Below are 57,671 nucleotides of genomic sequence, written 5' to 3'. Positions count from 1 at the left end.
CTATCCTTCTAACTAAACTAATATAGTGATTTAGATTATTCAGCTAAACTTGCAGGTGGCCAATTTTCTAGGCGCATACCTAGAGAAAGACCACGTGAAGCTAGCACGTCTTTAATTTCAGTTAGAGACTTCTTACCTAAATTAGGCGTTTTAAGAAGCTCAACTTCAGTGCGCTGAACTAAATCACCGATATATTGAATTTGCTCGGCTTTCAAACAATTTGCTGAGCGTACTGTTAGTTCAAGATCATCGACTGGACGAAGCAGAATAGGATCGAATTCTGGTTTCTCTTCTTTCTCTTCTGGCTCAGTTACATCACGTAAATCTACGAATGCATCTAATTGCTCAGCTAAGATAGTAGACGCACGGCGGATCGCTTCTTCAGGATCTAATGTACCGTTTGTTTCCATATCAATGATTAATTTGTCTAAATCTGTACGTTGCTCAACTCGAGCTGATTCAACCGAGTACGCAATACGTTCAACTGGGCTGAATGATGCATCAAGCAACAATCTACCAATTGGACGCTCATCGTCATCAGAGGATAAACGACTAGATGCCGGCACATAACCACGACCGCGCTCAACACGAATACGCATGCTGATCTCGCTGTTACCTGTAGTTAAATTACAGATAACGTGATCTGGATTAGCAATTGTTACATCGCCATCGTGCTGAATATCAGCCGCAGTAACAGGGCCTACACCAGATTTAGTCAGGGTCAGAAAAACTTCATCTTTGCCTTCTAACGTTACTGCTAAACCTTTAAGGTTTAATAGTATTTCAATGATGTCTTCTTGAACGCCTTCTTTCGCGCTGTACTCATGTAATACACCGTCGATTTCTACTTCAGTTACTGCACATCCAGGCATAGATGAAAGTAATATACGGCGTAAAGCATTACCCAGAGTGTGACCAAAGCCACGCTCTAATGGTTCTAAAACTATTTTAGAACGCGTTGGGTTTATAGCGTCGATGTCGACTAACCTTGGTTTTAGAAATTCTGTAACAGAACCCTGCATTTTATCCTCTCTTAACTCTTAACTTTACTTAGAGTAAAGTTCGACGATTAGTTGTTCATTAATGTCCGCAGACAGGTCTGAACGCTCAGGTAGACGCTTAAAGCTGCCTTCCAATTTCTTACCGTCAACTTCAACCCAAGTCGGCTTTTCACGTTGCTCAGCCAACTCTAGAGCAGCGATGATACGTGCTTGTGTCTTAGACTTCTCACGGATTACTACAGTATCTTCTGGAGTAATTACGTATGAAGGAATGTTCACAACACGACCATTAACTAGAATCGCTTTGTGGCTTACTAACTGACGTGCTTCAGCGCGTGTGCTAGCAAAACCCATGCGATATACAACATTGTCTAAACGTTGCTCTAAAAGCTGTAACAAGTTTTCACCTGTATTACCTTTAAGGCGAGCAGCTTCTTTATAGTAGTTACGGAACTGCTTTTCTAGTACACCGTAGATACGACGAACTTTTTGCTTTTCACGTAATTGTAAACCGTAATCAGATAGACGACCTTTACGAGCGCCGTGCTGACCAGGTGCAGTCTCAAGTTTACACTTAGAGTCGATAGCTCTTACGCCGCTCTTAAGGAACAGGTCAGTACCTTCACGACGACTCAGCTTGAGCTTAGGGCCCAAATATCTTGCCATGTTATTTCTCCTAACCTATTGTTAAACGCGACGTTTCTTCGGTGGACGACAACCATTATGTGGTATTGGCGTCACGTCAGTAATGTTGGTAATACGGTAACCAGCAGCATTCAAAGCACGTACAGCAGATTCACGACCTGGACCTGGACCTTTGATGAAAACTTCTAGATTTTTTAAACCGTATTCTTGAGCAGCAGTACCTGCACGCTCTGCAGCAACCTGAGCAGCAAATGGTGTAGATTTACGTGAACCACGGAAACCTGAACCACCGGCAGTAGCCCATGATAGTGCATTACCTTGACGGTCGGTAATCGTTACAATAGTGTTGTTGAAAGAAGCATGAACATGAGCCATACCATCAGCAACTTGTTTTTTAACCTTTTTACGACGAATTGGTGTCTTAGCCATAATACTATCCCCTTATCGCTTAATAGGCTTACGAGGACCCTTACGGGTACGCGCGTTAGTCTTAGTTCTTTGACCACGAAGTGGTAAAGAGCGACGGTGACGTAGGCCACGGTAACAACCAAGGTCCATAAGGCGCTTGATATTTAATGTAACTTCACGACGAAGGTCACCTTCAACAGTGTACTTGCCAACTGCATCACGCAGTACGTCAAGTGTTTCGTCAGAAAGTTCACCGATTTTTGTGGTTTCGGCGATACCAGTCGCTGCTAAGATAGCCTTAGAGCGAGTCTTACCTATGCCATAAATAGCTGTTAAACCAATAACTGCATGTTTATGATCAGGGACGTTAATGCCAGCAATACGGGCCACTAACACATCTCCTATATTCGAATTTGGTAATCAAAAGTTTGAAAAGCCCGTAAGGATACTCAAACGAAGACCAAATCACTACTAAAAACACAGGCCGAGAAATCTCAGCCTGCACGACTGTTTACTTAGCCTTGCCTTTGCTTATGCTTAGGCTCACTGCAAATTACGCGTACTACACCAGCACGTTTAATAACTTTACAGTTACGGCATATTTTCTTAACGGAAGCACGTACTTTCATTGCTCAACTCCGTAAACTGACCTTATCGACCGTAGCCTTTAAGGTTCGCTTTTTTCAGCACAGAATCATACTGATGAGACATCAGGTGAGTCTGTACTTGTGCCATAAAGTCCATGATTACAACAACGATAATCAAAATTGATGTACCGCCGAAATAGAATGGCGTTTGCCATGCCATAGTCATGAATTCGGGCACCAGACAGATAAAGGTTATATACAAAGCACCTGCCAATGTCAGGCGTGTCATCACTTTATCAATGTATTTAGATGTCTGCTCACCTGGACGAATACCTGGGATAAATGCGCCAGATTTCTTAAGGTTATCTGCAGTTTCACGCGGATTAAATACCAACGCTGTATAGAAAAAGCAGAAGAAGATAATAGCCGCAGCTAAAACAAGTGAGTACAAAGGTTGACCTGGAGTCAACGTTGTAGCTACAGCTTGTAATGCATCAGCGACAGGACCTTCACCTTGGCCGAACCAGCTAGCAATTGTACCAGGGAACAGAATTATACTACTAGCAAAGATTGGTGGAATAACACCCGCCATGTTTACTTTTAGTGGTAAATGCGTGCTTTGAGCAGCAAATACTTGACGACCTTGTTGGCGTTTAGCGTAGTTAACAACAATACGTCGTTGTCCACGTTCGAAAAACACTACAAGATAAGTAACAGCGAATACTATAACCGCAACCATAAGTAGTACAAAAACATTCAAATCACCTTGGCGCGCCATTTCGACTGTCGAACCAATAGCAGACGGCAAGTTAGCTACAATACCAACAAATATTAGAACTGAAATACCGTTACCGATACCACGTTCTGTTATTTGTTCACCCAACCACATAAGGAACATAGTACCTGTTACTAAACTCACCACAGCGGTGAAATAGAAACCCATACCCGGGTTAACAACTAACCCGTTCATCATGCCCGGTAAGCTAGTAGCAATACCGATAGATTGAATAGTAGCTAGCACAAGCGTGCCGTAGCGTGTGTACTGGCTAATTTTTTTACGCCCTTGCTCACCTTCTTTCTTAAGCTCTATAAACGGAGGATACATATGCGTTAATAGTTGCGTAATAATCGAAGCCGAGATATACGGCATAATACCCAGTGCTAACACTGAAGCTCGCTCAAGTGCACCACCACTGAACATGTTGAACATTTCAACAATGGTGCCCTTTTGTTGCTCGAAGAAATCGGCAAGTACAGCGGCGTCAATCCCAGGGATCGGCACAAATGAACCTAGACGGTAAATTATGATAGCGCCCAATACGAAGAGTAATCGACGCTTCAATTCCGAAAGCCCACTTTGTGCACTTTGTGTATCTTGACCTGGTTTAGCCATTTGTACTTCCTTAGTCTTCTACCTTGCCTCCGGCAGCTTCAATAGCTTCGCGTGCACCCTTAGAGGCTTTAAGGCCTTTAAGTGTAACAGCGCGTGAAACTTCACCAGATTTAACAACTTTAACGAAAAGAACGTTCTTTTTAACTAGACCAGCTGCTTGTAACGCGCTTAGGTCTACCACATCGCCTTCAACTTTAGCGATTTCAAAAAGGTTAACTTCTGCAGATACTAAAGATTTGCGTGAAGTAAAACCAAATTTAGGTAGACGACGTTGCATAGGCATTTGACCGCCTTCAAAACCAACGCGTACTTTACCGCCAGAACGTGACTTTTGACCTTTGTGACCACGGCCACCAGTCTTACCAAGACCAGAACCGATACCACGACCAACACGTTTAGGGGCAGTTTTTGAACCTGCAGCAGGTGAAAGTGTATTCAAATGCATGAAATTAACCCTCTACCTTAACCATGTAAGAAACCTTGTTTATCATACCACGTACACATGCTGTGTCTTCTAACTCAACAGTGTGATTGATACGACGTAAACCAAGACCGCGTAATGTAGCTTTATGCTTCGGTAAACGACCGATAGAGCTTTTTACTTGTGTTACTTTTACAGTTTGATTAGCCATGGTTACCCCAGTATTTCTTCTACGCGAAGGCCACGTTTTGCAGCGATAGACTGTGGAGAATTCATATTCTCAAGAGCCGAAATCGTTGCACGTACTACGTTGATTGGGTTAGTAGAACCGTAACATTTAGATAGTACGTTCTGAACACCAGTCACTTCTAGTACTGCACGCATAGCGCCACCTGCGATGATACCAGTACCTTCAGAGGCTGGTTTCATGAACACTAGTGAGCCAGCATGACGTCCCTTAACAGGATGCTGTAATGTATTGCCATTTAGGTCTACATTGATCATGTTGCGACGTGCTTTTTCCATTGCTTTTTGAATAGCAGCTGGAACTTCACGTGCTTTACCATAACCAAAACCTACTTTACCTGCGCCGTCACCAACTACAGTTAGTGCAGTAAAGCTAAAGATACGACCACCTTTAACTACTTTAGACACACGGTTTACCGCGATTAGCTTTTCAGCTAGATCAGGCTGTTGTTGCTTTGCTTCTACGTTAGCCATTGTCTACTCCTAGAATTGCAAACCGGCTTCACGCGCAGCATCAGCTAGCGCCTTCACACGGCCGTGATATTTAAAGCCACTGCGATCAAAAGCAATCTTTTCGATGCCTTTGTCAGCCGCACGTTCAGCAACCGCTTTGCCAACTGCTTGCGCAGCTTCAACGTTACCGGTGCCTTTAACTGTTTCGCTAATAGCCTTCTCAACAGTAGAAGCAGCAGCCAGTACATTACCCTCAGCATTAATTACTTGAGCGTAAATGTGACGTGGCGTGCGGTGGATAACAAGACGCGTTGTGCCTTGTTCAATATAATTTCTACGAGTGCGTTTAGCACGACGTAGACGAGCTGTTTTTTTATCCATCGTCTTACCTTACTTCTTCTTAGCCTCTTTACGGCGTACATTCTCATCTGAATAGCGAACACCTTTACCTTTATAAGGCTCAGGTTTACGGTATGCACGAATGTTAGCAGCTGTTTGACCAACTAACTGCTTATCTACGCCCTTAACTAGAACTTCTGTTTGGCTTGGAGTTTCAATCGTAATCCCTTCAGGAACTGCGAAATTAACTGGGTGTGAGAAACCAAGTGTTAAGTCTAAAACTTTACCCTTAGCTGCAGCACGGTAACCAACGCCTACTAACTGAAGTTTCTTCTCGTAACCTTCATGCGTACCAACAACCATGTTGTTGATTAGAGCGCGAGCAGTACCTGCTTGTGCCCATGCATTTGCTACGCCTTCACGAGGTAAAGTTGTAATAACGTTGTCGTTAACTTGTACTTCAACTGCGTCGTTGATAGTACGAGTAAGTTCACCGTTTTTGCCTTTAACTGTGATTTCCTGGCCTTTCAATGTAACTTCTACACCGGCAGGAACATTAATTGGTGCCTTTGCTATGCGAGACATAGTTCCCCTCCGATTAAGCTACAAAGCCAATGATTTCACCACCAACACCAGCACTACGTGCTGCGCGGTCTGTCATTAGGCCTTTAGAAGTTGATACGATAGCGATACCAAGACCACCCATTACCTTAGGTAATTCGTCACGTTTCTTATAGATACGTAAACCAGGGCGACTTACACGCTGGATATTTTCAATTACAGCTTTGCCTTCGAAGTACTTCAACTCGATAGAAAGCTCAGGTTTAACTTCACCGTTAACTGCGTAGTCTACGATGTAACCTTCGTCTTTTAGTACTTTAGCTAATGCTACTTTCAGCTTTGAAGTTGGCATCGTTACAGATACTTTCTTCGCTGATTGACCGTTACGGATACGTGTGAACAAATCCGCGATAGGATCTTGCAAGCTCATAGTCTTACTCCCATGATTCTATTACCAGCTAGCCTTTTTAAGGCCAGGAATTTCACCGCGCATAGCTGCTTCGCGAACTTTAATACGGCTCATGCCGAATTTGCGAAGGAAACCATGTGGGCGGCCCGTAATGTTACAACGATTACGTTGACGTGCAGGGCTAGAATCACGTGGTAAAGCTTGTAGCTTAAGTACCGCGTCCCAACGATCATCTTCAGATGTATTAACATCACTGATGATAGCTTTTAGTGCAGCACGCTTTTCAGCATACTGAGCAACTAGTTTTGTGCGCTTTGCTTCGCGCGCTTTCATAGAATTCTTTGCCATAACCCTACCCTTATTTCTTAAATGGGAAGTTAAACGCTTCTAACAACGCACGGCCTTCCTCATCAGATTTCGCAGAAGTAGTGATAGTGATATCCATACCGCGTACACGGTCTACTTTATCGTAATCGATTTCTGGGAAGATGATTTGTTCACGTACGCCCATGCTGTAGTTACCACGTCCATCAAAAGACTTAGCACTTACGCCACGGAAGTCACGAATACGTGGGATAGCGATTGATACCAAACGCTCAAAAAAGTCCCACATACGCTCGCCGCGTAGGGTTACTTTACAACCAATTGGGTAGCCTTCACGCACTTTAAAGCCAGCAACAGATTTGCGTGCTTTAGTGATTAAAGGTTTCTGACCAGAGATTGCAGTTAAATCAGCTACAGCGTGATCTAAAATTTTCTTGTCAGCTAGGGCTTCGCCCACGCCCATATTTAATGTGATCTTTTCGATCTGAGGGACTTGCATGACAGAGCTGAAACCAAACTTCTCTTGAAGTTCAGCTACTACTTTGTCTTTATATACTTCATGCAGTTTCGCCATCATTCTACTCCAACTATTAGATAGTTTTACCAGTAGATTTAAAGATACGTAATTTCTTACCATCTTCAATCTTGAAACCTACACGATCTGCTTTACTCGTTTCCGAGTTGAAGATCGCAACGTTTGATGCGTCCATAGACGCTTCTTTCTCAACAATGCCGCCAGCTTGGTTCAATTGTGGAACCGGCTTTTGGTGTTTCTTGATCAAGTTTATGCCTTCGACAAAGATTCGACCAGATTCAGTAACAACTGAAAGCACTTTACCGCGCTTACCTTTGTCTTTACCTGCTAGTACGATTACTTCGTCACCACGACGGATTTTTGCTGCCATGATTGGCTCCTTACAGTACTTCTGGGGCTAGTGAAACGATTTTCATGAACTTGTCATTACGAAGTTCGCGAGTCACAGGGCCGAAAATACGTGTACCAATTGGCTGCAAGTTATCATTTAAGATAACAGCCGCGTTGCTGTCGAAACGGATCAGAGAACCATCTGGACGGCGAACACCTTTTCTGGTACGCACAACTACCGCGTTTTTAACATCACCTTTCTTCACTTTACCGCGAGGAATAGCTTCTTTTACAGAAACTTTAATGATGTCGCCAATCGCTGCGTAGCGACGGTGTGAACCACCAAGGACTTTTATACACTGCACTTTGCGAGCGCCGCTGTTATCAGCAACTTCCAGCTGAGTTTGCATTTGGATCATGTTAATGACCTCCGGTGTAGTAATTACAACGTGTCTTAAAATTGTTTAAAATCAAGACATTTCGATTAAATCCCACTCAAAAACAAACGAGTTGTCTCTTAAGGGCGGGCAATTGTACCAGCATTGAGCATGCAGCGATAGGTTATTTTTTAATTAATTTAAGGACTGAAGAAATTTTATTAACCTTGGTAAAGCTATGTGACTATTTTTTAAATGGTTATAAAATAAACAAGGCACTTAAAAAGTGCCTTGTTTATTTTACTAGTGGTTATTTAGCCAAATAGCCCTTTTAATTTGTCTTTTACTTTATCTTTGGCCTTCTCTTTCGCTTTTTCTTTTGCGTCATCGAGTTTCTTTTTAGCTTCATCTTTCAGGGCATTACTTACATCTAAATTTATACCCACATCGTGAAATGGTCCTTTTATACGCAATGGTATTTTAAAGCCTGTACTGTCATCGGTTGTGCCTTGACCTTCAATTGAATCCACAATGCCCGTTACCAAGCGGTAATCTACTTTAGTGAGGGGTAAATCCACATCCCCTTCACCGGAAATACGAATTAAAGGACTTATTAGCGACAGGTCTTTATTCTTACCCACGCCGTTTATAAAATTAAAGCTACCAGTAAGCGCAGAAAAGTCTGTTTGTTCAGCCTCTTCAAAACCAGTATCTAATCCCTCTGAAGCTGCGCCAAAGTTCCCTGATATAATTTCTTTACCTTTACGAACCATTTCAGCGACATTTGCTCCTTTTACCGCACCATCTGCAAATTTAAATCCTAATTGGCCATTAAGTGCACTTATAAACGATTTTTGACTTTGCCCAACTGTAGATAAATTCCAATTTAAAGAGCCTTTACCGAGTAACTTGTCAAAACCAGTTGCATCAGTTAATAACGGCTGTGCATCAATATCTGTTAAATTAAAGTTTGTAGCTATCTTATAAGGTACAATTTGAGCATCAATAGTAATTACACCTTTACCAGCGCCTTCATACGCTGAAAAGCTATCAAGGCTTAATTTAGCCACGCTATTTTTGAGAGCCACTGTAAATTGGTTTGCACCAAGCTCAATATCGTTAACTTTTAACCCGCTTGAACGAATAACTACATTAGCATCAAGTGCATTTAATGCGCTTAAATCAATTTGAGTGTCATCCCAAACAATTGGCTCTGCCGGTTTGCTATCGTCTTCAGTCGGCTGTTCTTTTTTAGCAACGGCATCTGGCAAATAGGGATTAAGATCGAGCATCCCCAAATCTACATTTGCATTAATGGCTAAACGGTTACCTAAACTAATTTCGCTTTTACCTTTAATTTGAAGTTCATCAAGCGTTGCAGTTAACTCTTCAAGATTGAATTTTTCACCCAGTAAATGCATTTTACCATTTACACTAAATGCATTAAACGCATTATCTTTCGCATTTAGGTCAACCCCCTGCCATTTAGCAATATTTTTTACCGACTCGCCATTGAGTGCTAATTGACCTTTTATGTCTTGCCCTTGTTTTGCGATTGAGCCATTAAATGTCAATTCAACCAAGCGCGAATCTAAATTTTGCGATACATTAAAAGCCTGACCTTCAATCGCTTTGGCAGGAGTATCGAGTTTTAAATCTAGTTCAAATCGCTCCTGCATATAGGTAATCCCCCCTTTAACTTCAAGGGTTTTACGTAATGAAGGAAGTAAAATAGCCAGCTCTAAATCGCTAATTTGCTGCTTGGCGCCCGTTTGACCATCTAGATATGTAAATGTACCGCCATAAATAGCGACCTCACCCAGCTCAATATCAAAGCTAGCAGGTAGCTTAATTGCCTCACCAGGCTCAGTTTGCTCTGTTGGTTGCTCTGCTACAGCATCAAACAACTGCCAGTTAGCTTTACCATTTTTATCTGTCTCTAATAAAATATCGGGTTCGTTAATAACAAACTTATCAAGCTTAAACTCACCGCCAAATAACGAGAACCAAGGTATATGTATCGCTAACTGCTGCATACTTGCCATATCATTTCGCGAACCTGTTTGCATATTAGCAAAGTGGACATCATTCAACTCTAACTTTAGTGCAGGAAATACACTAAGCGTTTTGTCACCCTTAATTGTTAGCGTTCTTCCCGTCGTTTTTTGAACTTCCTCTGATACTTTATTAAAAATGGTATCGGTAGGAATTAAAAAAGGCGCTGCCACAATTAAAGCAATACAGAGTAAGAGTATTACACCAAAAATTTTGAGTAAGGTTTTCATGTTCGTCCTTTAAGCGGTCAAATTATGTTTTTATCATAGCGAGTGTTAAGCCTAAAAGCATTGCTATAGATACAAAAAAGCTCATAAAAGCAGTTTACTTATTTCATATGAATCGTTCCTGAAACATTTTGATACCTTTAGGTTACAAAAAATAATTGACTCATTGATACCTCAAGGTTACATTGACACCCAGAGGTTACATCATGTTAAATTTTAAAAGGAAATGATATATGTCAAATCATGATATTAAAAATGAAGAAAAGTTTATGGGCCAAAATGCTTGGTTCTCATTATTCATGGGAGTCACTTTATTAATCATCAGTGTTTACCCACTGCTTACTCAAACATCAGCCCCACTGTTGTTTTTTGGCACTGCTGCTTTTTTAGGTTCATTCTGTATGTTTGTGATCAGAGGCGGGTTTACATGGAAAATGAAATACCACCTTACCTACAAAGATGAGTACTTAAACACCATCGACACCATTGCCTATAAACATGTAGTCCTTGGCTTACTTTTTAGCATGGGTGGCGTTTACTTATTCTCAGATGATTTGGCTTTAGAAGTGTCTCACACCATGATGGCCTCGTTTTATCTTGCTGTAATGTGTTTAATATATGGCGTATCAATTCTTTGGCAAAGCAAAGATTAGGAACAAAAGTGCAAAATAACATAGCAAAATTTCGTAAAGAGGCAGGGCTTTCGCAGCAAGAACTTGCCGATGCTATAAGCGTATCGCGTAAAACAATAAGCACTGTAGAAACAAATCGATTTACGCCGTCGGTGATTATAGCGCTTAAAATTGCAGCTAACTTTAACGTGCCCGTTGAGAGCCTCTTTATATTAGATGAGGCTGATTAATAACCGAGCAGATTAGATTAACCCCAATTTTAAACACCATAATATTGCAGCGCGCAGGACAGCGCTGTTGTTATTAGCGTATTTGAGCTAAAATAAACAATGCTAATACATATATATAAATCCGGAGTATCTACAAGGCATGAAAAAACTGCTAATTTCACCGTCAAAAATGACACTAGGCGAGCAAGAAAATCAAATCTATCAGAACATTCTGAAACAATCTTCAGAATTAAGCCTTAACCTTATGGCCGTGAAAGTAGAAAACCATCCTGATGATTTTTTACCTTGGTGTTACGAGCTATTAAACGCAAGCAGAGATCGTATTAACTACGATCTACTTGAGCCGCAACAGCTACCTGTTCTTAAAAAATTGCATGATCAGCTTATTTCGGCTATCAGCTTTTTACAAGTTAAAACGCTTCGTGTAGCCCCTTGGCCTGTGGTAAGTGTATTTATAGAGCAACATAAAGACGTTATTGCACTTGATGAGCAACTTCGTTTAGCAAGTTACGTAAAAAGTATTCGTGAGCAATCATTAAAAGACATGATCCCTGAAGACCTTCTTGCTTTTACTGGCAAGCATATGGCTTCACTTGATCCAAGCACATACGACTTTGATGTTGAGTGGTTTGCATCGACTAAAAGCGCTAAAGCTTTTCATCAACTCATTGGTGATTTACCGGGTGCGTTTGATGAAGCACTGGCTAATATTCCTCTTGAAGGTGACATTACCCATTACGAGTACCAACAATTCGTAGCCGCTTACACCAAAGTATTTACTGATAGCAGTGAAAAACCAACACTTGCTCCGGCAACACGACTACTTGCAATGCGTCGTCCTGATATTTTTACGCCAATTACAAATAGCCGTTTAGACGCATTATGCTCAGCGCTTGCGGTTACTAAACTCAAAAATAGTGATTTTGAGCGTTACTGGCAAGATATTGTAAAAGGCATTCAAGCTATGTCATGGTACAAAATGGCAAATGCTTCAAATGAACTAGAAGAGCAACTAGTGTCAATTAAAGCGCTTATTCCGTGCTTTTTTTACTACGCGGATAACAAAACACCAGATAGCTCTAACTATATTAAATTACTTAATAAACCAAAGCGTAGCACCACTAAAACGGGTAAAACACAACGCAGAGGTAAAGAGTCGGCTGAAATTTTAGTTGACCGCGCTTTAGCTGCTGATGATATTCCTGAGCACATTCGTAGCAAACGTGATTCAATAATCAGCGAAGTTCAAAAAGGTCGCAGTGTAAACGAAACAATTAGTCTAATGCGCACCATATTTGGCTAAATAATTCTAAACAAGCTGTACTTTCATGGTGCAGCTTGATTATTTTATGCACCAGCGATGTGCGAAGAAACATTCCCTCCTTGTAATTAAAAATACACAACTCAAACACAACCTACTGTTAATAAACAATAAAATTTAAATTTCAAACAAAATAAATCAAGCTGGCATACACAGTGCAATTCTATTCTCAGTTAAACAATAAAAACGCATAAATCAAAAGGCTACGGTACTTCATAATAAAAAGCCTTCCTATGCAAAAAATCATATAACGGGAAATGGAACATGTTAAAACTAAAAAAAACAATCGCTTTTAGCGCCGTAGCATTAATGGCTGCCACATCACTAACATCAACAGCAGTAAATGCTGAAGTGTCTGCTAATGTAGCCGCTACCTCAAACTACTTATGGCGTGGACAAGAACAATCTGGTGGCGACGCAGCTATTTCTGGTGGTATTGATTACGCTGACGAATCTGGGTTTTATGCTGGTACATGGGTATCTAATGCATCTTGGGCTGACGAAATGACCTACGAGCTAGATTTTTACGCAGGCTTTGGTGGCGATATTAGCGAAGGTGTTAGCTACGATGTAGGTTACATTTATTATGCTTACCCAGACGCGGCATCAAGTGCAGATGCTGATTTTTCAGAAATTTACGGTAGCATCAGTGTTGAAGGGTTTACCTTTGGTGCATCAGTGCTTGCTACGTCAGCGGCAAGTGGTGACGGTACAGACTTTGGTGACTCACTTTATTTAACAGCTGATTACGGCTTTGCTGTTGGCAGTAATGGTACAGAAATGGCTTTACATATAGGCCATTACTCGGGTGATTTCATTGGTGACGAAGACATCATTGATTACGGTATCTCTGTATCAAAAGATGGGTTTACGTTTGGCGTATCAGACACTGATATGGACGAGTCAGATGTGAAAGTCTACGTTGCTTACGCTGTAGACTTCAGCCTATAAACAAACATGTGTTACTTGCTGCAACTGAAGGGCCTTTTGGCCCTTTTTTTATACTAAGGCAAATTTGTTTAAGTATTCATGATTGTATAACTAGAAGGTAGGTTCTTACTATGTTAAGTGAATTGGACTTTTCAAAGCTTAGGCTTTTGATTACTAAGGACAGTAAAAATGAAACATAAAGTGTTAATTACTATTTCTGTTATTGCAGTTAGTTTTGCGATTATCCTCACATTACATTACTCACCAGAGCCTAATCTATCGGTTCAACAATCAGCTATCGAATCCAACAAAAACATCCCAGTAATTGATATGAAGCCCATACAAACTTTATCGACAGGTAAAAACGTGTTGCCCATCACCGATAAAAGCAATTCAATAACACAAGAACAGTTAGATAAACCAGAGCAACAAGTCTTAACTGCTGAAGTATTTTCTGATGAGTTTGTCTCTACCGAAAATGGCAAAGAGTTTGTGTCAAAAAAAGCATTAGATGACGTATTTAAAAATGACACCTCACTATTGCTGCAACGCATGTCTGATATTGAATACTCTGAAGTTGCCCAGATACGTAAAGATAAGTTAAACGAATTTATTATAAATGAATTAAAAGACGTTACCATTTTACAACAAGACCTAGAGTGTGCAGGAAAGGTTTGCGCGATAGAACTTACTTATACGCAAAGTAGTAACCAAGCATCTATTGACACCCTTTCAAGCTTTTCTAAAAACTATTCTTTTCAGCAATTTACTGAAACCGAAAGTGGTGATAAAAAACTAAAAGCATTGTATATCGCAACAGATAACCCTAGCGGTTTAAGCTTATCTGATAGCTAATTAAATGAATGGCTGTATTTGCATTAGATACAGCCATAATAACGTGATTATTAAGCTCTACTCCTGATTAGGTCAATCATATTAAAACCACATAGCAACAATAGGACTTAGTAATACGGCTATTACTTTTACAATGCCCACCTTTGTTAACAATCGGTTACAATTGAATAAAATTAGTACATACTTTTTCCTATATTATTAATCTATCCATTGGTATCACGTGTTTACCAAATCACATATAGGTTATTAAGGAATAATAATGAAATCACCTAACGCATTTAGCGCCCTACTCGATATTTACATTAGCCCAAGTAAAGCTTTCAATGGTGTTGAACACGCCAAAGGTTGGTCATGGCTTGCTTTTATAGCAATCTCTTTAGTTTCAATGGCGAGTATTTATATTTTTTATTCTACCGTTGATATGCAGTTTTTGATTAACGAGCAAGTTGCAGCTGCAAGTGTTGATGCAACAATTGGCGAGCAAAAAATGATTCGCCAAAGCATTGAACAAAACGCCGAAATACAAGTATGGATTAGCATGATATCAATCGTATTAGGTACTGCAATCATAGCCGCGATAATGGCTGTGTATTATATGCTCATTGCTAAATTAGACCCAGAATCAGAGCACAGCTATGGTGCTTGGTATGGTTTTACTATTTGGACAATAATGCCAAATATTGTTTTAAGTCTAGGTACGCTAGCGCTTGTACTTAGTGCAAGTACCGATCAAATATCTCAAACAGCAGTATTTAACTTTGATTCAATTAATCAGCTTGTTGTTGGGTTAGAACCCGGCAGCCCATTTTATACATTACTAGAATCATTAAAGCTAAGTAGTCTTTGGGGGATTGGACTAGGAATGGTTGGCTTAAAATGTTGGACAAACTTTTCAACAAATAAAGCGTTACTTTTCTCGGCGCTTCCAACATTGGTTATTTTTGGTGTTTGGGCAATTATTGCTGCAATGTAATTAATAAGCAGAGGTATTTTACCTCTGCGCTACTTATTCACGGACAGATGTATATATGAAAAAAGCAATAATAATAACGATAGCTGTAGTCGCGTTTATAGGCCTAATAGTTTCTAAGCAAGTAACAGATGATAAAAAGCAAGCACTAGTAAATATTGCACAGGTTGAGCAAGGAAGTATTGCTGATTCAATCATGGCGTCGGGCAATCTAGTTTTTAATACCCAAGTGCAATTGCGCTCTGAGGTAACTGGTCGTGTCGATAAGGTTTTTGTAGAAGAAGGGCAAAGCGTTAAGCAAGGGGATATTTTAATGCGCCTTGATACAACGGCCTTCGAATCAGAAGTAAACCGAAACCAAGCTGTTCTTCGTGCAACCGAAATTGAAATAAAACATAGCCAAACTCGTCTTGCTAATTTAGAGCGTCAATTAAAAAGGCAAAAAGAGCTATACGATGTTGGATTAGGAAATCAAGAAAGCTTTGAAAATATAAAAAGCGCTCGCGATCTAGCAAAAATAGATATCGAATCACGCAAAGAGTCATATAACCAAGCACAAGCGTCGCTTCAAATAGCACAAGATCGCCTAAGTAAAAGTGTATTTAGAGCGCCAATGAGTGGCTTACTAGCCTCGGTTAATATTAAAGAAGGCGAAACGGTTATTGCAGGCACAACTAATATTATTGGTTCAGACCTTATGCTTGTTGCCGACCCTAGCGCTATTTTAGCAGAGCTTCGAGTTGATGAAACAGATATAGCCAGCATAAAACTAAATCAACAAGCTGATATTTATGCCGCAGCTTACCCTAACAAACCTTTTAGCGGCAAAGTCATTAATATTGGTACATCAGCTAAAAACCAACCAGGGTCGCAAGGGCTTTCTTTTAGAGTTAAAGTACTATTAGACCCAACAGATCGCCAGCTTTATGCAGGTATGAGTTGCCGAGCAGAAATTGCTACAAGCATTGCCGAAAACGGTTTAAAGCTCCCTATTGAAGCAATACAAAAAGAAGAGGGTAAAACCTTTGTATGGCGCTTAAATAGCGATAATACCGTGAGTAAAGTAATAGTAAGTGTTGGTATTTCGTCTGACATTGAGCAAGCCATAACAGAAGGGCTAAGCAAAGGCGATAATGTGGTTATTGGCCCTGCTCGACCAATTAGTAAGCTGCGAGAAGGCGATGTTGTTTCACTTAAAAATGATGCAGACGAGGAAGCAATATAATGTCTGCGGTAATTAAGTTAGAACACATCAACAAACAATATGTAATGGGCGAGCAGGTATTTAAAGCGTTAGATGATGTAAATATCGTCATGAATGAAAATGAATATGTAGCCATTATTGGCCCTTCAGGCTCAGGTAAATCAACTTTAATGAACTTACTTGGCTGCTTAGATACCCCCACTAGTGGCGATTACTTTTTAAAAGATAAACTTGTAAAAAGTATGACCGAAACCGAACTTGCGCATCAACGTAATGAAAGCGTCGGATTTATTTTTCAAAGCTTTAACTTATTGCCTAGGGCAACTGCACTTGAAAATGTAATGCAACCTTTGGTTTATCGTTTTATACCCGCAAAACAACGCAAACAAAAAGCACTTGAAGCATTGCAACGGGTTGGTCTTGGCGACAAGGTTGATCACCTATCCAGTCAGCTTTCAGGTGGGCAACGTCAACGTGTAGCTATTGCTCGCGCATTAGTAACTAAACCACATATTTTACTAGGAGATGAACCCACGGGGAATCTTGATAGTAAGACCACAGCAGAAATAATGACCTTGTTTGATGAACTACATAATGAGGGGCACACTATTATTTTAGTGACCCACGAGCAAGAAATTGCAGACCATTGCCAACGGGTTATCCGCTTGGTAGATGGTAAGGTAGTGAGTGATGTAAAAAAAGGCGAAGGAGAAAAACAACATGTTTAAATCTGCCATTGCCATTATGGAAGGAACAAAAGCAGCATTAATGGCTATTAAGGCCAACGCAATGCGCAGCGCATTAACCTGTTTAGGTATTATTATTGGTGTTGCAGCCGTTATAACTGTGGTTGCAGTTATGCAGGGCTTTACTAAACAAATTAACGATCAACTTGCTGACATGGCACCCGATGTAACCTCAATCAAACCATTCACAAGCATTGAGCAAGAAATGGTTGGTAAAAACGCAAAGCTGACTTACTCCGACTTTTTAACACTAAAAGCACGCATAAAAGAAGCCGAAACACTAACCGCGCTTATGTTTACATGGCGTTTTTCTGGTGGCGCTGAATACGGAAATAAAAGTCATTCATCACGGGTAATGGGAACCGAACAAGATTATCAAAAAGCATACCGTACGTTTCCAGAATTAGGCCGCTTTATTCGCGCGGAAGATGACGAAAAACGCCGTCGGGTTGCGTTTATTGGTCCTTCTATTATTGAAAAGTTAAATTTACCCGACAACCCCGTAGGAGAATATATCAAACTTGGTGGCGAATGGTTTAGGATCATTGGAGTAGCCGAAAAACAAGGTAGCTTATTTGGCTTTGATCAAGATGATTATATAAATATTCCAATCAGTACTATGAGCGCGCTAGAGGGCGCTAGCAGCACGAGTAACGTACAAATAATGTTTAGACTTAAAGAAGGGGTCGATGAAGAGCTTACTTTAGCCAAAATAACACGTATTTTACGCCAATTACATAAATTAAAAGACGGTGAAGAAAACGACTTTGAATTTGAAACCGCAGAAAAAGCCCGTGCTAATGTTGATAAGTTTACGGGGAGCGCTACGGCGATCACTGCCGGTATTGTTGGTATAAGCCTTGTTGTAGGAGGTATTGGCGTAATGAATATCATGTTGGTATCGGTGACTGAGCGCACCCGAGTAATAGGTACACTTAAAGCATTGGGCGCAACACCCGGCTTTATTATGCTACAGTTTTTGGTGGAAGCAGTGGTACTGTCGTTGTTTGGCGGATTAATTGGCCTAGCTATAGGCTATGGTGCTGCCACATTTATTTCGTTTATTGTTCCCAGTATGCCCGATGCTTACATACCTGGTTGGGCTGTGATGTTATCGTTCGGTTTTACGTCTCTCATTGGTATTGTATTTGGCTTAGCCCCCGCTATTAAAGCAGCAAGGCTAAACCCTATTGAAGCATTACGATACGAATAGTTGGCATCAATCGCTACTCAGCTTTAAAAGGTACCTTAGTGCAGCTTACTTCAACTGTTTTAGGGTACCAAGCTGGGCCTACCTGATTAACTACAATCTCCGCCACTCCATTACTAAATGACTTATAAGTATGCACCGTCTGCCATTGTCCTTGCGGGCAATGCTCACTCAAATCAACCGCATCAGATCCCTCATACAAAGCTAAAGCAAAATTATGATGCCACTGAGAGCTATTATGTGATTGATTGTTAACTTTTTCAGGTACACCATTATCAAAATAAATATTTGTGCAACCAGTTAACATAGCAAATGTAATACTGCCTAAAATTAATTTAAGATTCATAACGCCTCCTGCGTATTTTGCTCTTCACACCATACTTTTACTGTGTGTGGTGAATAAATACCAAGCGTAATTAAACTCAACGCACCATCGCTAAATGTTTGCTGCGACTGCATTTGAGCAGCTTGTGTATCTGTACAAATCTGTTTTACATCCACGCGTTCCTCCCCTACTAACCCCCATAAGTAAAATGGACGGCTATCCTCGTAGGTTGCTTTACTTGTAATTTTTGCGATAGCGTGTGGCTGTATGGTAACGGCAGAACAGGCGCTTAAGCCTAATACTACAAACCCCATTATTAATGATTTCATGTTTGTCCTTGCTTGGTACTCACTTTCAGTAAATAAACTTTACAGTAACCCAGTAACTTAATGCGTAAGAAGCTGTGTGAAAAATGTAGCCAACCTTACAGATTTCAAACAGTTTTTTACACAAAAAAAAGGCCACAAAATTGCGGCCTTTGAGTAAGTTTAGTTTCAGCTATTAAAACTTAGCCAAATTATTTACATTGTCTTTATCAACCAGTTTTACGTACGGATCGACTCCTGCAAATAAAGGTTTTTCTTTTACCTTTAACTCAATGATATTAGTGCCCGTTACTATTTGGTGTTTTTGTGAGTAAATCACAAAATCTTCAGCGAGTAGGTTTTCAGGATCATCGCTAAACAACACAATATCAATTAACTCGTCGAGTGGCTGTTCTGTTTCTTCACCTTGACCATCAGCACGTTGCTTAACAGCTTCAACGTTTAACGTAACGCTATAAAAGCCATCACTGTCGGCTTCGTCTGAAATTGAAACCTCTTTCATTTCTAGCTCATACAAAGTGATATATTTAAACTGATCATCAATAAAGCTTTGCTCAGCTTGCGTTGCATCTTGTTTTAAATAACTGAGTAAATCAAGCGTTGTTGGGTATGGCGTTGACTGGTATCTAAACTCATTTAAAAATGCCTTAAGGGCAGCGTTTAAACGTTTTTCACCTAAGCGATCATAAATCGCCATCATCACCACAGATCCTTTATTGTAATGAAGGTATTGCTGGGCTTGTGTTTTATATAGCGGCATTTCTTCAAACGCTTCTCCAGTGCGGCCCATTAAATACCTATCTAATTCGTATTTTAAAAACTTACGTAGCTTTTCTGGGCCAAAGCGCTTTTCAAGCACCATAAGGGCACTGTATTGTGAAAGCGTCTCCGACATAACGGCGGCGCCTTCTACATTGGCGCCTGATACTTGATGACCCCACCACTGATGCGCCACTTCATGTGCGGTTACATAGTAAGGTAGGTCAATTTTACTTTCATCCCTTGAGTCTGTAACAAAACCAATGCTTTCTGAATAAGGAACAGTATTAGCAAAACTTTGCGCAAATGAGCGATAGCGAGGGAATTCAATAATACGTAATTGCTTATGCTGATAGGGGCCAAATGCTTGTGTAAAATAATCTATCGAGTCTTGAACCGATTCAATCATGCGGTCAACATTCCACGCATGACTTTTATGGAAATAAACCTCAATATTTACACCATTATGCTCAACCTTTTTACTTTCCAGTTCGGCCGACTGCACCGCATAAAAGTTTATAATAGGTGCATCCATTTCATAAACAAAGGTTCGGCGCCCATCTTTTACGCTTTCACTTTGTAAATAACCAGGCGTAATCGCAAATTGCGATTCATCGGTCGTTACCGTTGCTTTAAAGTTAATAAACCCCGTGGCTTGACCAAAATCACTTTGTGTATAGTACTGGCTATCTTCAAGTTTATTTGCTCGTTCTAGCTCAGGTAAATCATGTTTACGGCGCTCAAATTTATCAGCCACCTGTAAACGACGGTTGTAACCAAAATTGGGAAACAGCTCCCAGTTATTAATAAACGTGCCATTAGCCACTAACTGTGTATCAGAGCCACTATCGGTAAAGCCTGTATGATCGCGAGTGACAGACAGCTGCCCTTCTCTTATTTCATTTGGCATAAGGGGCTGATCAAATTCAAACCATGCAGAATAAAGCGCTGGTAATTTTTCAACAATTTTACCGCCAGCCATCGTTACATCCCAGCTTTTGGCGTGTTGCGGTGAACTTATTAGCACTCGCGAAATTGGCTCATTAGATGTATTAGTAAACTTTATTTTTGCAACTGCACTCAAAGCACGCTTTTTAGGATAAATATCAACAGTTAAGTCTACATCTGTCACCATAGGCACGGCTAAATCTTTGTATTGTGCAAACTGTTTTTCATAGCTTACTTGCTTGTCTTGAAACGCATCACTTGTGGTAAATTCGTTTAAAACACGCGTATTGTAATAAATGTTATAACCTGCACCAACAAACACCAGTGCACTAACACAAACAATTACTTGCCCCTTTAACGACATATTATAACGAAGCATAGACAGGCGTGTACGCAGCGTTTGTGAAGGTCCTCTATGCCATAACGCAAATCCTACGATAGCCAAAACAAGACTTAATGCACCCCAATACAATGTGTACCAATGCGCTGCTTGTAAAAAGTGTCCATAGCCGTTTATATCAGAGTACGGTACACTACTGCTTTTCGAAAAATGATACATATTGTGTTCAAATCCATACGAATCCATTACCATTTGCACTATGTAGTACAAAATAAATAACCCCATTCCTACGTATTTATTTGGGCTAATAATTTGTAAAAAGAAGGCAAGCACCGTAAGCATAATTAACGGTAAAAGCGATAAATAAACAATCCTGAATAAATACTGCCCTAACTCTAAATTAAATTGCCCTTTAAATAGCTGCACTGTAATTGTTAGCACCATCCCAACAAGAAACAAGCCTGAAATAGCTGTTATTAACGCCAGTATTTTTGATACCCAAAAAACGCTGTTGTGTACTGGAAAGCTGTCAACAATATCGCCCATACCACTTTGACGTTCTCGCCAAACAAGCTCAGCGCTATAAAAAGCGATAATAACAAACAAAAATAAACCCGAAATACCGCTAATAATATTGACCATATTCGCGGTAATTGGCCAGTTAGTTGTACCGTAAGCGCCAATGGGAGCAAACAGCGGAATCATAAGCGTTACAATACTTACACCCGCTAAAATCATAAATGGCGCGCTAAATATTACTTGTTTAAGTTCAAATATACTGCGCATTATTAACTGCGATTGCGTACTTGCTCCTGCAGACTTGTAATTTTTAGCATTATTAATCAGTGCAGCTTGTTTATTTTGCACAAATGCAGAGACTTTAAATTGCTTTTTCTGTTTTTTAGCTACTATGCGGTTACTTAATCTTCCAAGGCTAAAAAACATAGCTAAGCCCAGTACAACCCACAAAATACGGTTAACTAACAAATCACCGCTGAGGGTAAGCACTTCTGTATTTTTATCACTCACAGTCCAGTAACGCGTCAAATCAATTAAAGACCCCAAGCCAAATGGGTCGGCGTAAACAACTATATTTCTAAATGCTAAATCATCAAAATAAGCACTGGCGATTTGATAAGCGATAAAAATAACAACGGCTGCTACATACACCGACATCATGGTTTTAAAATAGACAGCTACGCTGTTAAAAATAGCCGAAAGCACCAGTAAACTTGGTACTGCAATATAAAAATAAGGTGCGGCGTAATACACAAACTTATTTGGACCTACTAGCTCACTATCGAGCCACCCAACTGATAAGCCAAATTGCGCCCCTAAAAGCACGCCTAACGGCACGGTTAAAAATACAACCAGCACCACTAAGTAAGCACCAAAAAAACGCCCTGTTTGATAAGGAATAGGATTAACAGGCTTACTAAAAACCAGTTCGTCCATTTTACTTTCACTATTTCTAATGGCGGAGCTGGCAACAAAGTTAACTACCAAAAACATCGCAAATACACAAAATGTAATGGTTAACATCATAATTGAGAAAGGCGAATTCATATGTACATTAGCGCCGCCTAGCGGAAATTTGCTAGAAGAGCTGATAAAAAACGCCATAAAAAAGAACATTAATGAAACAATATAAAACGAAGGCTGGCGCACAAAATAGCGCAGCTCAAACGCGAGCATATTAAAAAACATAGCGCCCCCTTATGCTTCTTGGCTATTACGATGATTGAGCAAAGTAGAAAAGTACACGTCTTCTAGGTTTGCATGGCTTGGTTGAAAACCTTCAGGAGCTTGTTCGGCTAATACATGCAATATGGTTTGCCCAGCAAATAAGCGTTTAGAAATAACAGGTAGCTGTGGCTCAAGCTCTTGCGCTTCTTCTTGGCTCATGGCTTTGCGCCAAATTTGGCCTTGCAGTTTATCGGTAAGCGCAATCGGGTTGCCCTCTAATAAAATTTTACCGCCAGCCAGTACGGCCATATTAGGGCATAGCTCTGCCACGTCTTCTACTATATGGGTTGATAATATAACGACTTTTTGCTCGCCTAAGCTTACCAATAAGTTATGAAAACGGTTACGCTCTTCAGGATCTAAACCTGCAGTTGGTTCATCAACGATGAGTAAATCTGGGTCGCCCAGCAATGCTTGTGCTATACCAAAACGCTGGCGCATCCCGCCCGAAAAACCACTAACCGCTTTTGAGCGATGTTGATATAAATTAGTGTGAGCCAGTAGGCCTTCAACCGACTCTTTTCGCTCAGCTTTGTTATGAATGCCCTTTAAAACAGCCATATGATCCAACAAGTCGTAAGCACTAACACGTGGGTAAACACCAAAATCTTGTGGAAGGTAACCTAAGCGTTGGCGCAGTGCTTGTGGGTCTTTAAACACATCAATACCATCAAAGATAATTGAACCCGCGTCGGCAGATTGTAACGTTGCAATGGTGCGCATTAATGATGACTTACCGGCACCATTTGGCCCAAGTAGTCCAAACATACCTTTACCTATCGATAAATCAACGCCTTGCAATGCGTGTACGCCGTTGTCGTAGGTTTTTGATAACCCTGTTATTGATAGCATTTTTTACTTCCTTGAATTGTAAGTATTATTTTTTATACCGTTTTATACCACATTAAAAACGGGAACATAAGTTAGTAACCAGTTAACTTTGTAACAATAAATAAACAACAATTCATTCTAATAACACTTGCTTAGCAGTGAGCCTCTCGGTATAAAAACCACACATTACTGATAAGAAGCGAAAAGCCATGCAAGAACATAAAAACCAGCCATTGACCGATTTCATAGAATATCCACAGGATGAAATGTTGGCCCGTGCAAATGAATTCTTACAAACAAGCCAACGTCGTCATAGTATTCGCAGCTTTAGCAACCGCCCAGTGCCAAAAGAGATTATCGAAACCTGCATAAAAGCAGCAGGTACAGCACCCAGTGGCGCAAACCACCAGCCTTGGCATTTTGTGGCTATTAATAGTGCAGATGTTAAAAAGCAAATACGCGACGCGGCTGAAAAGCTAGAGCGATCTTTTTACGAAGGGCGAGCAGGCGAGGAATGGTTAGATGCATTAAAGCCTTTAGGCACCGATGCTAACAAACCCTACTTAGAGCATGCACCTTGGCTTATTGCTGTATTTAGTCAAAAAAAGGGCGGTGTGAGTACCGATGATAAAAATACAAATTATTATGTGCATGAGTCTGTTGGGCTAGCAACGGGGTTTTTAATACAAGCTCTGCACCGTGCAGGCCTTGCGACACTGACCCACACCCCAAAACCGATGAGCTTTTTAACGGACATTTGTGACCGAGATAAAGACAACGAACGCCCTTACATGCTATTAATTACAGGCTACCCCGATGAACATGCAACAGTACCAATGCATGCCCTAGATAAAAAAACGATTGATGAAATAGCCAGTTTTATTTAATACTTTGCAAGGGGACATAATCTATAGCCAGTACATCCCCTTCTTTCAGGCCAGCAACCACATGCTGCTTATTATTTACTCTGGCGCCTAAACGGACGAAACGTTTAACTAGCGTTTCGTTTTCCAATACATACACCATGCTTAATTGACCAAACTCATGCACCCAGCTTGGCTCAATTAAAATACCTTGAGCGTTTTTTGTGGGCAATTGTAGCTGTGCGTAAAGCCCAGGGATCAAGCCTAATTGTGTATTCGTGTCTAAACGAATAAGTAAGCTGCGCGCGCTATTGTCCGCAACAGGGACTATTTCACTCACTGTAGCCGAAATAGTTAAATTGAGCGATGGCAGTACTACGTTTAAGTTATCCCCTAGTTTTAATTTTACTGCTTGTTGTTCACGTACATTAAATTCAACCTGTAATTGCAATGGGTTATATACAGTAATGAGTGGCTTACCCGGTGTTGCGGTATCGCCAGGCTCTGTTAAGCGCTCAACCACCACACCCGAAATGGGTGCCGTTATTTGAGTATAATTTAATGCCACTTTGGCTTGTGCTTGTTGCTGCTTAGCGGCGGCTAAATTAGCCGTGAGGTTATCAAATTTAGCTTTAGCGTCATCTACTTCGCTAACAGATACTAACCCTTTAGCATTTAAGTTAGTCAGTCTGGCTAATTGCTTTTGAGCTTGCGTCAACGATGCTTGCACGGCGTTAATATTAGCGTCGCTTTGTGCCAACGCCGCTTTAAAATCATCTTGCTTGAGGGTAATAAGTAAATCGCCCTTAGTGACTTTATCGCCCGCTCGTACTTTTAACTGCTCAACCTGCGCCATCACATTTGATGAAATTTGCGTATTTTGTTTTGCTATTACACTACCCGGCACTTGCTCACTACCGGTAATGCTTTGCAGGGCAATGGTGACGCGCTCGCCCTGATAATTACTGTGTTGTGATTCTTTTAAACCAGCAGTTTGTTGATCAGAAAAGCTGCCTGCCATGTAAAGCACAGCCATAATAATTACCAATAAAGCGATTAAAGCGCCGATTAGTTTTGATTTACCCTGCATGCGCTTCACCCTCTGAACTTGCAAACACTAAATAATAAACAAGTGGCACTACAAATAACGAAAATACAGTAGACGCCACAATACCAAAAATTATCGCAATCGCGAGCCCGCTAAATACCGGGTCTAGTGTGATTACTAAGTTACCCAATAAGGTCGTGCCTGCGGTTAATAATACAGGACGCATACGCACTGTTCCTGCAGCAACCAGCGCATCTTTTATAGCCATGCCTTGGCCTCGTGCTTGATTAATAAATTCAACTAAAATAAGCGAATTACGAACCACAATACCAGCAAGGGCAATCATCCCAATCATCGCTGTAGCGGTAAATAGTACCGGCTCAGGAGCGCCGGCTATAACACGCTCTCCAAACTGATTTAAAAACCAAAAGCCTGGCATAATACCTATAACAGTGAGCGGAATAGCCGACATAATAATTAACGACAAGCTCGCAGATTGTGTTTGTACACGTAAAATAATAAATATGGCACTAAGTGCGAAGGCAAATGCAATTCCCATATCTCTAAACACATCTATGGTAATGCGCCACTCCCCCTCGCCACTAAAATTGGCATAAGTGCCTTTAGGTAACTGCCATGGCACAGTACCGCCATTATTAAAAAAGTGGCGGTTTATCCACGGTGTTTTTTCAAAATAGTTAGGCTCGGCGTTAAAGTCAGCATTTACGTCTGCAATAACTTCTGCGGGCGTTCGCCCGTTTAGCTCAGCCATAACATAAATTACATCGCGTTGATCTTTACGAACCCGAATGTCAGCAACCTGATGTTGCGTAAATTTACCTAATTCTGAAAGCGACACTAATGGCCTTGGTGCACTTTGTAAGCCAAATTCATTGCTGGTTTTAGCTAAATCTCTATCCCCCCTGACTTGCAGTGCAAGTAATTGCGAAATTTGATTACGCTCGCTATATGGTAACTGTAATTTAATATCAACAGGCTCTGTTTCGTTACTTACGTAAAGCACACCCACGGTTTCACCTTGTGTGGCAACACTTAACGATTGAGCAATATTTTGAGTGGAAATGGCACTGAGTGCTGCTTTGCTCTTATCGGTTACAAAACGCTGCAAAAGTGAAGGTGCAACCAAAGAGGTATCCACTTCAACTACGTGTGGCTCTTGCTTTAAACGTTCAGCTAATTGTTTAGCTGCTTGGTAATGAGTTTGCTGATCAACAAAATCATCTCGGTAAACCTCAGCAACTAAAGTACTTAATACCGGCGGCCCAGGAGGCACCTCAACAACTTTTATTACTATGCCTTGTTTTGCTAAAGGTGCGAGCTGTTTGCGTAAGCGCATAACCACAGCATGTGATTGATGCTCGCGTTCAGACTTATCAATCAATAACACTCTTAGCTCTGCTAAATGTGCAGCTTCACGCCGATAATAGCCACGTACCATCGCATTAAAATCCATACTTGAAGGCTTACCAACGTACGCCGCTATTTCACTTACTTCGTTTAATTGCCATGTGAGTGTTTGCACCTGTTGAGTAAAGGCAGCCGTTCGTTCTAAATGTGTTCCCTCTGGCATATCTATTAATACTTGTAGCTCGTTTTTATTATCAAATGGTAATAGCTTTAAAGGCACCAAACGCATAACAGGTAGCATGGCGCTAATAATAAATAAAATTAATGTGCCCCATAATACCCATTTTGCGCGCTGCCTTGAGACAAGCAATGGGCTTAATAACGTTTGATAAATACTTATTTTTGGCTCAACTTCTGTGTGGGTATCTGTATTGGGCTTGAGTAACTTCATCGCAAGCCAAGGCGTTACAAAAAACGCCACAATGGTAGACACCATCACGCTGATTGGAACATTAAATGCCATCGGTGCCATGTATGGCCCCATCATGCCGGTAATATATGCCAGCGGAATAAATGCCATCATAATAGTTAAAGTAGACATAAGTAACGCACCGCGAATTTCGCTCATTGCGCCAACTATTTGCTGTTTTTTATTGCCTTTTTTATCTAAAAAACGGCTTATATTATCAATGCCTGTAATTGGGTCATCGACCAATAACCCTAACGATAAAATAAGTGCAAATAACGTTACTCGGTTAATGGTATAACCAAACGCAAAATCCAGTGACAGTGTAATGCCATAGCAAATAGGCACAGCTAACCCAACAACAATGGCGGGTCGCCAACCCAAAAATACCCCAACAAAAATCACTACCGTAAATACAGCAAACACCAAGCTTGATGTTAAATTATTTACTTTTTCATTGGCGGTCTGCCCGTAATCTCTTAATACCGAATAACTCACCTCGGGCGGTAAAAGCGTGCGTGATAACTCAGCCATCATTTGATGAACATCGTTTGCAACCGCCACAGCATTCGTGCCTGTTTGCTTAGCCACACTTAATGTGACCATAGGTGAGTGTTGCTCATTAGAAGATTGTGCAAGCCATTGGTAATGTTCAATCTCGCCAGGGCCGCCAATCACATTTGCAATATCAAGTAAGTAAACACTTTTACCATTTACTACATTAACTACAAGCTGCTCTACTGCAGACTTATTACGTAAAACGTCACCTGCTTGCAGGGCTATTTTTTGCTGGCCATTTATAACACTGCCCACCTGTGTGAGCTGATTAGATATATTTAATGCATAAAGTACATCGTATATAGTCGTTTGGTGAGCAGCCAACGCGCTGGCATTTAAATTGACGGTGAGCGTGCGTTTACGCCCAGCAATCACTTTTACCTCGCTAGTGTTTTCAATACGTTGTAAACCATTAGCAATTTCGTTTGCAAATCGCGTTAATTCGTAATCGCCATACAGCTGCGGATCTTTGCTGTATAGCCCAAGCATAACAATGGGAACATCATCGACTTCAATGGGCCGAATTTGCCAGTGTTCAATAACAGAAGGCATTGTATGCTGGTAACTATTAAGCTTGGCGTAGGTATCTAAAATAGCTTGTTCACGATCATGGCCCACCTCAAACCTAAGTGTCACCACGCTAGCGCCAGTTTGTGTGGTTGAGTAAATATGTTCAACACCGCCAAGCTGGGCAAGTAACTTTTCAAGTGGTTGAGTCACCAACCGTGTCACTTCGGGCGCTTCAACGTTAGGAGCCGATACATATATATCAAGCATAGGCACCACTATTTGCGGTTCTTCCTCGCGAGGTGTTTGTTTTAAAGCAAACAGACCTAACAAAATTGATAACACAAAAATAATAACTGGAATACGACCCGTTAAACTGCTTTTTACTGCATCATCAATCATATTCATGGGCACTACCCCTTACAAAACAAACCATACAATGTGCCTAAAAGATGAATAGCATTTTGATCAATCACACGGTAATAAATAGTTTGTCCTTCACGGCGAGTAGCAACAACATTCGTTTTTCTAAGGGCAGCCAAATGCTGAGAAAGTGCCGACTGTGCTAACGGTACCGCTTCATTAAGCTGCGTTACACTCATTTCGGTATCTTGCAATGAACATAAAATCATTAAACGATTTTTATTAGCTAAAATTTTTAATAGCTGCTCTGCTTGCTCAACGTTCCCCGCCATAGCAGTAAAATCAATATTCATATAAAGCTCTAATAATCTAATGTGATAGCAGTATAAATTGTTACATTAGAAAAGTCTAATATTAGGATTTACTAATATATAAAATACGATTATAGTAATTATGTATTTAACTGGATAAGTGACCGACTATAATGAAACTCAATAATGCGCTTCGTCTGATCGCAGGCATAATGATTGTGATCTCAATTTTATTACAAACCTATCACGATCCTAGGTGGGTATATTTTACTGTGTTTATTGCCCTAAACTTAATGCAATCGGCTTTCACTAGCTGGTGCCCTATGATTACACTACTACGCAAATTTGGCGTTAAGGAATAAATATAATGCTTACTTCTATCCCCGATTTACTAAAAGTTATTACACCTAACCAACGACGTATCGACGCTGAGCAAGCAAAACAAGAGATTAGCGAAAACAAGGGCTTACTTATTGATGTGCGCGAACCCGCAGAACATGCCACCAATCCTGCTGTAGGCGCAATTAATATTCCGCGCGGATTACTAGAAATGAAGTTAATGGAAATAGAAAAAGACGCTTCCCGTCCTATTTACTTACATTGCGCTAGTGGCGCGCGTGCAACATTAAGTGCTGAAGCAATCACACGTATAGGATACGAAAACGTCACCGTTATTACTTGTAACGCAGCACAGGTGTGTGACGCTTTTTAATTATTATACACCCAAATAATTAGAGCCTTAGTTAGTAGACTCGACGATAAAAAATTGTCGAGCTGACTTATTCAGGTTGGACTTAATTTGTTTGAAAATAAAAGTGCGTTTCTGATATTTTTTCAATAATGTCATATTCTAAGCCCATGTGGTTATACTCACCTTGAGTTGGCATTCTTGAACTGTAATTAACAACAACACCCCAATGGTTATCACTCACTCCTCCAAAAATTATGCTCATGCTTTTGTCATCATTTTTAGTGATAGCAGCAACATTATAAGCATTCATTAACTCCCTAACTTGCTTAGTTTCTGCTGATAACGTCATTAACTCTTCATTTTCACCTAACTCAAAAACTTTATAATTAGCTGAGGGAACAAATCCCGCATACTTAGATGGATAATAAGTAACAAGTTGAGCTGGCGTGAAAAATGTATTATTTATTCGATAAACAAACATGTCTGTTTGCTGAATAAGATTTAAATCTTTTGACTGATTGAATTTAAGTAGCTCATTCATCGTTACTTTTAAAAAGTCGTCAATTAAGCCTAACCGTTCTTCTTTGCATGCTTGTTTTTTACATATCGTAACAGCAGGTAATTTGGAGAGTTGTGCCTTATTTATATTTAAAAAATTACGACCCAAAACACCTAAATTAAAGTTTGCAAACGCTTGTTTATCTTTATCACTTTTAAACTTAGTCGGATGAATATCAAGAAAACTAAAAGGATAAAATAACGGCAGATACGCGAGAGGTAAATCACTGTTAGGTAATATATCTCCAGCATGCTTTAGCAATGCTCTATATTCTGCGTCTATATCCTCATTAAAATAAGGTGGCATGCCACTGGCCTTAATCGTAACCGTATTAATCAATAAACATAAAAACAGTCCATATCTCAGCATACTTTTTTAAGTTCCTTAGTAAGTGCTTTTTTGTGTAGCAAAAGCTATTTTTTTTCATCAAGTAGCGTAACAAGCATATTCTCTATGTTTTTTACGCTATAGGTAAGTGCACGTATTAACTCTAGTTGGCTTTGCGGGGTTTCTTCATTTGATGATTTTACTGGTGTGTTTGCAGTTAAGTTATCTTTTTGCTCAAGTATGGCTTCTCTGAATTCACTGGCATTTTCAACACCAAGTAATGACACTAATGCACCGTGGCCAGACTGCCCTGCTGTTTCAAAACTTAACCGATACAGACCAAACATGCGCATTATTGGGCCTTGACTTAGGCCTACATCGGTTATTTTTTCTAGCGGTATTGATTTTTCTTCTTTAAAAAATATCCCGCGTTTTACAACGAGCTTTTGCGTGAGTAATTGTGCCGACATAGCCGCCAATATTCGCCCTCCCACCAGCCACACAATCGCTAAAACAATGGGTAATAACGGAATGGCCACCAGTGCTAACACACTAAAAAAAGTGGCCATTAGCATCCAGTATTGCTGAACTTTGGGGTCGAAAGATGCGCTTTTTAAAACGAGGTTATTCATAAATTTATCCTTAATTTCATGAGAGCGTATACCCTGAACTAGGTCGCTTTACGCCTTTAGATACTTAAGTTACGTGAACAGTAACTTTAATGCAATTTAACTTCTTGCATTGAAATAAATTGTCACACTTCCTTTTATAACCTCCTTTTAAACAAAAAATATCTTCAACCTATGCTCTGAACTGGCTTCACTTTACATAAAGTTTATTTTCACATTGGAACGCGAATACCATGGGTTAACACCCGTTTTTAATATGCATTTAATAAGGCATTAAAAAAGCCGAGCATACAAAGGTATGCTCGGCTTAGGTCTGGGAAAATATAACTGCTACTGTTTATCTATAAGTATGCTCACATTTTCTCTATCTGGACCTATTACCTTAAAGGTGTAATTACCTTGTTCGGTAATATTGAGTGCTATATTAGCGCCTATGGCTTCGAGTGAAGTAAGCTGACCAACAGTGGCTAAAGGTGCTTCACCTGTACCGCCATAATCAACGGTGCTCCAATCTTCAGACGCTACTTTAAACTCATAGTCGCCCGCTTCTAACTCTATGGATGTAGAGTAAACCGCATTACCTTCGTACATCAGTGGGTTGTCTGTACCCCACCCATTTAAACTGCCGCGAATAAACACCGGTGTTTGTGCAAACATTTCAGCGTTAAGTACTTTCAGTGATACGTTATTTAAATCACTGGCGTCAAATATAAACTGGTATTCACCTTCTTCTGCAATATCCATGGTCATATTTGCGCCTGCAACCGATAACTGCTCTGCAGTGCCTATCATTACAATTGCATCACTCTCGCCAGAGCCATAATCAACCGTGCTCCAATCTTCAGACGCTATTTTAAATTCATAGCTTGCAGCACTCAGTGTTTTAGTAAAAGTATAAATACCTTTACCTTGATAGCTCAGCTCATCGGTTATTCCCCACCCATTAAGCGTCCCACGCACATAGATGGCAGTGCCTACAAATGGCTCTTCATTATATAAAGTAAGCGTTGGATTTTCTGGGTTTGAAGCATCAAGCGAAAATACATAAGTTGCATCAATAGCAGCACTAAAGGTCATGTTTGCACCTGAGCGCGTTAATGGCTCGCTTTGATTTTCAACAACGTCTTTATCGGCATCAGAAAGCGCGCCAAAATCAACCGTTGACCAATCTTCAGAGGCAATTTTAAATTCGTAGTCGCCAGCGCTTAGCGCAATTGCTATACGGTATTCACCTTCGCCAATATAGTCGAATGCATCGCGTGTGCCCCAGTCGTTTAACGTACCACGAACAAACACTGCGGTGCTGCCATAAGGTACAACATCAGGTGCACCTACGGTTGCATTTGCACTTAAACCAGTACCTTGGCTCTTACCTTGGTTTTTAGTAAAAACAGCTAACGTGTAAGGCGGTACAGTAAATGTGCCTTCGTTTTCGCCAGCAGCAAAATTAGCACTGATCATGCTTGTATCAACACTGTTTTTTAATACATCGTGTAATTCAAAGCCCGCTGCGGTAGCAATAGTATGGCTAAGAGTTTGCTCGGTTGCGTTAATCACGACAACAAGCGCATCAAGTGCTGGGTCTAAGTCTGTTAGCCCTTCGCCATCATCAATGCTCATTACAATTAAGCCATGTTGCTGGTTTTTACCCACATTATGAAAACCCACTCGCTCAATAACATCTTGCTCCGTGGTTAATCTAAATAGTGGGCTGCTGCTACGTATTTGTAAAAACTCGTTAAATACATCACCTGCATAGGCTATGTCTTGCGGCATTGCCTGTGCATCTGGATTAGCAGAGATAGGCATAATTTCAGACCATTTTTCTTGGTTCTTCTCTGCGTTTGGTAAACCAATGTTCCAGTTATTATTTTCCTTGGTTAAATCAACAGCATTAAACCAATCACCGGCATTATAGCTATCACGATCCATTGACTTAGAACGCAGTAAATCAGCGCCCAATTGCATAAATGGAATGCCTTGGCTAATAAGTGGAATAGACAATGCCATGTTGTGCGCGCGCACACGTTGCTCAATACTCATGCTTGATGCATGTTTGTATTGCAACTGATCCCACAGTGTTTCGTTATCATGCTTAGACACGTAGTTAATGCTATCTGCTGGGTCTAATGCATACGCTGTTGGTTGCGTATTCCAAGTAAAGCTATTTCCTTTAGATGAATTACCTTTAAAGTCTTTAAGAATGTAATTTTGTAAGTTGCCCGTCAGCGATAACCGTAACGTATCTTGTTCGGCTAGGTTGCCATCTGTCGGGTTATTACTAAACATTGCACCACCACGCACAGCTTCACGAATACGGTCGTTAAATGTACCGACTTCTGAGCCTGCCATATCAGCCTGTTTAGCTTGTGTGAATAAACGATTGTTAGCTACTTCACCAAAATCCCAGCCTTCACCGTAAAAATAGTTATCAGGGTCGACTGCTTGCACTGCTTCACGCGCAGCTAATATTGATGATTTAGGCATATGGCCCATTACATCAAAACGAAAGCTGTCATAACCAAAGTCACGAGCAAGAATAACCATTGAATCTGCAACAAACTTATCCATCATCACATGTTCAGTTGCTGTGTTTTCACAACAGGTTGAGCGCTCTATTTCACCGCTTACTTCGTTATAACGGTGGTAATAACCCGGTACCAACTTATCAAACACTGATTTTTCCCAGATACCCGACGACGTTGTATGGTTATAAACCACATCAAGTACAACACGAAGTCCTACTTCTTGCAGTGATTGCACCATAGCGCGAGTCTCAACTACGCGAGCAATGCCATCGCTGCTTGATGCATACGAGCCCTCAGGCGCAATAAAGTGATGAGGGTCATAACCCCAGTTAAAGCCGTCTAAATCACGCATCGCACTGGCTAGTGCTTGTGCATCATCTGAGCCAGGTAGGTAACTTTGCATAATATCGACAATGGTGCTGCTTTTATCTTCGATTTTACACGCATCCGCTTCATCGTTAATACGCTCACATAATTTACCTAAGGTGTCTGTAATTTCCACACGCTGTGAGGCATCTTCTTCAATGGTGCCAATATCAGTTACTGGGAGTAAATGAAAGTGTGTTAAGCCCTTATCTGCTAATTGCTTAAGGTGCTGCATTGGCACGCTTTCAAGCTCAGTGAATGCAAGGTATTTACCGCGGTTTGCTTCGCTTACTGACTGGTCGCGAATACTAAAGTCACGTACATGGCCTTCATAAATAACCGCATCTTCTGGGTTAGTAATAGTAGGCACGATACGCTCATCCCAGCCTTCGGGTTTAGTGTCGTCGTCGCTTAAGTTGATTAGTTGCGAATAAAGCCCATTACTCGATACATTGAGTGAGTATGGGTCGGTACTCCATAAGCTTTCAATTGCTTTAGTGGTTGGGTGATAAACATCAAATGCAAAACGGAAATAATGACGATCGTATTTGCTATCTAAACTGATAGACCAAATACCTGTGTTGCTATCAAAAGTCATCGCACTGCTATCAACTTGCGTTTTATCAGCATCGAAAACCGTGATCATCATATTATTTGCAGTGGGTGCCCAAACCGATACATCGATTGCATTGTTATTATAATGCACACCTAGCATGGCTTCATTCGCGTCGCTTTCACCTTGAGTGTAAAGTGCGTCTAATGCTTTTGCTGATTGTACAAAGGTCGCTTCTAGTAGCTTGCCATCGGCATCGTAGCCTGCAACAACAAGCTGTTGCTTTATAAGCTGCTTTGCAGCATCTGCATCCCAATTTCCCTGATAAGCAGTCCAATCCATTAAATGCGGTACTTTTACAGCTTGCTCATCACTTAACTCGGTTGCAGTCAGCTCAACAGTTTCACCATTTAGTCCAGTGTCTAAATCAACCACCAAGTCAGCGGTTGCTGAAGAATGCAACTTAATAATTTGTGTAAGCTCATTACTTGGCTTATACAATACTGTATTTAAATCAATCCAATGTGCTGATGCACCATCTATCGCTACCGGACGTTCGCCCAAGCTTAGAATAGGGTATTCAAACACCGAAGGCTCACCATGGATGGTAAAGTTCATACGCTGAAACTTTTCATCGTCCTGCATAAGCGGCATGGTTAAATCAACATCACCAAACGCTTTACCCGATCCTTCGGTACCAATGTGCACAATAAAATTAGCACACTCGTTATAACCTTCTTTGAGGTTAATTATCCAGTAGGCACCGTAGTTTGGGTCAATGCCATCATATTCATGGCCGTTAGCCCAATCGCTCGTGTCAAATGGAGGTGCATAAGCATCACACACATCATTATTCCACGAATGTAATCGGTAACCTTCGTAGTTATCGTCAGCTAAACGGTTATAAAATAAAACCGCCTCACCTTCACCTGCAAATACAATAGGATCAGGCAATGTTGGGTCGGCGCCCACAACACAGCTTTCGTTTTTTTCATCTGGTACAGTCGGCGCTGCACACGTTATAGGCTCAGGGTCCACACATTGCGAACCTGCTTCATTTGGTACTTGTGGCACATTGCAGGTTAAAAGCTGCTGTCCTGACTCAACCTCATCTGTCCCACCACATCCTGCTAATATCATTAACCCTAAGGCTATTAGCAAATATTTAGACATTGTTATAATTTTCATTTTTAAACGCTCCGTTTGCTAATTAATGACTGTATGTAAAACCAAGATAAAACTGACGACCAAAGTACTGAGTAGTCCCTGTTCGTTGCTGCGACCCAAAGTAACTTTGGGTTGGTTCATCGGTTAAGTTATTAACTTGCAAAAGCATGGTGAGTGAATCGCTAAAGCGATAAGACGTTTGAAAATCAATGACGGTTTCAGCATCAAAATTAACCACCTGTTCGTTAATGGCAACCTGTTCTGATACAAACTCATCGCGGTAACGCACATTAAGGCGCGTTTCGAAATCGTCTAAGGCATAAAATAACGTGGCATTTAGCACATTATTAGACAACCCAGGTAAAGATTGAACGAGAGTATCGCCCCCTAAACTGGTGATCGATTCAATTTCACTTTCTGTGTATGAGTAGCTTGCGTTAGCGCCCAAACCATTAAATGGTTCAGGTAAAAAGGTAAACACTTGCGTATAAGCAAGCTCTAGCCCTCTAATGTAGCCACCCTCGCCATTATTAACTGCCGTGGTATAAATACCGTTGGTCGTTGCAACTTGCTCGCCACTGACTGGATCTTCTATTGAGTCAGGTACGTTAAAGCCATTTCCTTTAAAATCGAAGTTTTCGATTGATAAGATTTCTACAAACGAGTCTATATTTTTATAAAATAGCGCCGCAGCGATAGTACCGTTACCTTCTTCAAAATAATATTCGTAAGATAAGTCGTACTGGTCAGCATAAAAGGGTTTTAAAAATGGGTTGTTATTACTTGAACCGTTAATAACACCATCGTCACTTACGTTTGCGCTGGCATCGCCCGCTAAGCGGTTTATTGGTGCACGCGACATGACTTTAGCCGCAGCAAAACGAACTAGCGAGTTGTCGTTAAGTTGCAGGTTTAAATTTAGCGAAGGCAGGTAATCGGTGTATTTAGTGCCTAATACATTAGGCGCGTATAAATCATTTACAATGCCATTCTCATCAACAATATTTTGCGCACCTAAGCGCGCATCGCCTGCTACGTTTTCAAGTACGGTTGCCGATTGATCGGTTTCGATACGGCGCACACCCACATTACCCGATAGGTCAAGTCCGGCAATTTGCGTGTTAATGTTTACCATAACGTACGCGGCTAACACATCTTCAAATACCGAGCCGCTTTGCAACACTGACCACGAGTAGTTCGTTGTGTAACCTTGCGCGTCGTCTACGCCATCGGCGTTGCCCCAGGTTTGAACGGGCTGTGGCGTGCCATCTGGAAACCACGCATTAAGCGCTTTATTTAAATCAATGGCTAAATACGATGGAAAATAACTAAAGTCGCCCTGCCAATCAACCACTGATGCCATATCGTCGGTTAAACGCAAAGGGGGCTGCGTTGATGAAAATGCCCCGTCGTTACCGTACTCAAATACCGAACGCTTTCGGCTGTATTCTCTATCTGAATAGCGCGCACCAAACTCAACTGAGCTAAATATGTCGCTTTCTAGCTCGTATTTAAAATCGAGTCTAAATGCCGTTACTTCATCTTCGGTTTGATCAGGGTAAATACCATATTTACTGACCATTACTCGGTCTATATCACTAAAGGCGGCCGCCTGATTAAACCCAACGTCAGGTAAATTTAAGCCATTTAACTGATAGTTAATTGCAACGTTGTTATCAAATACTGGCGTTTCTGCATTGGCATCTTCTGCTACTAAGCTCCACAGTAAGCCATTTCTAAAATTACTTTTTGCGCGAGAAAGCGCTACATCGGCATTAACATTTAGTCTATCGGTTACTTGCCAGTCGGCATTAACGCCAAAGCTGTCTACTTCGTCAAAATCTTGGTTGTCGTCATTCACTATTTCAACACGGGTATAACTTTGCGAAGTACGATTAACCGCTGCACCAATTACAGCATTGCCATCAAGTTGTGCATTTGCGTATGCTGCCGAGGGGCCGCCTAATTTAACCCTAAAACCACGGGCAAATGACTCTTTATCAAAGCGAGATAAAAACGCATCACCTTTTAATTTAAAATTATCTACCGGTGCCCACTCTATGGCAGCTAAATAACCATTTCGGGTTTCTTCACCGCCTAAATGCTGTAACTCAAAGCCTTCGCTAATGTATTCACTTTCTGGGCTATCTATGGGGCCATTTGTGTCGTTTGGTGCGCCATCAACATCTTTTCTATCGTTGTATGCAAGGCCAATAAACTGTGTTGCTACACTTGGTTGAAATAAACGCGCAAACCCCAGTGCCACACCTAATGTATCGTCTAAATATTTACCTTGATACGAAAAGCTAATACGGTCGCCAAATTCAGTGGCATCCGATACCTCAGATGCACGGTCGTTATACATACCGCGCACATTAGCTACAAATTTATGTTTTTGATCATTATTAAGCGGGCTGGCAGTTTCAAGCTCTACCGTACCGGCCACACCACCTTCTATAAGCGATGCCTTTGGCGATTTATATACCGCCGCAGAGCTAATTAATTCTGATGGGTATTGGTCAAACTCAATACTGCGGCTACCACTTGTAGATACCTGCTCACGACCGTTAAGTGTTGAAAATACAAAGCCGCCCGAAAGCCCGCGTATATTAATTTGTGCAGCCTGCCCACCAGTACGCACAGCTGAAATACCCGGTAAACGAGTCAATGCATCGGCCATTGAAATATCAGGCAAGGCGCCTAAGTCATCAGCAGAAATTTGCTCCGAAACGGTATCGCTAAATCGCTTTTGGTTAAGCGATTGAATTAAGCTGCGACTAAAGCCGCGCACTTCAATCACTTCTACATCGGTTTGAACTTGAGCGGGTTTACTCGTGTCTTCAGGTGGCTCTTCAGTAGCTGCAATAGCACTATTGGCGGCAAATAATGCCAGCATGAGCGCATTTAATTTAAACTTTTGCATGTGTGTGCCTTTTGGTTATTGTTTTGTGTGGTGTGTCAGTGCAGTAAAAACACACCCAACAAATTGTAACCAAAAGGTGAATATTTTGTGATGAATACGTATGCAGTATAGCCCACTTAGGCTGTAGCTATTTTGAGCAATTTAGTTAGCAATAGCTTAAATACTCACTACCACCCTAATGGCTAAGGCAACAAATACAAAACCCAGTACTTTGTCTAACCATGGATTGTGTTTAGTAAACCCAAAACGGTTTTTAGAAAGCTCTGTTAGGGCGGCAACAAGTAAGTACCAACCGGTATCAATCACAAATACAGTTAAACACATCACCATTGCAATGCTTAGGGTAAGATTTTCTGGATCAATAAACTGTGAAAACAAGGCTAAAAAGAAAATAGCAAGTTTGGGATTTAAAAAGGCAATGGCAAACCCATCTTGTAATGCTTTAATGCTACTTACTTCGCTATTTTGTATTTTAAGTTCATCATTGTTGGGTTTAGACAATAAAATTTTAATTCCTAGGTAAGCTAAATAGGCAGCGCCTAAATACACTAACACCTGATACACAGTAGGAAACTGCAGCATTAACGCACCCAAACCAAGTAATGAGGCTCCCGCATATAATCCCACTCCAATCCCGTGACTTAGCGCCGCTAGCATGCCGTTTTTCATACTGCCGTTAAGCGAATGCTTTAATACAACCGCAAGGCTTGGACCCGGCGACATTGCGCCCATCATACAAATAGCCACTAGGCCTAACCACATAGAAAGAGTCATTTACAGCTCGTCAATTTCAATAAATAATGTATAACCATGCACTTGCCCATAAAAACCGGTTATTGGCACTGCGCTAATTACCTTCCAGCCATCTTGATTTAATTCCTGTATGCGAACATTCAGCGCCGCTATGTCTACCCCACCCATAAAGCGGGTCTTTCTAAATTCGATTACTTTTTGCATTTAAATCCCTGTGTACCTTATAACGTGTATTGAAAATCGTAGTAGTGAACACCGTTTTCAATGCGTATTTTCATACTACCCGCTAATCCTTCTAGCTCATCAGTGCCTGAGTCGGGAATTACATTTAAAATTAGGCTGTCTTGGCCTTTATCCATAGTGCCAAAATGCTGTAATACAAAGCTGCCTTTTTTGCCTTCAAGCTCGCCTATTACTTGCTCAATTGCTACATAACCGGCACTGCCTTGCACTGGCGTCATCGCGCTTAACATTTCGCCTTGGCTAGTAGCATTAAGTGCACCTTTAAATGTTTTATCAATAGACATACGTCCTAAATTAATGCCGTTTTGACCTTTGGCATAGCCATCTATTGGGGCTAATGCTACCGTAAATTGGCCTGTTATTATGTTGCTTGTCATAACGATTCCTTATTGATGAGTTTTAAAGCTATTGATTTTTAATTCAATGATGCCATATCTATACCTCAACTTATAAAAAGAATCCACTATGCCAAACAGTACCCCCGCAACCGAAAAAGCTGCATTTAGCAGTTTATTGCCTATTTTTGCATTTATTAAACCCTATAAATGGATGGTCGTAGCAGCCCTTGGCGCTTTATTAGTAACGGCTGGTGTTAATTTATCGTTAGGCCAAGGGGTTAAATTTGTCATAGATCATGGCTTTATTGCGGGATCTCAAGCGCAACTTAAACAAGCTGTATTGGTACTTATTGGTTTAATTAGCTTATTGGCTGTAGGCACCTTTAGCCGATTTTATCTAATGTCGTGGATTGGCGAGCGAGTGAGTAACGATATTCGTAAGGCCGTGTTTAACCGTATTGTGACATTGCATCCAAGCTACTTCGAAGAAAACCGCAGTGGCGAGCTTATGTCGCGTTTAACAACCGACACCACTTTACTGCAATCTATTATTGGCTCCTCGTTTTCAATGGCGCTGCGCAGTGCATTAATGCTGGTTGGCGGTTTGGTCATGTTATTAATAACTAACCTAAAACTCACGCTAGTTGTGGTTGCGTGTGTGCCACTAGTATTAGTGCCGATGATGGTATTTGGCAAAAAGGTGCGTAGGCTTGCAAGCTCTAGCCAAGACGCCATTGCCGATATAAGCACCTATGCCGGCGAGATCATTCAAAATATTAAAGTGGTACAAAGTTATAGCCACGAAACGCAAGAGCAACATGCTTTTGCACTTGAAACCGAAAAAGCCTTTAACGTTGCCAAAAGCCGCATTAAACAGCGCTCGTTTTTAATTGCTGCTGTAATATTTTTAACCTTTAGTGCCATCAGCGCAATGCTGTGGGTTGGCGGCAGTGATGTACTGGCAGGCACTATGACCGGGGGTGAACTGGGTGCATTCGTGTTTTACGCTATTATGGTGGCAATGTCGGTGGCTACGGTTGCAGAAGTGTACGGCGAATTGCAAAGAGCGGCAGGTGCAGCCGCCCGCTTACTTGAATTACTTGCGGTTAAAAGTGAAATTGAAAACCCTGAAAACCCGCAAGACGCTCAGCTACAAAATAACGCAAGTTTACCTGCAATCTCGCTTGAAAATATCAGCTTTAATTATCCGTCTCGCCCGGATGTCAGTGCACTTAACAAAATAAGCTTAAGCATTTCGCAAGGTCAAACAGTGGCTATTGTTGGCCCATCTGGCGCAGGTAAAACAACCTTATTTGAGCTACTACAGCGTTTTTACGACCCAGCTAGTGGCGCAATAAAATTTCACGATATTGATATTAAGTCGCTCTCTTTAAACACCCTGCGTGACAAAATGGGCATGGTGGCACAAAACCCTATTTTATTTAGCTCAGATGTAATGCATAACATTCGTTACGGCAACCCAAACGCCACTGATGAACAAGTATACGCTGCTGCAAAACATGCTCATGCCGATGAATTTATTAAACAATTACCACAAGGTTACAACAGCTTTTTAGGCGAGCAAGGCGTTAGGTTATCGGGTGGTCAAAAGCAACGTATTGTACTTGCTAGGGCTATTTTAAAAGACCCTGAAATACTCCTTCTTGATGAAGCAACCAGCGCACTCGATGCGCAAAGTGAGCACCATGTACAAGCCGCGCTTGAGCACTTAATGCAAAATAGAACCACGCTTATTATTGCACATAGGCTAGCAACAGTTATCCACGCAGATATGATTGTAGTGATGGAAAATGGAGAAATTATTGCAACGGGTACTCACCAAGAGTTAGTGGCAAGCAACCCGCTGTATCAAAAGCTGTGTGAATTACAGTTTAATAAGGATTAACCTTCTGTATTTGGCACTATTTGAATTTCTACACGACGGTTTTGAGCTCGCCCGTTTGCAGTGTCGTTAGTGGCAATTGGGCGTGTTTCACCAAAGCCGCTAGTGCTAATGCGCGCTGCCATAATATCTTGGTTGGCTAAGTAAGCTTTTACACTTTGAGCACGTTCGCGCGATAAGTTCATGTTGTAGCTATCTTGCCCTGTGCTATCTGTATGCCCTTCTACGCTTAGGTAGGTTTTCTCATACTTGTTCATAACTTTAGCAATGGCGTTTAGGGTATCGTTAAACCCTGTTGAAATATATGATTGGTCGGTTGCAAACGTAATGTTAGAGGGCATAACCAAACGCAAGTTATCGCCTTCACGTACTACTTCAACGCCCGATCCTGCTAATTCATCACGAAACGCTTCTTCTTGCTTATCCATGTAATCACCCACAGCTGCACCTGCTAATGCGCCAATAGCAGCACCAATAAATATACGCTTGTCTTTGTGGTTACCCGTTGCTTTACCTAACACGCCACCAGCAGCTGCACCAATTGCTGCGCCTTTGCCGGTATTATTCATTTCACAACCTGAAAGTAATACGGCTACCACTGTAACGCTTAAAAGTGATTTTGTTAATGTCATGATGATGTCCTATTCATTTAGAAATTAGCAACAGTATGTAATTACCTGTATGAACAAACTATGAAGTACGTAACAATCACCTTATAATTTTGTTATTAACCCTACAAAATTGAGTTTTAATAAATATGTCATATTCCTTTGTGACAATTTAATGAATTCAAAAAAGGATAAAAGCGCAATGCTGATTGCTATTTTTAGACAATTTTTTTTACTTGGCTGCATGAGCTTTGGTGGCCCAGCGGCACACTTAGGCTATTTTAAGCGCCACTTTGTAGATGCATTAAATTGGATCACCAACACACGCTACGCGCAATTAATTAGTTTAAGCCAAGCGTTGCCGGGGCCTGGTTCGAGCCAAGTAAGCTTTGCTATTGGCGTTGAACGCGCAGGGATATTAGGCGGTATTACCGCGTTTGTTGGTTTTACGCTGCCATCTTTTTTAATTATGGTGATACTGGCCATTAGTGCACACCAATTTGATGCCGTTTATTATGCCATTATTGCGGGTTTGAAACTATTTGCCGTGGTCATCGTAGCTGATGCCACACTGTCTATGGCTAAAAGCTTTTGCACAAGTGCGGTGCTTAAGTTACTTGCACTATTTAGCACCTTAGCGCTTGTACTACTCCCGGTGTTAAGCACGCAAATTGCAGTTTTAGTTATTGCTGCAACTATTGGTGCTATATGGCCTTTATTAAAATTAGGCGAGGCAAATCAAAATACGAATACCGACACAAAAAGTAATATTAACTGGGTTGCTCTGAGCTTATTTGCATTGTTACTGGCTATTAGCTTTGCCCCGCTTGGAAAAGAATTTGCGTTATTTGCTCCTTTTTACCAAGCAGGCGCTATGGTGTTTGGTGGTGGGCACGTTGTATTACCTGTATTGCAAGCTGGTGTACCCGCGCTGAGTGATGACCAATTTTTAAGTGCTTATGCCAGCGCTCAAGCAATCCCTGGCCCTATGTTTACTATTGCTACTTATTTAGGTGCACAACTTAATACTGCGCAGCCTTTATTTGGCGCACTGGTTGCTACGTTATTAATTTTTTCACCCGGCTTTTTATTAATGTTAGCATTTCAAAAAAGCTGGCTTAACTTGGCTAATAAACCGCGTTTTGCTAGTTCAATTGCCGCACTTAATGCTGCCGTTGTGGGCTTTTTGGCCGCAGCTTTATATTCACCTATTTGGACATCGGCAGTGCACAGCTGGTTACATGTTGGGTTAGTTGTTGTGGCTTTTGCATGGCTACGATTTAAAAAGCCACCTATTTGGTGGCTATTAATAGTCTTTATTAGCGTGGGTCTTGCACAGCATTATTGGGCACTTTAATACTGGGCTTTTCAGTTTGCCCCGCATTGGTTGGTGGGCTTAACTGCCCACTCACACTTTGATAAGCACGTAATCCAAAAATAGGCAGCACGGCAAGTAAGTGATCCATTATTTCGGCTTGCAAATGTTCGTAAGAGATCCAGCGCTTATCTTCACTGAAACAGTAAAACTCAATAGGTAAACCGTGGTTTAACGGTTGAAGCTCCCGCACCATTAAAGTAAGCGAAGAGTTTATTTTACTATGCTGCTTTAAATACCCTTCAGCATAACGACGAAACAACCCTAAATTAGACACAGGCTCTGGTAATGCCGACACTCGAATATACTCATGTAGCGGAATAGCCGCATCAATTTGCGCTCTAAACTCGTCGTTTACTAGGCAAATACTGTTCATATCAATATTGAGTGAGCGCTTAATCCGCCTCCCACCCGACTCTTGCATACCTCGCCAGTTTTTAAACGAGCCTGCCACCAGCATGTACGTAGGAATCGTCGTAATGGTGTTATCCCAGTTACGTACTTTTACCGTATTTAAGCCTAAGTCTATTACCTCACCATCGGCGCCGTAATTATCAACTTGGATCCAATCACCATAAGTAACTAATCGGTTAGCCGCAATTTGTATACTGGCAACAAACCCTAAAATCGTATCTTTAAATACTAATAAAGTGACGGCGGCAATAGCACCAAAACCCGAAAGAATATATGTCGGTGATTTTTCAAGCACAATACTAACAATTAAAATGCCACACACAATAAAGGTAATTAGTTTTACAACTTGAACAAGGCCTTGAATGGGAACTTCTCGGGCAAAGTCTAATTGGTTATAAATAGCAGCAGCGATACTAACAATACTGCTGATAATAAAACCAGTGTAAATAATTAATAAGGCTTGGCCTATGGTTTTAAGTATTTCAGCCGCTAACTCACCAACCGGATAAAAACTGTCAAAGGTGGCTAAAAACAATACACAACACAGGAGCCCAGCAATACGCTTATTAAGCTTAGTTAACATTGGGGAAAGCGCGCCAATACGCTCAGGCGATAACTTAGTAACCACCTTTTGAATACCTGGCAGCATAAGCCTGCGAGTAAATAAATACACAACAAGTAACGAGCAAATGCCAATGGCGGTAGCCGTTAGTGCACTAAAAAAAGCAGCGTCGGGGACATTTTCAAACCAAGGAGCAATTAGCTCTTGTATATGGGTGTTGGTCATAGTGTTTTGGCTTCCTTACTAATTTGTGCATCTGGCATTGCCTGCTGGGCATAAATACCTGCCAATTGCTTATCTTTTGCAACCCATAAGTCGTTCACATATTGTTGAAAGTTAGCTTTGAACGCTTCATCTGTTTGATAACTACCTAACATAGTGTCGGTAATAGCCATTACATCAATTGATACGTGAATAGAGTCTAGCTCACCTTTTAATAAGTTGCGGCACACATGATCTGACTTACCGCTATAGACCAAACTGGTATTTAACATAGCATCAAACTGGGTTCCGAGTACTTCCAGTGCAAAGGCAATTCCGCCAGCCTTTGGCTTTAGTAAGTGCTTAAACGGGCTTTGCTGTTGTGCATGTTTAGCGGGGGTATAACGCGTTCCTTCAACAAAGTTGATAATAGTTGTTGGGTGGTTACGAAAGTTACGACAGCTGTTTTTGGTCCGCTCTATGTCTAACCCTTTCAACTTTGGGTTTTTAGCTATTTGCGCTTTGCTTACACGCTTCATAAATGGCATTCCCATCGCCCATGCGCCAGTGCCAATAAATGGCACATACTTTAAATCGTCTTTTAAAAAAAACTTAGGGGCGGGTAACGCATGCATCGAACTAAGTACCGTAATATCTAACCAACTCATATGATTACAAATTAGTAAGTACCAACTTTTTGAGTTTAAATCACCTTTTACATCAATTTTAATATCTGGGCAGCCTAGCCATAAACCCAATCGATTACCGTTACACCACCCCCGATAAGCGCTATGTAATAAACGATTAACAGCATGAATAGGGAGTAATAACTTCACTAATCCTAAAACTAATACCAATACGCCAAAAATTATAAGGTTAGTAAATAATACGCAGCCTACAATTAGGCCATTTAGCCAATTTGGTAACCATTTTTTTAGCATAACTGTAAGCTCACCGTGTTATTTTGTACTTGTTGGGGCGTCAAGTGATTGCAATGTTTGTTCTTTTTCTTCCCATAAACGGTTTAACTCGCCTTGAAAACGAACTCTAAATTCAGAATCGCCCGTGTAATCACCAATTAGCTCGTCACTTACCGGCATAACATTCACGTGTATATTAATATTTTTTACTTTTCCGCCAGCAAAATCCATAAACGTAGGAATACCGTCAGGGTAATGCAATGTAACGTTCACAACTTGAGAAATTTGCTCACCCATTGCTTGCATAACAAAGGCAATACCACCGGCTTTTGGTTTTAATAAATGCGGAAACGGACTTTGCTGTTTTGCATGTTTACTTTGCGTAAAGCGCGTACCTTCAACAAAGTTAACTACCGTTACAGGCATTTCTTTAAATTTTTCGCATGCTTTACGTGTTGTTTCTAAGTCTTTACCACGTAGTTTAGGGTTCTTTTTAAGCTGGCTTTTACTGGTGCGCGTCATAAATGGAAAGTCGAGTGCCCACCAACATAATCCCAACACAGGCACATAAATGAGCTCTTTCTTTAAAAAGAAATTTAAAAACGGAATTTTACGATTAAATACACGCTGTAATACTAAAATGTCTACCCAGCTTTGATGATTGGCAATCACCAAGTACCAATCTTTTAGTTTAAGAGAGTCTAAGCCCGTTACGTTAAGTTTTGTTGGTGTAAGTAACAACTGGTTTAAAGTGTTGAACGACACCCAAATAGTGGCGCACTGTTTAGCAACCCAACTCAATAACTTTTGTAATGGTTTGATAGGAATAAGCTTTAATAAGCCACAAATAAAAATAGGTATAAACCAAAAAAGTGTGTTTAATGCATAAAAAATAAGACTAAAAACACTACGAATAACTGACATTACTTCTATTCCTTTAACGGTGCGCAGCATTAAACACTGCGCTTTTATACTTAAAAATTAATCTTCAAAATAGGTGTAGCCTTCAAGGCCCGCATTGAGCTCGGCTAAATAACCCGCTTTACACTGCTCTGAGGCGTCTAGTTTATTAATTTGATAAGCAAAATTTTCAGCTAAAATAGCACTATCGTAATCAACAAACTTTAATACATCCTTAACGCTATCACCTTTTATGGCATTGGTTAATACATAGCCGTCGTCGTTTAGCTCAACATGCACTGAATCGGTATCACCAAAGAGGTTATGTAGGTCACCTAAAATTTCTTGATACGCGCCAACCATAAACATAGCAAGGTGGTATTGTTCGCCATGCTTATATTCAGGGATTGGTAAGCTGGTTTCAATACCTGCACCTTCAACGTATTCGCGTATTTGCCCATCCGAGTCACAAGTAATATCTTGGATAATGGCGCGCTGAGTAAGCGGTTGCGTTAAGTTTTCGATTGGCATAACCGGAAACAACTGCTGTATGCCCCACACATCAGGTAACGATTGAAACAGTGAAAAATTAACAAACAGTTTATCGGCTAATTTTTCATTTAAATCGTCAAGTACTTCTCGGTGTGCGCGGGCGTTATTACTAAGCGATGCACGCACGCGGTGTAAAATAGTAAAATAAAGCTGCTCTATTTTCGCCCACTCTAACATGCTTACTAAACCATGTACGTACTGATCGTGAGCTTCGCTAAATAAGTGCATCGCATCGTGGTAAATTTCTAGCGCCATGCGCGGATTTAAACGCTGTAAGCATTGCCACATTTCATCAAGCACTAACACGCTGTTTTCAAGCGGTGGTTCTGGATTTAAATGATTGGGTGCTTTTTCAACGTCAATCACATCGGTGATGAGTACCGCATGATGCGCGGTTAAAGCACGGCCTGATTCTGTAATAATAGCCGGATGGGTTAAATCGTGTTGGTCGCACACCTCAGCAAACGCGTTGACTACGTTACGAGCATACTCTTCCACTGTGTAGTTCATTGAGCACGCACTACGAGAGCCCGACCCTTCATAATCTACGCCTAAACCGCCCCCAACATCTACGGTATTGAGCGGCACACCTAACTGTGTTAATTCTGCAAAGTGACGCGCACATTCACGAAGTGCGCGGTGTATATCACGTATATTGGCAATTTGAGAGCCAATATGAAAATGCACCATTTGCATCAAGTGTAATTTATTGTGTTTTTTAAGCACTTCTACCGCACTTAATACTTGCCCTGCAGTTAAACCAAACTTACCTTTTTCGCCACCGGTATTTTGCCACTTACCTTTACCCACCGAATTTAAACGAATTCGAATACCTATTGCAGGTTCAATACCCAAATTATCGATTTCTTCAAGTAAAGTAGTTAGCTCAGATAGCTTTTCTACTACTATTTTTACGCTGTGCCCCATAGCTTGGCCAATGCACGCTAAACGTAAAAACTCACTGTCTTTATAGCCATTACATACAATAGTGATTGGCTCTTTTGCCATACCTAAAATAGCCATTAACTCTGGTTTTGAGCCCGCTTCAAGGCCAACTAACCCGCTTGGATGCGCCAATAATTTACTAACAACAGAGCGCTGCTGATTTACTTTGATAGGATAAACACAGGTGTATTTACCATTGTACTCACGACTGCTGCGCGCTTTAGTAAAGGCATTAGTAAGCGTATCGACACGGTTTTTTAAAATGTCGGTAAAGCGCACTAAAACAGGCAGTGTTAACCCTTGCTGTTTAAACTGCTCAGTTAAATCGGTTAAAGAGATTGCAGCTTTGCTTTGATCGCCGTCGGGGTAGGCAACCAATTCGCCTTGTGCATTAATATCAAAATAGCCATCACTCCAATGAGCAACATTATAAGTGGCACGTGCTGTTTCTAAACCCCAGGTCATGGCAACTCTTCTTTCGTCAATTAGGTATAAAGGCGCATTTTAATACGTCGCTATCTCCTAGGCTAACAAAAATTGAACTTTCACTCACTCCTAACTAACTTTATTCGCTAAATCAGTTAAAATGTCATTGAGCAAACTGCCAAGCACTGGCAGAATTGCCCTTTTTTTACCTCAACCTAAAAAGTGTATCAGCAACTATGGCAAACTTAGATCAAAGTAAGTGGTTTACTGAAATTAGCGATCGTGACGGCAGCGCATTTTCATTACGTATTAACAAAAAGTTAGATGAAAAACAGTCTCCTTTTCAAAAAGTAGAAATGTTCGAAACCACAGACTTTGGTAATTTAATGATCATCGACGGTTGTACCATGGTATCAACCCGCGAAAACTTTTTTTATCATGAAATGATCAGCCATCCTGCACTTTTGGCACACCCAAATCCTAAAAATGTGGTTATTATTGGCGGCGGCGACTGCGGCACGTTACGTGAAGTATTAAAACACCCTGGCTTAGAAAGCGTAACGCAAATTGACATAGACGAAGTAGTCACACAAATGTCGTTAAAATACTTCCCAGAGCTTTGCGAATCTAATAACGATGCACGCGCTACAGTTATGTTTGACGATGGTATTAAGTACATGCGCGAAGCAGCTAGTGAGTCTATCGACGTGGTTATTGTTGACGGCACAGACCCGGTAGGACCTGGCGAAGGTCTATTTAACCATGCATTTTACACAAGCTGCTTAAATGCACTTCGCCCTGGTGGTATTTTAGTACAGCAAAGTGAATCGCCACTTATGCATATGCCACTACTGGTTGAAATGCGTGAAGCGATGCTAAGTGTTGGCTTTAACGATTTACAAACATTACCATTCCCACAACCAATTTACCCAAGCGGTTTATGGTCGGTAACTCTTGCTCGTAAGTCTGAAACCTTTAACGGCTTCAGAGAAGATGGCGCAGCACAAATAGCCGAGCAAAGTGAATACTACAACAGCGGTATTCACCATGGTGCATTAGCAACACCTAACTTTATGAAACGCGCGTTTGATAAAAAATAATAAATGTTAATACGCCAAAAAGGGAGCTCTACAGGCTCCCTTTTTGTTATATTAAACCTTAAACCGGTTAACTAATCGATTAAGCTCATCTGTTAGCTGCTCCATTTTATTTGATACATCTTGCGTTGTGCGCGCCAGCGACCCACCTTCTAAGGTTTGATCGTTAAGTGACGATAAGTTATGGCTTATTTCATCAGAAACCGTTGTTTGCTCTTCCGTAGCTTGCGCAGTTTGCATCGCCATATCGTTTACTTTAGTCGATGAGCTTTGCATAGCATTGAGTATATCGTTAGTTTGTGAAAACGACTCCACAGCATCATCTGCAAATTGCTTACTTTCATCGATGGCTTTAATTGACTGCGATACACTCGATGCAAACAGCTCAATCATTTGTTGAATATCGTTGGTACTATCTTGTGTGCGCGTAGCAAGCGTTCTTACTTCGTCAGCCACAACCGCAAAGCCTCGCCCGTATTCACCAGCGCGTGCCGCCTCTATTGCCGCATTAAGTGCTAATAAGTTTGTTTGCTCTGCTATGGCGCGAATGACCTCTAAAACTTTAGCGATATTGTCAGAGCTTTGCTGTAGCTCTGTAGAGCGAGCCATTGCTTGCTCCATATTGTTAGAAAGGGAAGTTATACGCGAACTAGAGTTAGCCACTGCACTAAGTCCTTGTTGAGCCAGTTTTAACGAGTTATCGGCTTCGCTTGATGACTGCTGCGCAACACCTGCCACCTCCTTGCTGGCAGTGCTCATTTCATGTACTGCGCTTACAATAGACTCTGACGCTTGCCCCAAGGCTTGGTTTACATTGTTATTTTGTGTGGCCACTTTACTTAGCTCAACACCTAAGCCATTTAACTCTTTAGATTGCTCTAATATATCGCGTATCAATTGCTGTAAGTTATCTAAAAAAGTATTAAATTCGGTGGCTAAGTCAGAAAACTCATCTTTAGACGTAACTTGTATGCGCCCAGTTAAGTCGCCATCCCCGGAGGCAATATCACTAATGCGCTTAGTTACATAATTGATTTGGCGAGTGAGTTGTTTAGGCACACTGTAACTAAACCAACTCGCTGCAATTAAAATAATAACAACGATGACTAACATCATAATTTTGGTTGAAATAATATTAGATGAAAGCGTGATGATTTCTTGCTCAGAGGTTTTTTCAGCTAGCTCGCCGGCTTTATCAAGCTTAATCCTTAAAGTGGCAAATGCTTGCTCTGAATTCGCTTGTTTGGCTTGGTTTTTCTTATCGGCTATGTAGCTTTTTGACGCTGCTAGCCACGTATTAAAATCGTTTTCAAAGCCATTTAGCTCTTTAACTATACTGGGGTAATCTTTCATTAAAGATAAATACTGATTAAGTTTATCAGTAACTTGCATTGCATTTTCTTCGTGCTCTGCCTGGTACTTTTCTGTATTTTTTGAATGGGTTACTAAATTTAATTCGGCAACTTTAGCTTGGTATAGGTCGCGGTCTGCGTTTAAAGCAAGAGACAGCGCCTTAATAAACTTTTCAGACTGCACATCAAGTGCATTTTTTTGTAAAGTTATTAAGTAGGTATACCCCACAATTAACGAGAGTATGGCAAGTCCTAATACAACAATAGGAAACGACACTTTAACGCGAATACTATGCAAATTCATTTTATCATCCTACAAGGCACTAAACGCCTATTACAAATTAAACCTAAAATTGCAGTAGGTTGATAAAACCTAAAACTTCCATTGCGTGTTAATCATTACTTGCTGCTGCGAAACTCGCTGCTGTAACCCCATTGCAGCTCTATTGTCTATAAAGCTTTTTAGTGCTGAGCCTTCAATACCTAGTTGACCATGTTTGCTAAACGCGTAACGCCATGAAGCTGTTAACCCTTTGCCATCGCTTGCATTTGGGTCAAATACCGTCGTGTCGTTATCGGTTACCTTAAAGTAGTCGTACCGTACCGATACTCTATGTTTACCTTCTTTATGGCTTAACATTAAATAATGACTATAAAAGGCGTTATCTATTAATTTGTTATGCCCCATTTCGGTTTTACCCGTTAATACCTGCGTTATAAAACGCGTTTTATTATTAAATTTATATAACCAAGCAGCGCTGGTGAAGCGTGTATGCCATGCATATTGCCCAGAACTAATGTTTAGTTTAGTCGGATCACCGTTATTGTCGTAATAATAAATCCTAAATTGTGACTGTTTTAAAAAATCCCAGTGTGCACCTAGGTAATAGCCAAAGCGCCCATCAACTTCTTCAAACGGTAAAACCTGGTTTGCCTGCCAACGCAGTGAAAAGTCATCAAGTGCCGCAACGGGTGCAAACCTAATACCTTCGTTAAATGTAGTTTGCCTATCGTGCATGGCAAAACCGCGCCAAGACAGCAGCGTGCCTGTAGGGTCGTTACCTTTAAATGTTGCCCCCACTAAACTAAAACTATGCGGGCTGTTAAAACGTTTAGCTGGGCGTTTTATTGTTACCTCTGCGCCAACGGTTCTAAGCTCTTCACCAATCCAACTATTAATTGCTGAATTGGTATAGTTGTAAGGAGATGTCCAGCCAATATCTGGGTTCTCTAGCGACATTAGCGGATAAAAACCACCCACTCGCACATGCCACTTATAAGCGCTACTGATTAATGGTTTATATGTAAAATAGGCTTGTGTTAAACCTAATCCTACATCAGGGTCCTGATTAACGTTTAACACACCATGAGCAGACCAACTTGTTGCTAAATCGGCGCGCACATCAATAATACCTTGCGATAACAACACGCTATCGCTTTTAGTATCGTGCCGGTATAAGCCAGTGCCTCCGTCTTGAAAGCTTTTTAGCGTGTCGCCTTGAACTGCACGTACTTGTAGCAGCCCCTTAACCTGTGCACTAATTGATGCACTAAATAAAAACACACCACTTACAACCGCATATTTAAGCATGTGGTTAATAATCATCAAATTCATCCGTAGCAAAATCAAACTGCTCGGTTATGGCTTGTTTCACTTTATAAATAAATGAAGCTTGCCCTATGGTGACTTTTTTAGACTCAACATGGCTTATATCGCCAAACCCTGAATGCCACACATTAAGGGTGTACTCGCCTGGCTCTGCGCTTAAATTTACATGTCCGCTGTTATCGGTAATAGCAAAAATAGGGCTATCAACAACCACAATATAACCAAGCATCCAGTCATGAATGTTACAGCCCAACTCAACAACACCTGTTTGATCAAACACTAATGGCGCCTTGGATTGTTCCTTATATAACTTTAATTCGAACGTTTTTGCCTCAGAAAACGAATACACATGATGCAAAATTGAATCGGCGTTCGGAAATTCCACTTTTGCATTTTGTGGTACAACTAAAATGCGCGGCGTAAACTCCCTATCCTTTTGCACCATAGAATAAAGTGTATCTGCTTGGCTGGGTTGACTAGAAAGCACATCAGAAGTCAGCCACACCACGGCGTTAGCCATAGGCTCATTTTTATTATTGTTAATCGTGATAGAAACTGCTTGTACCTGCCACGTTAACAGCATGGCAGTCATTAACGTTAAATATTTGAACATCATCTTACTATTCTTATTTTTCAAATTATTTACAGTATAGACCTATTAGGTGACTTATTTCTTTCTATTTTATTTGATAATGAATACGTATGTAGACATTCGTATTTGCTAACAACAGCCTTTATTCTGATAAGTCACACTGACACAGTAAGGATCTCTTAAATGAGAACATCAGCACTTCTGCTTTTCGCTTTTTCGGGCAGCTGTTTTGCACAAACAGCCACATTACAATCGCCCAACGGCAATATTAAAATAACTATTTCTGACGAATTAACGACCCCCAGCTATTCAATCGACTTTAAAAACAAACCGGTAATTAATCACTCCGCACTGGGGTTTAAATTTAAACAACAAGCCCCTTTTAGCGAAGGTTTTAAAATAACCCATACACAAAAAAACACACAAAACACCCAGTGGCAACAACCTTGGGGCGAACGACAAATCGTTACCGACAACCATAACGAAGTTGCTGTTACATTTAAAAAACCACAAGGCGGCGTATTTACCGTTAAATTTAGAGCCTTTAACAACGGCGTGGGCTTTAGATACGAAGTACCCAAGCAACCCGGTTTTGAAAATATAGAAATCACAAAAGAACTTACCGAATTTGCCATTACCGACAGCCAAAGTGCAACAGCGTGGTGGATCCCAGCCCGAGGCTGGAACCGTTACGAATATGTTTATAACACCACCCCTGTTAACGACGCGCCCTTAGTACACACCCCTTTTACATTTAAAAACAAAGAGGGCGTACACGTTAGCATTCACGAAGCAGCCCTTGTCGATTATGCAGGTATGACCCTTAACCAGCGTCGACCAGGTGTTTTTCAAGCTGATTTAACACCGTGGTCTGACGGCATTGCAGTAAAAAAGCAAGGCGCATTTAATACACCGTGGCGTACTATTCAAATAGGCAGTAAAGCGGTCGACCTGATTAACTCCGATATTATTTTAAACCTTAATGAGCCAAATAAATTGGGCGATGTATCGTGGGTAAAACCCGGTAAATACGTCGGTATTTGGTGGGGTATGCACATAAATACGCAAACATGGGGCAGTGGTGAAAAACACGGTGCTACAACTCAAACAACCAAATACTACATGGACTTTGCCGCAGAATATGGCTTTGACGGCGTATTAGTAGAAGGGTGGAACATAGGCTGGGATGGCGACTGGTTTTTTAATGGCGATGTGTTTAGTTTTACACAACCCTACGACGACTTTGATATTGAGGAGCTTACCCGCTACGGTAAACAAAAAGGGGTGCAGTTAATTGGCCACCACGAAACCTCGGGCAATGTAACTAACTATCGCAATCAAATGGAAGATGCCTTTGCCCTTTACGAAAAGTCAAACGTAAGCCAAGTTAAAACGGGCTATGTGGCCGATGGCGGTAACATAAAACGCATAGATGAAAACGATATTGCCCGCCATGAGTGGCACGACGGCCAATTTATGGTTTACGAATACCTTTATAACGTAAAGCTCGCTGCTAAACATAAAATTAGTATTAACACTCACGAACCTATAAAAGACACTGGCCTGCGCCGTACCTACCCCAACTGGATTGCGCGCGAAGGCGCACGTGGGCAAGAGTTTAATGCATGGGGCACACCGCCTAACCCGCCAGAGCATATCCCTATGCTTGCGTTTACCCGTATGCTGGCAGGGCCAATGGACTTTACTCCCGGTATATTTGATATGGGCTTTAATGGCTTAGGCGATGATACAAACCGCCCACAAACAACGCTTGCCAAGCAACTTGCACTTTATGTTGTGCTGTATAGCCCGATTCAAATGGCTGCCGACCTACCTAAAAACTACTTAGCTAAACCTGATGCATTTCAATTTATTCAAGATGTACCAACCGATTGGCAGCAGAGTATTGCGCTAGATGGCGAGGTGGGCGACTTTATTGTATTCGCTCGTAAAGAACGAAAACGCGATAAATATTCAGGAAACGATTGGTACTTAGGTGCAGTGACTGACGAAAAAGCCCGCACCATTGAGGTAAAACTCGACTTTTTAGAAAAAGGTAAAAAGTTTGAAGCGCATATATACCAAGACGGTAAAAACGCAGAATGGAAAAACAACCCGTACGATTTAAACATCGAAAACCGCATGGTGACCGCAAACGACAAGCTAACACTAACACTTGCCACCAGCGGCGGCACTGCCATCCGCTTTAAAGCACTTTAGGCTTCACGGTTATATCAGTGTTACAGATATTTAAGTGTTACAAATAGCAAACTCTGCACAGGTTACTGTGCAGAGTTTTGTATTTTTATAGGCAGATAAATTTGTGCACTTAAGCCACTTTCTTCGCTCATTCCCTCGCGACGTAACATGATACAAAGCACCTTCGAACTCTAATATTAACGGCCTAGCCACCTTTTTACCTATCTATGTTAGTAAATTAATAACTAAAGATTAAGCACTAGTCGGCTAAAAAGCAAAAAACAAGACCTGACCCCATAAGTGACCCCATAAGCAATTAGCTGTAAACTATAAATCTAGACCTTTGATGTCTGAAGTCAAGATTTGACCCTAATCACTTTTGACCGTTGCGTTGTGCTGACATGGCGCGTGATAACTTTTTATCGTAATCGTTATCACCTTGCAATGCCAACACATGCCAGCTTTGACCTTCTAACTGAATAAACACTTTTTCAGCCGTTGGTCTCAACATCTGTATTTTCGCTTCTGGGCATTTGACTGCCGCTAGCGCTTGTGTGCTTGATAACAAAACACAGGTGAGGAGTAGTTTTTTAAGCATGGTTATTCCCTTTATGACTTGGTTAATTTTAGAGAAAACTTACTAAGAAAGTTTTCTAATTTCTCAATATAACCTTCAGGAATATTTCCTTCACGGTACTCTTTATTACCAAAAAAACGAATGCCATATTTAAACACTATTCCATCGATATCAGTTTGTTTACCACTCTTAATTTTAAAGGATATAGCTGGTAAATTAGCCTTATAATCATTAATAATTGTTCTTAGAAATTTTTCGCTTTGCTTTGATTCTTTATTTTCCAACTCACTTTCAGCCCACGCTATACGCGAGCTGAATTCATCTACTTGAACCTTATCAACTTCAGGAAATATTTCCCGTAAGTTTAAAAAGACAACTTCTGGTTCAAAGGTAAGTCCTTGTAGTTTATCGAAACCACCTTCTTTAATATTAAGTTGTATTGATTTCATAACTATCCTTTATAAGTCTTCTTTTTTAAACACATCAGGGCCAACTTTATCAAAATCATCCCTCGATATTTTCGACTCATTGGCATTATCATATGTCTCACCAGCTTTTGCATTCGCAGAAGTTTTCATATTTGGTAAGTCACTCTTATTTGCAGAAACAACAGCAGGTTTCAAATCTGTTCTATTTTGATCTGCATTCCTCATAGCTGTTTTTCCTTCGGCCATATCCATAGCTTCTTGTTTATCTGAAGTAACGGAAAAGCCTGATTCATCAGCTAGATGATCTGCATTTTGATTTCTACTTACGCTCAATCCTTCATTTGTAATGCTATTTGCAGAGTCACTATCAGTGCCATGATAAACAGTTTCTGTATTACTATTTGCACCAATCTCAGTCGTTGATTCAGGCTTATTACTACTAGCTGACTGAGAGTTTTCAGCACCGTTACTTTTTCCATTAACTAAGTTATCTACCTTATCAGTTAATGATTTTGGAGCCAATTTAGCTAATTTAGCGCCCGTTGCTGACATTGCTGCATCTACAGCTAAACTTTTACCAGCACTGACTAAAACGTCTGAAGTGGATTGTGTGCCACTAGATATATCATTTATGGCATTACCAATTGTTTGTCCACCTTCCCATGCTCCATATAAAGCGAGAGCACCACCACCTATTTCAACAATCGCTGGAATTAGGAAAAATAGGTAGCCCGTAGGATCTGTCCCAGCTAAGGGGTTATTCATA

58 protein-coding genes are annotated in these 57,671 nt (G+C 40.9%); 16 read left to right on the top strand and 42 right to left on the bottom strand.

Annotated features, from left to right (window positions below; all coding sequences use genetic code 11):
- Positions 1–35: 35 nt before the first annotated feature.
- From CWB62_RS17965 to CWB62_RS17885, 17 genes are all read right to left on the bottom strand, one after another.
- Complete coding sequence (locus CWB62_RS17965) at positions 36–1,022, bottom strand: DNA-directed RNA polymerase subunit alpha (RefSeq protein WP_008127834.1); 987 nt, start codon at positions 1,020–1,022, stop codon at positions 36–38.
- Positions 1,023–1,046: 24 nt separating this feature from the next.
- Entirely contained in the window at positions 1,047–1,667 is a 621-nt protein-coding gene (gene rpsD, locus CWB62_RS17960) for a 30S ribosomal protein S4 (RefSeq protein ID WP_002959461.1), read from the bottom strand.
- 21 nt (positions 1,668–1,688) lie between these two features.
- Positions 1,689–2,075: a 30S ribosomal protein S11 gene (gene rpsK, locus CWB62_RS17955; protein ID WP_002959471.1), complete on the bottom strand. Its 387-nt coding sequence runs from the start codon at positions 2,073–2,075 to the stop codon at positions 1,689–1,691.
- Between the two features lie 12 nt (positions 2,076–2,087).
- Positions 2,088–2,444, bottom strand: coding sequence for a 30S ribosomal protein S13 (gene rpsM, locus CWB62_RS17950; protein WP_006794252.1), 357 nt, complete (start codon positions 2,442–2,444; stop codon positions 2,088–2,090).
- 125 nt (positions 2,445–2,569) lie between these two features.
- Positions 2,570–2,683 carry a 50S ribosomal protein L36 gene (rpmJ, locus tag CWB62_RS17945; protein WP_002959476.1) on the bottom strand — a complete coding sequence of 38 codons (114 nt, stop codon included), beginning with the start codon at positions 2,681–2,683 and terminating at the stop codon, positions 2,570–2,572.
- Positions 2,684–2,705: 22 nt separating this feature from the next.
- A complete protein-coding gene (secY, locus tag CWB62_RS17940) occupies positions 2,706–4,034 on the bottom strand; it encodes a preprotein translocase subunit SecY (RefSeq protein WP_058403567.1) in 1,329 nt (442 codons plus the stop codon).
- A gap of 10 nt (positions 4,035–4,044) precedes the next feature.
- Positions 4,045–4,479, bottom strand: a complete 435-nt coding sequence (gene rplO / locus CWB62_RS17935; protein WP_006794250.1) for a 50S ribosomal protein L15 — start codon at positions 4,477–4,479, stop codon at positions 4,045–4,047.
- Between the two features lie 4 nt (positions 4,480–4,483).
- Positions 4,484–4,666 carry a 50S ribosomal protein L30 gene (gene rpmD, locus CWB62_RS17930; protein ID WP_002959482.1) on the bottom strand — a complete coding sequence of 61 codons (183 nt, stop codon included), beginning with the start codon at positions 4,664–4,666 and terminating at the stop codon, positions 4,484–4,486.
- Between the two features lie 2 nt (positions 4,667–4,668).
- Positions 4,669–5,175, bottom strand: a complete 507-nt coding sequence (rpsE, locus tag CWB62_RS17925) for a 30S ribosomal protein S5 (RefSeq protein WP_006794249.1) — start codon at positions 5,173–5,175, stop codon at positions 4,669–4,671.
- A gap of 9 nt (positions 5,176–5,184) precedes the next feature.
- Positions 5,185–5,535, bottom strand: a complete 351-nt coding sequence (gene rplR / locus CWB62_RS17920) for a 50S ribosomal protein L18 (protein WP_006794248.1) — start codon at positions 5,533–5,535, stop codon at positions 5,185–5,187.
- Positions 5,536–5,544: 9 nt separating this feature from the next.
- Entirely contained in the window at positions 5,545–6,078 is a 534-nt protein-coding gene (gene rplF / locus CWB62_RS17915) for a 50S ribosomal protein L6 (protein ID WP_006794247.1), read from the bottom strand.
- Positions 6,079–6,091: 13 nt separating this feature from the next.
- Complete coding sequence (rpsH, locus tag CWB62_RS17910) at positions 6,092–6,484, bottom strand: 30S ribosomal protein S8 (RefSeq protein WP_006794246.1); 393 nt, start codon at positions 6,482–6,484, stop codon at positions 6,092–6,094.
- 21 nt (positions 6,485–6,505) lie between these two features.
- The gene (gene rpsN / locus CWB62_RS17905; RefSeq protein WP_006794245.1) at positions 6,506–6,811 is read right to left on the bottom strand and encodes a 30S ribosomal protein S14; all 306 of its coding nucleotides are present in this window, start codon (positions 6,809–6,811) and stop codon (positions 6,506–6,508) included.
- Positions 6,812–6,821: 10 nt separating this feature from the next.
- The gene (gene rplE, locus CWB62_RS17900) at positions 6,822–7,361 is read right to left on the bottom strand and encodes a 50S ribosomal protein L5 (RefSeq protein ID WP_006794244.1); all 540 of its coding nucleotides are present in this window, start codon (positions 7,359–7,361) and stop codon (positions 6,822–6,824) included.
- Between the two features lie 16 nt (positions 7,362–7,377).
- On the bottom strand, positions 7,378–7,692 hold the full coding sequence (rplX, locus tag CWB62_RS17895) for a 50S ribosomal protein L24 (RefSeq protein WP_006794243.1): 315 nt from the start codon (positions 7,690–7,692) through the stop codon (positions 7,378–7,380).
- Positions 7,693–7,702: 10 nt separating this feature from the next.
- Entirely contained in the window at positions 7,703–8,071 is a 369-nt protein-coding gene (gene rplN, locus CWB62_RS17890) for a 50S ribosomal protein L14 (RefSeq protein ID WP_002959498.1), read from the bottom strand.
- Between the two features lie 272 nt (positions 8,072–8,343).
- The gene (locus CWB62_RS17885) at positions 8,344–10,314 is read right to left on the bottom strand and encodes an AsmA family protein (protein ID WP_138530249.1); all 1,971 of its coding nucleotides are present in this window, start codon (positions 10,312–10,314) and stop codon (positions 8,344–8,346) included.
- Positions 10,315–10,544: 230 nt separating this feature from the next.
- On the opposite strand from CWB62_RS17885, the gene CWB62_RS17880 reads away from it, so the two are divergent.
- From CWB62_RS17880 to CWB62_RS17840, 9 genes are all read left to right on the top strand, one after another.
- Positions 10,545–10,964 (top strand): hypothetical protein, encoded by a 420-nt coding sequence (locus tag CWB62_RS17880; protein WP_058403570.1) that lies wholly within the window; start codon positions 10,545–10,547, stop codon positions 10,962–10,964.
- An 8-nt stretch (positions 10,965–10,972) separates the two neighbouring features.
- The gene (locus CWB62_RS17875; RefSeq protein ID WP_058403571.1) at positions 10,973–11,173 is read left to right on the top strand and encodes a helix-turn-helix transcriptional regulator; all 201 of its coding nucleotides are present in this window, start codon (positions 10,973–10,975) and stop codon (positions 11,171–11,173) included.
- A gap of 139 nt (positions 11,174–11,312) precedes the next feature.
- The gene (locus CWB62_RS17870) at positions 11,313–12,476 is read left to right on the top strand and encodes a hypothetical protein (RefSeq protein WP_138530247.1); all 1,164 of its coding nucleotides are present in this window, start codon (positions 11,313–11,315) and stop codon (positions 12,474–12,476) included.
- A gap of 282 nt (positions 12,477–12,758) precedes the next feature.
- On the top strand, positions 12,759–13,445 hold the full coding sequence (locus tag CWB62_RS17865) for a TorF family putative porin (RefSeq protein ID WP_138530245.1): 687 nt from the start codon (positions 12,759–12,761) through the stop codon (positions 13,443–13,445).
- A gap of 168 nt (positions 13,446–13,613) precedes the next feature.
- Entirely contained in the window at positions 13,614–14,279 is a 666-nt protein-coding gene (locus CWB62_RS17860; RefSeq protein ID WP_138530243.1) for a hypothetical protein, read from the top strand.
- Between the two features lie 259 nt (positions 14,280–14,538).
- On the top strand, positions 14,539–15,252 hold the full coding sequence (locus CWB62_RS17855; protein ID WP_138530241.1) for a YIP1 family protein: 714 nt from the start codon (positions 14,539–14,541) through the stop codon (positions 15,250–15,252).
- Between the two features lie 55 nt (positions 15,253–15,307).
- Positions 15,308–16,474: an efflux RND transporter periplasmic adaptor subunit gene (locus tag CWB62_RS17850; protein WP_138530239.1), complete on the top strand. Its 1,167-nt coding sequence runs from the start codon at positions 15,308–15,310 to the stop codon at positions 16,472–16,474.
- On the top strand, positions 16,474–17,181 hold the full coding sequence (locus tag CWB62_RS17845; protein ID WP_058403577.1) for an ABC transporter ATP-binding protein: 708 nt from the start codon (positions 16,474–16,476) through the stop codon (positions 17,179–17,181). The genes CWB62_RS17850 and CWB62_RS17845 overlap by 1 nt, the downstream gene beginning before the upstream one ends.
- Positions 17,174–18,412, top strand: coding sequence for an ABC transporter permease (locus CWB62_RS17840; protein WP_138530237.1), 1,239 nt, complete (start codon positions 17,174–17,176; stop codon positions 18,410–18,412). The genes CWB62_RS17845 and CWB62_RS17840 overlap by 8 nt, the downstream gene beginning before the upstream one ends.
- 13 nt (positions 18,413–18,425) lie before the next feature.
- On the opposite strand, the gene CWB62_RS17835 is transcribed toward CWB62_RS17840, so the two are convergent.
- The 4 genes from CWB62_RS17835 to CWB62_RS17820 form a co-directional block, all read right to left on the bottom strand.
- Positions 18,426–18,755 carry a Bor/Iss family lipoprotein gene (locus CWB62_RS17835; RefSeq protein WP_058403579.1) on the bottom strand — a complete coding sequence of 110 codons (330 nt, stop codon included), beginning with the start codon at positions 18,753–18,755 and terminating at the stop codon, positions 18,426–18,428.
- Complete coding sequence (locus tag CWB62_RS17830; RefSeq protein WP_058403580.1) at positions 18,752–19,063, bottom strand: Bor family protein; 312 nt, start codon at positions 19,061–19,063, stop codon at positions 18,752–18,754. The genes CWB62_RS17835 and CWB62_RS17830 overlap by 4 nt, the downstream gene beginning before the upstream one ends.
- Before the next feature lie 172 nt (positions 19,064–19,235).
- Positions 19,236–22,814: an ABC transporter permease/M1 family aminopeptidase gene (locus CWB62_RS17825; RefSeq protein ID WP_138530235.1), complete on the bottom strand. Its 3,579-nt coding sequence runs from the start codon at positions 22,812–22,814 to the stop codon at positions 19,236–19,238.
- A 9-nt stretch (positions 22,815–22,823) separates the two neighbouring features.
- Positions 22,824–23,705: an ABC transporter ATP-binding protein gene (locus CWB62_RS17820; protein WP_138530233.1), complete on the bottom strand. Its 882-nt coding sequence runs from the start codon at positions 23,703–23,705 to the stop codon at positions 22,824–22,826.
- 188 nt (positions 23,706–23,893) lie between these two features.
- On the opposite strand from CWB62_RS17820, the gene CWB62_RS17815 reads away from it, so the two are divergent.
- Complete coding sequence (locus CWB62_RS17815) at positions 23,894–24,571, top strand: nitroreductase family protein (RefSeq protein WP_138530231.1); 678 nt, start codon at positions 23,894–23,896, stop codon at positions 24,569–24,571.
- On the opposite strand, the gene CWB62_RS17810 is transcribed toward CWB62_RS17815, so the two are convergent.
- Genes CWB62_RS17810 through CWB62_RS17800 form a run of 3 tightly spaced genes read right to left on the bottom strand, consistent with a single transcriptional unit; the run spans position 24,564 to position 29,210 of the window.
- Positions 24,564–25,637 carry an efflux RND transporter periplasmic adaptor subunit gene (locus tag CWB62_RS17810; protein WP_138530228.1) on the bottom strand — a complete coding sequence of 358 codons (1,074 nt, stop codon included), beginning with the start codon at positions 25,635–25,637 and terminating at the stop codon, positions 24,564–24,566. The two genes, CWB62_RS17815 and CWB62_RS17810, sit on opposite strands and share 8 nt — an antisense overlap.
- The gene (locus tag CWB62_RS17805; RefSeq protein ID WP_138530226.1) at positions 25,627–28,902 is read right to left on the bottom strand and encodes an efflux RND transporter permease subunit; all 3,276 of its coding nucleotides are present in this window, start codon (positions 28,900–28,902) and stop codon (positions 25,627–25,629) included. Before CWB62_RS17805 ends, CWB62_RS17810 begins: the two co-directional genes overlap by 11 nt.
- A gap of 5 nt (positions 28,903–28,907) precedes the next feature.
- Entirely contained in the window at positions 28,908–29,210 is a 303-nt protein-coding gene (locus CWB62_RS17800; protein WP_138530224.1) for an ArsR/SmtB family transcription factor, read from the bottom strand.
- A gap of 131 nt (positions 29,211–29,341) precedes the next feature.
- Here CWB62_RS17800 and CWB62_RS17795 point away from each other — a divergent pair, with 131 nt between their 5' ends.
- Positions 29,342–29,530, top strand: coding sequence for a YgaP family membrane protein (locus tag CWB62_RS17795; RefSeq protein WP_006794224.1), 189 nt, complete (start codon positions 29,342–29,344; stop codon positions 29,528–29,530).
- A 5-nt stretch (positions 29,531–29,535) separates the two neighbouring features.
- Positions 29,536–29,880 (top strand): rhodanese-like domain-containing protein, encoded by a 345-nt coding sequence (locus CWB62_RS17790; RefSeq protein WP_058403586.1) that lies wholly within the window; start codon positions 29,536–29,538, stop codon positions 29,878–29,880.
- An 82-nt stretch (positions 29,881–29,962) separates the two neighbouring features.
- Here the strand turns inward: CWB62_RS17790 and CWB62_RS17785 are convergent, their stop codons facing one another.
- The 7 genes from CWB62_RS17785 to CWB62_RS17755 form a co-directional block, all read right to left on the bottom strand.
- Entirely contained in the window at positions 29,963–30,724 is a 762-nt protein-coding gene (locus CWB62_RS17785) for a hypothetical protein (protein WP_058403587.1), read from the bottom strand.
- Positions 30,725–30,831: 107 nt separating this feature from the next.
- Positions 30,832–31,377 carry a PH domain-containing protein gene (locus tag CWB62_RS17780; protein ID WP_058403588.1) on the bottom strand — a complete coding sequence of 182 codons (546 nt, stop codon included), beginning with the start codon at positions 31,375–31,377 and terminating at the stop codon, positions 30,832–30,834.
- A gap of 327 nt (positions 31,378–31,704) precedes the next feature.
- Positions 31,705–36,009 carry an alpha-1,6-glucosidase domain-containing protein gene (locus tag CWB62_RS17775; protein WP_058403589.1) on the bottom strand — a complete coding sequence of 1,435 codons (4,305 nt, stop codon included), beginning with the start codon at positions 36,007–36,009 and terminating at the stop codon, positions 31,705–31,707.
- A gap of 22 nt (positions 36,010–36,031) precedes the next feature.
- Positions 36,032–38,911 (bottom strand): TonB-dependent receptor, encoded by a 2,880-nt coding sequence (locus tag CWB62_RS17770; RefSeq protein WP_058403590.1) that lies wholly within the window; start codon positions 38,909–38,911, stop codon positions 36,032–36,034.
- A gap of 156 nt (positions 38,912–39,067) precedes the next feature.
- Positions 39,068–39,685 carry a LysE family translocator gene (locus tag CWB62_RS17765; protein ID WP_058403591.1) on the bottom strand — a complete coding sequence of 206 codons (618 nt, stop codon included), beginning with the start codon at positions 39,683–39,685 and terminating at the stop codon, positions 39,068–39,070.
- On the bottom strand, positions 39,686–39,868 hold the full coding sequence (locus tag CWB62_RS17760; RefSeq protein ID WP_138531036.1) for a hypothetical protein: 183 nt from the start codon (positions 39,866–39,868) through the stop codon (positions 39,686–39,688). It lies immediately after the preceding gene.
- Between the two features lie 17 nt (positions 39,869–39,885).
- Positions 39,886–40,284 carry a DUF3224 domain-containing protein gene (locus CWB62_RS17755; RefSeq protein ID WP_138531035.1) on the bottom strand — a complete coding sequence of 133 codons (399 nt, stop codon included), beginning with the start codon at positions 40,282–40,284 and terminating at the stop codon, positions 39,886–39,888.
- A gap of 88 nt (positions 40,285–40,372) precedes the next feature.
- Here CWB62_RS17755 and CWB62_RS17750 point away from each other — a divergent pair, with 88 nt between their 5' ends.
- Positions 40,373–42,151, top strand: a complete 1,779-nt coding sequence (locus CWB62_RS17750) for an ABC transporter transmembrane domain-containing protein (protein WP_138531034.1) — start codon at positions 40,373–40,375, stop codon at positions 42,149–42,151.
- Here CWB62_RS17750 and CWB62_RS17745 read toward each other — a convergent pair.
- Positions 42,148–42,780 carry a YiaD family glycine zipper/OmpA-like lipoprotein gene (locus CWB62_RS17745; protein ID WP_058403595.1) on the bottom strand — a complete coding sequence of 211 codons (633 nt, stop codon included), beginning with the start codon at positions 42,778–42,780 and terminating at the stop codon, positions 42,148–42,150. The two genes, CWB62_RS17750 and CWB62_RS17745, sit on opposite strands and share 4 nt — an antisense overlap.
- Positions 42,781–42,958: 178 nt before the next feature.
- Here CWB62_RS17745 and chrA point away from each other — a divergent pair, with 178 nt between their 5' ends.
- Positions 42,959–44,113 carry a chromate efflux transporter gene (gene chrA / locus CWB62_RS17740; protein ID WP_138531038.1) on the top strand — a complete coding sequence of 385 codons (1,155 nt, stop codon included), beginning with the start codon at positions 42,959–42,961 and terminating at the stop codon, positions 44,111–44,113.
- Here chrA and CWB62_RS17735 read toward each other — a convergent pair.
- The 4 genes from CWB62_RS17735 to speA are packed head-to-tail and all read right to left on the bottom strand — an operon-like array spanning position 44,076 to position 49,090.
- A complete protein-coding gene (locus CWB62_RS17735) occupies positions 44,076–45,332 on the bottom strand; it encodes a mechanosensitive ion channel family protein (RefSeq protein WP_058551405.1) in 1,257 nt (418 codons plus the stop codon). The genes chrA and CWB62_RS17735 overlap by 38 nt on opposite strands.
- Positions 45,329–46,249 carry a 1-acylglycerol-3-phosphate O-acyltransferase, YihG family gene (gene yihG, locus CWB62_RS17730; RefSeq protein ID WP_138531033.1) on the bottom strand — a complete coding sequence of 307 codons (921 nt, stop codon included), beginning with the start codon at positions 46,247–46,249 and terminating at the stop codon, positions 45,329–45,331. Before yihG (CWB62_RS17730) ends, CWB62_RS17735 begins: the two co-directional genes overlap by 4 nt.
- Before the next feature lie 18 nt (positions 46,250–46,267).
- Positions 46,268–47,152: a 1-acylglycerol-3-phosphate O-acyltransferase, YihG family gene (gene yihG / locus CWB62_RS17725; RefSeq protein ID WP_058403655.1), complete on the bottom strand. Its 885-nt coding sequence runs from the start codon at positions 47,150–47,152 to the stop codon at positions 46,268–46,270.
- 57 nt (positions 47,153–47,209) lie between these two features.
- The gene (gene speA / locus CWB62_RS17720; protein ID WP_138531032.1) at positions 47,210–49,090 is read right to left on the bottom strand and encodes a biosynthetic arginine decarboxylase; all 1,881 of its coding nucleotides are present in this window, start codon (positions 49,088–49,090) and stop codon (positions 47,210–47,212) included.
- A 197-nt stretch (positions 49,091–49,287) separates the two neighbouring features.
- Between speA and speE the strand changes: the two genes are divergently transcribed.
- On the top strand, positions 49,288–50,151 hold the full coding sequence (gene speE / locus CWB62_RS17715) for a polyamine aminopropyltransferase (protein ID WP_138531031.1): 864 nt from the start codon (positions 49,288–49,290) through the stop codon (positions 50,149–50,151).
- A 51-nt stretch (positions 50,152–50,202) separates the two neighbouring features.
- Here speE and CWB62_RS17710 read toward each other — a convergent pair whose 3' ends face one another.
- The 3 genes from CWB62_RS17710 to CWB62_RS17700 form a co-directional block, all read right to left on the bottom strand.
- Positions 50,203–51,804: a methyl-accepting chemotaxis protein gene (locus CWB62_RS17710; protein ID WP_138531030.1), complete on the bottom strand. Its 1,602-nt coding sequence runs from the start codon at positions 51,802–51,804 to the stop codon at positions 50,203–50,205.
- A gap of 69 nt (positions 51,805–51,873) precedes the next feature.
- Positions 51,874–53,106: a hypothetical protein gene (locus CWB62_RS17705; RefSeq protein ID WP_138531029.1), complete on the bottom strand. Its 1,233-nt coding sequence runs from the start codon at positions 53,104–53,106 to the stop codon at positions 51,874–51,876.
- Positions 53,096–53,722: a methylamine utilization protein gene (locus CWB62_RS17700; protein WP_171034637.1), complete on the bottom strand. Its 627-nt coding sequence runs from the start codon at positions 53,720–53,722 to the stop codon at positions 53,096–53,098. The genes CWB62_RS17705 and CWB62_RS17700 overlap by 11 nt, the downstream gene beginning before the upstream one ends.
- Before the next feature lie 162 nt (positions 53,723–53,884).
- Between CWB62_RS17700 and CWB62_RS17695 the strand changes: the two genes are divergently transcribed.
- Positions 53,885–55,921 carry a glycoside hydrolase family 97 protein gene (locus tag CWB62_RS17695; protein ID WP_138531027.1) on the top strand — a complete coding sequence of 679 codons (2,037 nt, stop codon included), beginning with the start codon at positions 53,885–53,887 and terminating at the stop codon, positions 55,919–55,921.
- 352 nt (positions 55,922–56,273) lie between these two features.
- Here the strand turns inward: CWB62_RS17695 and CWB62_RS17685 are convergent, their stop codons facing one another.
- The 3 genes from CWB62_RS17685 to CWB62_RS18670 all read right to left on the bottom strand — a co-directional run.
- Positions 56,274–56,498, bottom strand: coding sequence for a hypothetical protein (locus CWB62_RS17685; RefSeq protein ID WP_138531025.1), 225 nt, complete (start codon positions 56,496–56,498; stop codon positions 56,274–56,276).
- 11 nt (positions 56,499–56,509) lie between these two features.
- Positions 56,510–56,926, bottom strand: a complete 417-nt coding sequence (locus CWB62_RS17680) for a hypothetical protein (protein ID WP_138531023.1) — start codon at positions 56,924–56,926, stop codon at positions 56,510–56,512.
- Positions 56,927–56,935: 9 nt separating this feature from the next.
- The coding region (locus tag CWB62_RS18670) for a hypothetical protein (protein WP_171034636.1) at positions 56,936–57,671 on the bottom strand (736 nt) is incomplete at its 5' end.

The sequence above is a fragment of the Pseudoalteromonas sp. S408 genome (assembly GCF_005886645.1).
Taxonomy (GTDB): Bacteria; Pseudomonadota; Gammaproteobacteria; order Enterobacterales; family Alteromonadaceae; genus Pseudoalteromonas.
This window is presented reverse-complemented; position numbering and strand designations above follow the sequence as displayed.

Bases quoted from the DNA above. Each gene is read 5' to 3' on its own strand.
- CWB62_RS17825 (WP_138530235.1), bottom strand. From the start codon at position 22,814: ATGTTTTTTAATATGCTCGCGTTTGAGCTGCGCTATTTTGTGCGCCAG.
- CWB62_RS17840 (WP_138530237.1), top strand. From the start codon at position 17,174: ATGTTTAAATCTGCCATTGCCATTATGGAAGGAACAAAAGCAGCATTA.
- CWB62_RS17705 (WP_138531029.1), bottom strand. From the start codon at position 53,106: ATGATTATTAACCACATGCTTAAATATGCGGTTGTAAGTGGTGTGTTT.
- CWB62_RS17800 (WP_138530224.1), bottom strand. From the start codon at position 29,210: ATGAATATTGATTTTACTGCTATGGCGGGGAACGTTGAGCAAGCAGAG.
- yihG (WP_058403655.1), bottom strand. From the start codon at position 47,152: ATGTCAGTTATTCGTAGTGTTTTTAGTCTTATTTTTTATGCATTAAAC.
- CWB62_RS17780 (WP_058403588.1), bottom strand. From the start codon at position 31,377: ATGAATAACCTCGTTTTAAAAAGCGCATCTTTCGACCCCAAAGTTCAG.
- CWB62_RS17770 (WP_058403590.1), bottom strand. From the start codon at position 38,911: ATGCAAAAGTTTAAATTAAATGCGCTCATGCTGGCATTATTTGCCGCC.
- CWB62_RS17700 (WP_171034637.1), bottom strand. From the start codon at position 53,722: ATGTTCAAATATTTAACGTTAATGACTGCCATGCTGTTAACGTGGCAG.
- rpsD (WP_002959461.1), bottom strand. From the start codon at position 1,667: ATGGCAAGATATTTGGGCCCTAAGCTCAAGCTGAGTCGTCGTGAAGGT.
- CWB62_RS17710 (WP_138531030.1), bottom strand. From the start codon at position 51,804: ATGAATTTGCATAGTATTCGCGTTAAAGTGTCGTTTCCTATTGTTGTA.
- CWB62_RS17850 (WP_138530239.1), top strand. From the start codon at position 15,308: ATGAAAAAAGCAATAATAATAACGATAGCTGTAGTCGCGTTTATAGGC.
- CWB62_RS17865 (WP_138530245.1), top strand. From the start codon at position 12,759: ATGTTAAAACTAAAAAAAACAATCGCTTTTAGCGCCGTAGCATTAATG.
- chrA (WP_138531038.1), top strand. From the start codon at position 42,959: ATGCTGATTGCTATTTTTAGACAATTTTTTTTACTTGGCTGCATGAGC.
- secY (WP_058403567.1), bottom strand. From the start codon at position 4,034: ATGGCTAAACCAGGTCAAGATACACAAAGTGCACAAAGTGGGCTTTCG.
- CWB62_RS17820 (WP_138530233.1), bottom strand. From the start codon at position 23,705: ATGCTATCAATAACAGGGTTATCAAAAACCTACGACAACGGCGTACAC.
- speA (WP_138531032.1), bottom strand. From the start codon at position 49,090: ATGACCTGGGGTTTAGAAACAGCACGTGCCACTTATAATGTTGCTCAT.
- rpmJ (WP_002959476.1), bottom strand. From the start codon at position 2,683: ATGAAAGTACGTGCTTCCGTTAAGAAAATATGCCGTAACTGTAAAGTT.
- rplN (WP_002959498.1), bottom strand. From the start codon at position 8,071: ATGATCCAAATGCAAACTCAGCTGGAAGTTGCTGATAACAGCGGCGCT.
- CWB62_RS17810 (WP_138530228.1), bottom strand. From the start codon at position 25,637: ATGCAGGGTAAATCAAAACTAATCGGCGCTTTAATCGCTTTATTGGTA.
- CWB62_RS17765 (WP_058403591.1), bottom strand. From the start codon at position 39,685: ATGACTCTTTCTATGTGGTTAGGCCTAGTGGCTATTTGTATGATGGGC.
- CWB62_RS17885 (WP_138530249.1), bottom strand. From the start codon at position 10,314: ATGAAAACCTTACTCAAAATTTTTGGTGTAATACTCTTACTCTGTATT.
- CWB62_RS17965 (WP_008127834.1), bottom strand. From the start codon at position 1,022: ATGCAGGGTTCTGTTACAGAATTTCTAAAACCAAGGTTAGTCGACATC.
- rpsH (WP_006794246.1), bottom strand. From the start codon at position 6,484: ATGAGCTTGCAAGATCCTATCGCGGATTTGTTCACACGTATCCGTAAC.
- CWB62_RS17845 (WP_058403577.1), top strand. From the start codon at position 16,474: ATGTCTGCGGTAATTAAGTTAGAACACATCAACAAACAATATGTAATG.
- rplX (WP_006794243.1), bottom strand. From the start codon at position 7,692: ATGGCAGCAAAAATCCGTCGTGGTGACGAAGTAATCGTACTAGCAGGT.
- rplR (WP_006794248.1), bottom strand. From the start codon at position 5,535: ATGGATAAAAAAACAGCTCGTCTACGTCGTGCTAAACGCACTCGTAGA.
- CWB62_RS17685 (WP_138531025.1), bottom strand. From the start codon at position 56,498: ATGCTTAAAAAACTACTCCTCACCTGTGTTTTGTTATCAAGCACACAA.
- rpmD (WP_002959482.1), bottom strand. From the start codon at position 4,666: ATGGCTAATCAAACTGTAAAAGTAACACAAGTAAAAAGCTCTATCGGT.
- CWB62_RS17860 (WP_138530243.1), top strand. From the start codon at position 13,614: ATGAAACATAAAGTGTTAATTACTATTTCTGTTATTGCAGTTAGTTTT.
- CWB62_RS17755 (WP_138531035.1), bottom strand. From the start codon at position 40,284: ATGACAAGCAACATAATAACAGGCCAATTTACGGTAGCATTAGCCCCA.
- CWB62_RS17790 (WP_058403586.1), top strand. From the start codon at position 29,536: ATGCTTACTTCTATCCCCGATTTACTAAAAGTTATTACACCTAACCAA.
- CWB62_RS17760 (WP_138531036.1), bottom strand. From the start codon at position 39,868: ATGCAAAAAGTAATCGAATTTAGAAAGACCCGCTTTATGGGTGGGGTA.
- rplF (WP_006794247.1), bottom strand. From the start codon at position 6,078: ATGTCTCGCATAGCAAAGGCACCAATTAATGTTCCTGCCGGTGTAGAA.
- CWB62_RS17815 (WP_138530231.1), top strand. From the start codon at position 23,894: ATGCAAGAACATAAAAACCAGCCATTGACCGATTTCATAGAATATCCA.
- CWB62_RS17880 (WP_058403570.1), top strand. From the start codon at position 10,545: ATGTCAAATCATGATATTAAAAATGAAGAAAAGTTTATGGGCCAAAAT.
- speE (WP_138531031.1), top strand. From the start codon at position 49,288: ATGGCAAACTTAGATCAAAGTAAGTGGTTTACTGAAATTAGCGATCGT.
- CWB62_RS17830 (WP_058403580.1), bottom strand. From the start codon at position 19,063: ATGAAATCATTAATAATGGGGTTTGTAGTATTAGGCTTAAGCGCCTGT.
- CWB62_RS17750 (WP_138531034.1), top strand. From the start codon at position 40,373: ATGCCAAACAGTACCCCCGCAACCGAAAAAGCTGCATTTAGCAGTTTA.
- CWB62_RS17680 (WP_138531023.1), bottom strand. From the start codon at position 56,926: ATGAAATCAATACAACTTAATATTAAAGAAGGTGGTTTCGATAAACTA.
- rplO (WP_006794250.1), bottom strand. From the start codon at position 4,479: ATGCATTTGAATACACTTTCACCTGCTGCAGGTTCAAAAACTGCCCCT.
- CWB62_RS17855 (WP_138530241.1), top strand. From the start codon at position 14,539: ATGAAATCACCTAACGCATTTAGCGCCCTACTCGATATTTACATTAGC.
- CWB62_RS17805 (WP_138530226.1), bottom strand. From the start codon at position 28,902: ATGAATATGATTGATGATGCAGTAAAAAGCAGTTTAACGGGTCGTATT.
- CWB62_RS17745 (WP_058403595.1), bottom strand. From the start codon at position 42,780: ATGACATTAACAAAATCACTTTTAAGCGTTACAGTGGTAGCCGTATTA.
- CWB62_RS17835 (WP_058403579.1), bottom strand. From the start codon at position 18,755: ATGAATCTTAAATTAATTTTAGGCAGTATTACATTTGCTATGTTAACT.
- CWB62_RS17775 (WP_058403589.1), bottom strand. From the start codon at position 36,009: ATGAAAATTATAACAATGTCTAAATATTTGCTAATAGCCTTAGGGTTA.
- CWB62_RS17870 (WP_138530247.1), top strand. From the start codon at position 11,313: ATGAAAAAACTGCTAATTTCACCGTCAAAAATGACACTAGGCGAGCAA.
- CWB62_RS17735 (WP_058551405.1), bottom strand. From the start codon at position 45,332: ATGACCAACACCCATATACAAGAGCTAATTGCTCCTTGGTTTGAAAAT.
- rpsN (WP_006794245.1), bottom strand. From the start codon at position 6,811: ATGGCAAAGAATTCTATGAAAGCGCGCGAAGCAAAGCGCACAAAACTA.
- rplE (WP_006794244.1), bottom strand. From the start codon at position 7,361: ATGGCGAAACTGCATGAAGTATATAAAGACAAAGTAGTAGCTGAACTT.
- CWB62_RS17785 (WP_058403587.1), bottom strand. From the start codon at position 30,724: ATGCCACCTTATTTTAATGAGGATATAGACGCAGAATATAGAGCATTG.
- yihG (WP_138531033.1), bottom strand. From the start codon at position 46,249: ATGCTAAAAAAATGGTTACCAAATTGGCTAAATGGCCTAATTGTAGGC.
- CWB62_RS17695 (WP_138531027.1), top strand. From the start codon at position 53,885: ATGAGAACATCAGCACTTCTGCTTTTCGCTTTTTCGGGCAGCTGTTTT.
- CWB62_RS17795 (WP_006794224.1), top strand. From the start codon at position 29,342: ATGAAACTCAATAATGCGCTTCGTCTGATCGCAGGCATAATGATTGTG.
- rpsE (WP_006794249.1), bottom strand. From the start codon at position 5,175: ATGGCTAACGTAGAAGCAAAGCAACAACAGCCTGATCTAGCTGAAAAG.
- rpsK (WP_002959471.1), bottom strand. From the start codon at position 2,075: ATGGCTAAGACACCAATTCGTCGTAAAAAGGTTAAAAAACAAGTTGCT.